Here is a 55,349-nt window from a genome sequence, read left to right as displayed (position 1 = left end):
ACGCTGTCCAAGGACGGCCTCCATGCCACCTTCATCGGTAATTCGGCGAAACATCCGCCGGAGGTCTTCACCATGAAACATGGCGAGGAGTCACCGCACCGCCTGACCGACAGCAATCCCTGGCTGGCGGGTTACCGACTCGCGCCGCAGGAGATTGTGAAATATTCGTCGCGCGATGGCCTGGAGATTCAGGGCGTGCTGGTTCGCCCGCTCGATGAAAAAGCGGGGCAGCGATACCCCTTAATCCTGTACGTCCACGGCGGCCCGGAGGCCCATGAGCGGAACGGCTGGATGACGAATTATTCTCGTCCCGGACAGGTCGCCGCCGCGCGAGGCTTTGCGGTGTTTTACCCCAATTATCGCGGAAGCACCGGCATGGGAACGGGTTTTGCCAAACTCGGCCAGGCGGACGAGGCGGGCGGGGAGTTCAACGACCTCCTCGATGGCGTGGACCACTTAACGAACCTTGGGCTGGTCGACGAGAAGCGCGTGGGGGTCACGGGCGGGTCCTACGGCGGGTATGCGGCAGCTTGGTGCGCGACGGCGCACTCCGAGCGCTTCGCGGCGAGCGTCATGTTCGTCGGGATCAGTGACAGCATTTCCAAGAAGGGAACGACGGATATTCCCAACGAGGATTTCATGGTCCACGTCCGCCAGCGCCCCTGGGACGACTTGTGGCACTACTTTCTCGAGCGCAGCCCCGTTTATTACGTCCAGAAGGCCCGAACGCCGATCCTCATCCTGCACGGCAAGAACGACACCCGCGTACACCCCAGTCAATCGCTGCTGCTTTATCGTTACCTCAAGGCCGTGGGGCAAACCCCGGTGCGATTAGTGTGGTATCCCGGCGAGGGACACGGGAATCGCAAGTACGGCGCGCGGCTGGATTATCATCTGCGCATGATGCAGTGGATGGAACATTATCTGAAAGGCCCCGGCGGCGCGCCTCCCGCCTACGAAATGGACTACGACCCGCCGGGTTGGATGAAGCCCGCCGCCACAACGCTGCCGGCGAAGGATTGAAGTAGCAGGCCATGAATATCTTGCGGACACAAACGTCGACGCTGATTTCCTTTTGTGCCCTGGTCTGGTCGCTGGCCTCGGGCTGCACGCCCGTCACGACCGAGCTGCACGATGTCGTCGACCCCGATTTCCGGGACAAGACCTTTGACCGTATTCTCATCAGCGCGCTGGACTCCGATCTCGCCCAGCGAACCGCAACCGAGACGATCTTTCGAGAGAAGTTCGCCGACCTGCAGACCGTCGTGGTCGGGTCACTGGACATCCTGCTCCCGACTCGCGAATGGAAAGAGGACGAGATTTTCGCGCTCATGAAGGAGCACGGCATCGACGCCGTCCTCATGATCGAGGAGACCCAGTTCTCGCAAGAGCGGCAATACGTCCCTCGGGAGACGGTCATCGACACCCACGACTATCTCTCGGGGCGATCATTCCGCTATCACCCACGCTTGGGCTACGGACGTTCGCAAACGCGTACGACCGTACGCAGCTACGGCGGATATTACGTCGATCTCCCGCGCATCCGGCACGAATTGCGGCTCTACGACGTGGCCACCAGGCGAATGGCGTACTACGCCACGAGTCTGACGGCGGGTGATTCCGACGTTTCCTTCGAGAAACTCATCGATTCCCTGGCCCGTGAGACCGTCGCCCGCCTCCTGGCGCATGGATTGATCCGGCCGTCCTCCGAATCGGCAGAGGACGGGGAAGCGTCGCAAGCCGAAAAGACGCCGACGACTTCGCAACCGTAGTCGACCGGCGTCACGAAGGGTCACCTACGGTGTCGTCGCGTACGATGACCCACTCGCCGCCGATCCGCCGCATTTGCAGGGTGAACCGCCCGGTCAGTACATCGTTCTTTCGGTCAAGGCGGTATCGGCCTGAGACCTCTGCGGCGTCCGGGGCCGTCTGTTTGACGCACAACCGTTCGAAGTTGAGCGTCCCCATCGCCTCCCGCGTGGGGTATTTTGCACGATAGCGCTCCAACGTCGCCCGCCAGCCGCGTGTCGTCCCATCGGGCGTCGCGAACTCCAGCTCGTCGGACTTCCAATAACCCTGCATGAAGCCTTCCACATCTCCGCGATTCCATGCCTCGACCTGGCGATCGAGAACGGCACAGATCGGGCCGGGCTCGCCCGAACGTGCGCAGCCCCCACCCATCCCGAAGACGACTCCGAGTACAAGTATTCTCTTGTCAATGTGCATCTTTTTTTTCCCAGGCTGTGCCCGACGGCGGCCGGACGACCCTGTCGCGCGAGGGTGATCGATGCAGGCGCATCATCAGCAGCATCGGCCAATTCAGATACTTCGCCGCGCGGGCCGATCGCGCCGCGAACGCCTCGTCCACGGCGTGCTCGCTCATGTGCTCGATCGTCAAGCCCGCTCGGACGGCGCCCGTGACGTAATCCGAGATCGAATTCGCAAAGCTCGCGGGCCGCGTATCGCGCCCGGTCGTGGGATCAACGAAACGCGCCTGCACGCCGCGAAGCATCATCGCCGGGTGAAAACTTGATATGACAACGACACCTTCCGGCCGGCAGATCCGGATCAGCTCACGGAAGAACGCCTCAAGGTCCTGAACATGATCCAACACCAAAGCACACAGGACGCGGTCAAACTCTCCGTCGCCTAGCGGCAGTGGTTGACCGATATCGTGGTGCAGCCATCGGATTCTGTCCGCCCCCGGCTTGGCCCGGGCCTTCTCCATCATCCCTTCCGAGAAATCCACTGCCGTAACGACCGCGCCCTCCGCCGCGAGCCGCAGGGCATGGCGTCCCGTCCCGCAGCCGATGTCCGCAACGCGAAGCCCCCGCACATCCCCGAGCAATTCCCTGACCCGCGGTTCCTCCAACACGATGAGTGGGTTGTCCTCGGTGTCATAAATCTCCGCCCACCGGTTATACCCTTCGCGCGTGGGTAACTGGTCAAACGGGCCTGCCGCAGTTGATGTCTTCGGGTCATTCACCTTGTTGATTCTCCGAGATCGCCGGGAAATTCACAGGGCTCACGCCGTCGATAAACGTCCTACCCACCATGACTTTGTCCAGGTAGCTTCCCTGCGTGAAGTGTGTGTGTAAAAACAAAAAACGCATTCCAAGCTCAAAAAGCTTGTGTATTGATGCACAACAGGGTAGGATACCCGCGGTTTGGGCAGTTTCACTTTTCCGCGGGTCCTGTCGATTTTTGAATCCGACACGTTCCAAGGACGAAAGTAGCGGCAAAACCATGAAATGGTCCCGGTGTGCAGGGGGTTGTATTCGCCTTCGCCATGCACTGGCCGCTGCGGCAATCGTCGGGGCCGCTTCGGCTTTTTCCCCGCCGAATTTCCTGGACGATCCCACCCCGGCCGAACTTACCGGCGGTGATTCCTTGTGCAATACCGATTCGCGTTCCAATTCCAGAGGCACGATGCCTCCAAACATACTCTTTTTCATCATAGACGACCTCAACGATTCCGTGGGCTACCTGGGCACACGGCCCGGCATTCAGACGCCCAACATGGACGCGCTCGCGGCACGCGGCGTTCGGTTTATGAACGCCCATGTCAACGCGCCACTCTGCAACGCCTCGCGTGCCAGCTTTTTGACGGGACTCCGCCCGTCGACGACGGGAGTTTATTCCAACGCCGACCCGTGGCGGTACACGTTGCGCGACCGGAAGACGATGCCGGAGTACTTCAGCGCCCACGGTTACCGTTCCCTTGGGATGGGTGGCAAGCTCTTCCATTACGCCGATGCCGCATCCTGGAACGAGGCCTTCGAATGTGACATAGGCCCCCAGCCGGCGACGCTACCCGCCCATGGGATCGCGGGCCTTGGCTATATCGACTGGTCGCCGTTGAATATCGGTGACAGCCAGATGGGCAATGCCGTGGCGGCGGCACATGCGGCGCAGTACGTAAGCGAATCCCATTCACAGCCCTTCTTTCTCGCGGTTGGTTTCGGTAAGCCACACTACCCCTCGTATCTGCCCCAAAGCTACTTCGATCAATACCCTTCGGAAGATATTGTCCTTCCGACCATCAACGAACAAGACCTCGACGATGTGCCGCCCACTCCCGGCCTTAACGGCCAACGCGGCATCTTCAACACGCTTCGCACAAACAACGCGTGGGATGACGCGGTTCGAGCCTATTATGCGGGTGTTTCCTTCACCGATACGCAAATCGGCGTCATACTTGACGCGTTGGATAACGGCCCCCATGCCGCCAACACCATCGTCGTCTTGGTGTCCGACAACGGCTACCACCTCGGTGAAAAGCTGCTCTGGGGAAAGTACACCCTCTGGGAGGAGTCCTGCCGTGTCCCGTTGATTATTGCCGGGCCAGGCGTCAGCGCAGTCAACCAGCCCTGCAACCGCGCAGTCAGCCTGCTCGACCTCTATCCTACGCTTCTCGAACTGACCGGATTGCCACCTTATGCCGGGCTGGAGGGAGCGAGCCTCGTTCCCTTGCTTGCCGATCCTGAGGCCGCCTTCGATCATCCCGCCATCACCACCCTGGGCACAACGGGACAGACGGTCAGGACTGATCGCTGGCGGCTCATTCGTTACGCCAACGGGGGCACTGAACTCTACGACCATGACGTCGATCCGCACGAATGGACGAATCTCGCGGAGGACCCGGGCCATGCGCAAATCAGGGCCGAACTGCTCGCGCTTCTCCCTGAAGTTGCCCCGACGACCAAAGCACCGCCTCGTACTTTGCTTGTCAAGGCGGATGCGACGGGCAACGGCGATGGAACGAGTTGGGGCGACGCCATGACCGATGTACGTATGGCGCTGGATATTGCCAATGCGTCCACATGGTATCCCCCGCAACCGGTCGTCAAGGAAATCTGGGTCGCGGAAGGGACGTACACGCCTGATATCGCCGGCGGTGACCGCGAAAAGACGTTCAGAATTTTCCGGGGCGCTTCCCTTTATGGCGGATTCGGCGGATGGGAAACCTCCCGTGACCAGCGACAACCAATGGTTCACCGGACAATTCTCAGCGGCGATCTGAACGGAGACGACGGGCCCGGCCAGACCAATCGCTCCGACAACAGTTACCACATCATCAGCGCCGTCAATGCGGTGAGAGATTCCGTCATCGACGGCTTCCATATTTCCGGCGGCAACGCCGATACCCCCCCCTATCACGCCCGGGGGGGCGGCGCCGTCATGGATCACGCCTCGCCGATATTTCTCAACTGCACGTTTGCGGACAATCATGCGGAATACGGGGGAGCCTTCTTCAACAACGGCGGCAATAATTCCGTCACCATTCCCCTCGTTATCAACTGCGTCTTTGCCGGCAATACCGCCGACATCAAGGGCGGCGCGATCTACAGCCAATCCGATTACCTCAATCCCATCAACTGCTATTTCGGAACCTTTGGATTTACCAATCCCAATCTGTTCAACTGCACCATTGTCGGGAATTCCGCGCCGGTTGGTGGCGGCCTCAGCGCGGACCCCTTCTGCAACTCGTTTCTCTACAATTGCATCCTTTGGGGCAACACCGACGCGAACGGTAACAGCCATTTCGCGCAGCTCGTCGGCGGTTACATGTACACCCGGTACACCTGCATACAGAATTACGTCACAACTCCCTACACCGGCCCCAACAACATCGCCGGAAACCCGCACTTCGTGGACGAACTTGGTCCCGACGGCCTGGCGTTCAACGGCGACGAAGACCTTCGCTTGCAGTCCGGCTCGGCCTGCATCGATGCCGGAAACAACGCCGACGTGCCTGCGGACACGATGGACTGCGATCAAGACCTCAATACGTCGGAACCGATCGCGATCGATGGCCACGGCGCCAACCGCTTTGAAGACGACCCGCTCACGCTCAACGTCAACAACGCTCCGCCACCGGTCGTCGACATGGGCGCCTTTGAATACTTCAATCCTCAAGCTTGTCCCCTTTCGGGCGACGCCAATCGGGACGGCGCCGTGGACGGCCTCGACATCCAAGTGCTCGTCGATTGCACCCTCAACGGCTTTTCACCATTGGCCGACTGCACTTGTGCGGACATCAACCAAGATCAAATCACGAGCTTGGTGGACATCGATATCTACATCGAGATGATCTTGCCCGATCCTTCCGATCCATAATAACTACGACGGTTAAACTTGAGCCCTTCGTTTTCGGGAATCCGTGACCACCGCGTCTTATCCCGCTTTCACTCGATTCGGCGGTAGGCGGGGCCTTCATTAGGGCTCAGATTCGCGCACCTACAAACAAAGGTGCCTTGTAAATGCTGCCGCGCGCAGGAGACGAACTGCGGAAAAATCCGCATTTACTGCGGATTTTTTCGCAATCCACGGCCGACTGTCCGGTGAAGCTGCAAGTCGGATTTCATAAATCCCCAATGCGGCGATTGCCATCGCAGGCTTGGGCCTGTTCATCGACTCTACCGCCGTATTAATGAGGAATTGCGGCCCGTACCAAGGTTGGCAACCCGGGCGGTGCCCTCCTTTGCCCCGAGACGTGCCACGGGAGACCTTGCCCCTGGCATAGCATTTGCTTAATGGCTGACGCGTTCGGGTTTCAGCCGGTTCAACGTTGTGATTTGTGGTCGCCCGAAACGCCGAAATCGCGGCGGAATTAGATTGAGCTGACGGCCCTCCCGTGGCATAGTTGGTGTGCATAACGGATGGAGCGAGATTCGCTACAACTCGAACTTGACCGGCTCAAGCAGCAGGTCGCGGCCATTGAAGGTCAATTGGCGACGGTAGGTCCACGCGAGGAGTGGCCCCCGCGCGGTTACTACACGACGTACCACGTCCTGGCGGGTATGGTGCTGGGCCTGTTTGCCGCGTCCGCCAGCCTGCTGTTTAACATCGTTGGCGCGGCGATGGTCGGCCGGCATCCCCTTGAACTGATCCGGGTGTACCTCACTTTTCCGCTGGGCGAGAAAGCCCTGGAGATCCAGAGCGGGTTTGTGCTGGCCGCGGGATGCTGCCTGTACCTGGGAACCGGCATGATCGGCGGGATTCCCTTTCACCTGATCCTCTCGCGGTACTACGGAACAGACTCCGGCACCCGGCGATTCATTGTTGCCACGATCCTGGGGATCGGCGTCTGGCTCTTCAATTTTTACGGCGTTCTCTCGTGGCTGCAACCGCTGCTGATCGGCGGCTCGTGGATCGTCGATCAAATTCCCGTTTATGTCGCCGCCGCCACCCATGTCGTTTTTGGGTGGACGATGCTCCTGGTGGATCAGTGGGGCCGCTTCGTCCCGCCCCCGACCTCCGCAGCGAGGGCGACATGACCATCCCTGCGAAACTTATCTTGCCGCTCTTGTTGCTGCTCGGATTCGTCTCCGCTTGCGACTCGCGCACGGACGTCGATACGGCCCGTCCTGCCAAGTTCGGCTTCCAGACGAGTATTCCGAAATCGTTGATGGAAGAAGGCCACCTCGCCTACCAACGCTATTGCACCGGCTGTCACGGCGAAGCGGGCGACGGCCTTGGCGAGGCCGCCGCGTTCCTGAGCCCGCGGCCACGCAACTTCGTCAACGCCGCATTCAAATTCAGCTCGACCCGCTCGGGTCAACTCCCGACCGATGAAGATTTGAAGCGGACGATCCGCACCGGTCTCCGCGGAAGTGCGATGCCTTCATTTCCCCTCCTGCCCGAGCGGACCGTCGATGCGCTCGTGGCCTATGTCAAGACGCTTTCGCCCAAATGGCAGGAGCGCGAACCGGCGGCGCAGATTCCATTTGTTGCAGATCCCTTCAAGAGTGTGGACGACCGGGCGACGTCGATTGCCCGCGGCGAGGCGGTCTATCACGGCTATTCGATCTGCTGGTCCTGCCATCCCTCTTACGTCCCGGAAGCCAAGATCAACGAATACGTCCAGTCGTTTGGCGGCGCGCCGCGGACCGAGTTTCGAGGCGATCTTCACATTGCAGAGGGGAAGCCGAACGATGAAGGCGAACTGATCTATCCACCCGATTTCCGCCGGGATTTTGTCCGCGCGGGGACGAGCGCAGAGGACCTTTACCGCAGTATCGCCAGCGGCATCACCGGCACGGCCATGCCCACCTGGGTCGATTCCATCGACATCCCCGGCAAGAAGCCCGGCGATCCGCCGCTCGTCTCGCAACAGGATCTCTGGGCCATGGCGTACTACGTGAAGAGTTTGATTGAACAGCGACCGGCGCTCTTAAAGCCCGGCGAATTTGCGGTCCGGCCACGGCCCCGCCCGATTTACTTGCACGGCGCGCCGCCGCCCGTCGCCGAGCCGGCGACGTCACAACCGGCGGACCTCGAAATGGACTTTTGACGAAACGAGATTGAGATTCAACGAATGACATCCATAAGCGTAGCGGCCCCGCCCACCACTCTTGAACGAACGACCGCGGTCGAACTCGTGGACCGCCCCCTGGTCCTTTGGCACCTGCTCATGTCGCTCGTCTTCCTGGCCGTTTCCATCCTGGCCGGGTTTCTATTCTCCCTTCAGTTTCTCCGTTGGTATCCGTTGGAGGGCATCGAGATATTCTCGCCGGGCCGATGGCGAATGATCCATACCAACGGCGTGGCCTATGGCTTTCTGGCCAACGCCTTTCTCGGCGGGCTCTATTGGGCGGTTCCGCGGCTCACGCTCCAGCCTGTGCTGAACAAAAAACTGTCCTGGTTCATCTTTTTCACGTGGCAAACCATCGTCCTTGTGACCGCACTGGGCCTGTCCATCGGACATGCCCAGGCGCTTGAATGGGGAGAGACGCCGACTTATGTCGACCCGATCGCGCTCGTCGGTCTTATTCTTGTCGCCATCAATTTCTTGACGCCGATCGCCAGGGCCGAAGGTCCCCTCTACGTCACGCTGTGGTATTTCATCGCGGCGTTCATCTGGACGGTGCTTGTCTACGCGATGGGTAACTTCCTCCCGCAGTATTTCGTCAGCGGCGCGGCGGCCGGGGCCATTGGTGGACTCTTCATCCACGACCTCGTCGGCTTGTTCGTCACACCGCTGGGCTGGGGCCTCATCTATTACCTCGTCCCCATCATTCTCAAGAAGCCCATCTGGAGCCACGGCTTGTCCCTCGTCGGCTTCTGGGGACTGGCGTTCTTCTATCCTCTCACAGGTATCCATCACTTTCTTTACAGCCCGATCCCGATGTTCCTGCAACATGGCGCGGTCATCACGACCATTGCCATTGAGTTGGTCGTTACAACCGTGATCATCAATTTTTTCTTCACATTAGCCGGTCGCGGCGACATGCTTCGCACCAACCTGCCGATCCGCTGGTTCTACACCGGTATGGTTTTCTACTTCACCACCTGCCTCCAGTGCGCGTTTCAGACGACGCTCACGTTCCAGAAGATCATCCACTTTTCCGATTGGGTGGTCGGCCACGCCCACCTGGTCATGTTCGGCGTCTTCGGCTTCTGGTTACTGGGCATGATGGTCTATCTCATACCACGCGTCAGCGGCCGCGCCTGGTACAGTAACGCGATCAACAGTTGGCATTACTGGCTTACGATGTTCGGCACGTTGATCATGTTCCTCGATCTCTTGGTCGCCGGCCTGGTGCAGGGTTTTATGTGGCGTGACCTCGCTCCGTGGGAAGACACCCTCGTGGCCTCAATGCCGTTCTGGCTGGTGCGCACGATCAGTGGAACGATGATCCTCATCGGCCAGTTCATGTTCTTCTATAACGTCTGGATGACCCTGCGGCGGCCCGCGCCGTCGCACGCACCTGAACAGCCGCACATAGAGCTCGCAATCAGTTAAAGGAAGTACGCCGACATGTTTGAATCAAAAGCCGGAGTCTTCTTCATCGCGGGCGTGGGCTTTTTCGCCTTGTCGTTTCTCGTCATGGCGGTGTTGCCCTGGACGATCTACGCCGGAGAGGCTGAGCAGACCCTCGAACAGATGGCCGAGCGCGGGATTGTTCCCGAGTTCGTGGACCTCGCGGAGCGCTACCCGGAAAAGTTCAAGCAGTACTTCGGCGAGGTCAGTTACGCGAGCTTTGTTGAGGCCCTCAAGCTCGGCCATGCTACGTATGTCGCCGAGGCCTGCTGGCACTGCCATTCGCAGTTCGTTCGCCCCGTCTCCAATGAGGATCTTCGTTGGGGGCCGGTCTCTCACGCCCTCGAATACCAAAACGAAATGCAGCGACCGGTCCTCTTCGGGACGCGCCGCGTCGGTCCCGACCTGTCGCGCGAGGCCGGTGTGCGCACGAATGACTGGCACGTCGCGCATTTCTGGAAACCCACGGCCGTGGTGCCCACGTCCGTCATGCCGTCGTATCGCTGGTTCTTCGACGCTGAGGGGTATCCCAACAAGCGCGGAATGGCCATTATCACTTACGTACAGTGGCTCGGGAGCTGGATTGAAGAATACCCCTATTTCCACGGCGAGGGACCGACCGGTCCGGTGGAACATGAGGGCGCCCATCCGCAGGGGGTGAAACCATGATCCGGCCCAGAGAATCTCGTGCGAAGCGCATCGTGCTTTGGACGATTGCCATTTTGATCCTGCTGCCCGCGGGCTACGGCTTCGCCGAGAAGCTGATGCTCTTCATCCTCGCGGTGCGCCGCGATCTGATCGGCGGGTTCACCATCGTCCCCGTCGTGAACTATCTGATCGTCACGGCCGGCATGGTCTGTCTGCTGCTTTGGGGAATCGCGCACGGCATGTTCCGCGACGTCGAACGGGCGAAGTACGACATGCTGGAGCGCGAGGAGCAACTGGAGGCGGATGAGCGCGACTCGGGGAGGACGACGCCATGAACGAACCGATTGAAACCTCCGCCCAGGAAGACAAGCAGTTCCATACCTACGTTACGCACCGCATCCCCTGGTACGTCCGCGCGATGTGGATCGGCTTCTGGATCGGCGCCATCTGGTACGTCGTCAAGTTCGCGATCCCAATGGCGAAAAACTACTTCTGATCCCCAGCCACAGGCTCACGGCTAAAGGCTAACGGCTCGTCATGACCTGCGACTTCTGCCATCTTCCAATTCCCGCGTGGGCCGGCCAGACGCCGACGTCGGAACCGGGCTATTGCTGCTACGGCTGCCGCCTCGCCGCGGATATCACCCGTTCGCGTGGCGAGCCCGGCCGCGTCAACTGGATGCTCACGCGCCTGGGACTGGCCGTTTTTCTTTCCATGTCCGTGATGATGTTCAGCATGTACCTCTACCGCCAGCACGGCTTGCCCGACGATCCTGCATCCGCCGCGCTTTCCGATTCTCTCGGACAGGTCATGCGCTATCTATGCCTGCTCTTCGCCACCCCGGTTTTTCTCCTGCTCGCACCGCCGATTTTTTCAAACGCCCTTGACCAGGCTCGCGCCCGCATTCTCTCCACCGATGCCCTCGTCGTGCTCGGCGTCGGGGCCGCGTTTGCGTATTCGTACGTTGGGACGCTCTCCGGCACCGGCCAGACCTATTACGAAACCGGCTGTGCCATCCTGGTCTTCATGACACTGGGCCGATGGCTCGAGGCCAGTGGCCGCTTGCGGGCCTCGGATGCCGTTCGCGCGCTCGAAGCGCTCCTTCCCGATACCGTCGCCGTTGACCGCGAGGGCCGGCGCCTCGAGGTGAAGCCCGACGCGATTCAGCCTGGCGATCTTCTTAGCGTTACGGCGGGCCAGCGAATTGCCGCCGACTGCGTCATCGAGAAGGGCTGTGCCGGCATCGACGAACAGCTTATCACCGGCGAAAGCACTCCCATTGCGAAGTCGCCCGGAGACCTCGTCCGCGCCGGTTCGCTCAACCTCGATGGCGCGCTGGCACTTCGCGCCGTCGCCACCGGCGCGGGAAGTACCCTCGGCCGTCTGATCGAGCTGCTCGAAAACACTTTGCGCTCGCGTACCCGGCTGCAACGCCTGACCGACCGCATTGCGACGATGTTTGTTCCGGTGACTGTCATCCTCGCCTTGATCGCCGCCGCTCGCGCGTGGCCGCGCGGCTTCGATGACGCCGTCATGAATGCGATGGCGGTCTTACTCATTGCCTGCCCGTGTGCCCTGGGCATCGCCACGCCGATGGCCATATGGGTCGCCGTGGGCACCGCAGCCAAGCGCCATATCCTGATCCGAGACAGCCAGGCGCTTGAAGATCTGGCCGGTATAAAGGCAGTCTGTTTCGACAAGACCGGCACGCTCACGCTGGGCCAGCCCGTCGTAGCCTCATGCGCGATCGACTCCCGCGATCCCGCTGAGCGCGAACGCATTCTCGCTCAATCCGCCGGTATTGCCGCGGGGTCGGCGCACATCCTCGCCCAGGCAATTACGCGCTACGCGAAAGTTCAGCGCATCATCCCGACGGCCGTCGTCGAGTCTCGCACCATTCCCGGCCGCGGTTTGATTGCTCGCACCAACGGCACGACATTGGCGCTCGGCAGTCCGGAACTCATGATCGAGAATCGGCTCCATGCTCCGGAGACGCTTCAACGCTCACTCGAAGGTATTCATCGCTCCGCGCAGTCCGTTGCTTGTATCGGTTGGGGCGGCGTGGTGCGAGGGGTCTTTGCGTTCGACGAGACGGTTCGCCCGGAGGCCGGCGGCGTACTCGCCTCCCTTCAGCGATCCGGTCTCGCCGTTAGTGTCCTCACCGGCGATCACGCCGCCCGCGGGAAGCGCCTTTCCGAGTCGCTCAACGTACCAGTGCTTGCCGAACAACTTCCCGCCGACAAGGTCCACCACCTCGAACAGGCCCGTCGAACGACCGGGCCCGTTGCCATGATCGGCGACGGCCTCAACGACGCACCCGCCCTCGCCGCTGCCGACGTCGGCATCGCCCTGGGCTGTGGGGCCGACCTCACCCGTGAATCCGCGGCGATTTGCCTTCTTGGCAACGACCTCAAATCCGTTCCATGGCTTTTCGATCTCAGTCGCCGCACCGTCAGGACGATCAAATCCAATCTCTTCTGGGCGTTCGCGTACAATCTCGTTGGAATCGCGCTCGCCATGACCGGCCGCCTCAACCCGGTCTTTGCCGCCGCCGCGATGGTCGCCAGCAGCCTGCTCGTCACGGCCAATTCGCTGCGCCTGCGAAACGTCCCGGAGACCGCCCGATGATCGCTGAATCCCTCGCCATTACCGCCGGCGGTTTTCTTGGCTCGGCGCACTGCATCGGGATGTGCGGCGGATTCGCCTGTGCCGTCGGGGCGGGCCGCGCCAACTTCTGGCCGCTGTTTGCCCGTCAATTCGTCTATAACGTCGGCCGCGTCTTTACGTACGCGTTCCTTGGCGCTCTCGCCGGTGCGTCGGGACTCTATCTCTCGCGCTTTACGCTCGGCCCCGTCAACCCGCAACAGGCATTCTCGCTTGTCGCCGGCGCGATCATGATCGCTCTCGGTCTGGCCACACTCCGTCTCATACGCCTGCCGCACCGCTGGACCGCCGCCACCAGCCAACTCTTCGCCCCCCTTTTCGCGTATTTTCTCAACGCTCGAGGCTGGTTCGGCTATTTCCTCGCCGGCCTGGCCAACGGCTTCCTCCCCTGCGGCCTCGTCTATGCGTTTCTGGCTCTCGCCGCTGCCGCGCAGGACGGCCCGCGCGGCGCGGTCATCATGACGCTTTTTGGGCTTGGAACGATGCCCGCGATGCTCGCCATCGGCTGCGGGACGCGTCTGCTGACGCAGAGTGTGCGCCTGCGGATCTATCGCGTCGCGGCGGTCTTTGTCGTAGCCTTGGGCTCGGTGACGCTCTATCGCGGCTGGCCCAGCGCGGACGCGGCGTGCTGTCATGCCCCTGGATCAGCGAATGTCGCGGCAGACGATCAACTTCCTCCTTGATGGCACCCTTCTCGTCGCCTTCCTGTCATTGCTGTGGATCTCCGTACTACTTCGGGCCATATTTCCCGAAGGCACGCTCGCCGCGGGTTGGTCGCTCTGGGGTCTCGGTTACGATGCGTGGTGTAAGATTCAGTTCGCGGCCCTTTTAGCCTTCGCCCTTTGCGTGCTCTTGCATCTCATCCTGCACTGGTCCTGGGTCTGCGGTTTCATTACCGGCCGCCTCACGAGAATCCTCGGTCGCCGCATCTCCACCAACGAAAGCACCCGCACGGCCTATGGCGTGACCACCCTCATCGCCATCCTCAGCATTCTTGGCACCCTGCTTTTCTTCGCGCAGCTCGGAACGCGAGGGCCTGCCGGTACGCTGCATCCCTGAGTCCCTTGTGGCCCTTCCCTTTAACCATTGAAATCTCTGCGTCTCTTGGAGGATGGCGACATGAGCACCGTTCTTAATAACCCGACCCCCGGTGATTCACCGGGGGCTAAAGTCGCAGCATCGGCCCTCGCCAAGCCCGTCGATCCGTGTCGCGCCCTGCAAGGCTTTCTCTTTCTTGACCTCACCGCACGGCTCTTGATATGGACCACCTCGTTCGTCGTCACCAGCATTGTTTTCGCCTCGCGGGACTGGTGGCCGCGCTCCTCGCTCCTTACCGCCGACCTCACCACCGCCCTCGCCTGGGGCGGCTGCGTCGTTATTTGGCTTGTCCTCTTTAACTTTGCCTACGTCGCCCTGCTTGTCGTTCTCCGTCTGCCCATCCCCACGCCCCAGCCTGGTCTCTACCCCACGCTCAAGACGCCGAACTTCCTCCAATCCAAGGACCGGCAAATCCTCTATTCGTGCCTCATCGCCCTGCTCACCAAGGCTCGGTACGAAGCCCCCTTCCCCGCGTTCCTCATCTTTCACATCTCCAACCTGCCGCCGATGCGCTGGCTCATGGGCCGCTACTTCGGACCGCGCTCGCGCTCGTGCTACGTGACCGACCCCGTCATCCTCGACCCGTCTTACGTCGAGATCGGCCGCAACGTCGTCATCGGCTCCGGCGCCAATATCGCCGGTCATTGCCAACTGCCGGACATGATCCTGCTTCGCAAGACGGTTATTGAAGATGATGTGACGATCGGCGCGAATTCAACGATTTTCGGCGGCGTAACGATTCGCCGGGGCGCGATGCTCGGCGCCGGCAGCGTCGTATCGCCCTACACGACGATCGGCCCTGGCGAATACTGGTCGGGCGTTCCGGCGGTGAAAATCCGGGATCTCCCCCCGCCGCAGTATCTGGCCGCGGAAATCGCTGTGTAGAAGCAAGGAATGTCACAGGGGATCAAAGGGCACCAAATGCTCCGCCCTTGACCGCACCCGATTGGATCTCCACTTCGAATTCGACCCAATCATCATCGGCGTCAATATCCACCACGGGAGAATAAGCCAAACCAGTGATCGCTTGGTGGTCGGCCTTCACCTTAAGTTCTACTAAGCCATCAACGGAAATCTCTGGCGTCTTCCACCGCCTCCCCTCCGGACCGATGGCTTCCAAGTCGACAGGCGTGGCAAGAATTAGAAGTTCTCCAACCCGTACGGCATACACATACCAAGCTTCGAGGTAATCGACCGCTTTCCGATCATTGGGATCGACCACATATCCCTGCCCGCCCGAAATCACAATCACACGCCGCCCATCGGGATGCGCCTCGGCGGTTCGGAATGACGTGAGCCCGGGCTGAAAGTTCCCTACCCACGGATCGCCCTCGATGGGGAAAAAACGCACCACGAAGCCCTCGCACTGCGTCCCCTGACCACTTGCGCTGAACGGCTGCGCCAGCGGACCGTAAGGCGGCAATCCTGGCAGCACCTCGAATTGCGGCACCCCGGAGATCATTTTTGTTCATTATGCTCATCGCGCGTGGAAATCGGTAGGTTTTTCTGAAACCTCAATCTGCCCGTCGCCACGGAGCTTGCGGTCCTGTCCTGATGATTATCGCAGGCCGGAGTCGCTAAACGTTGAACCGAAAGTTAATGATGTCGCCGTCCTGGACGATGTAGTGCTTGGGCTCCAGGCGGACTTTGTTGGCGGCCTTGGCGCCGCGCATATCCTTGTTCGCCTTCAAATCGGCAAAGGAAACCGTCTCGGCGCGGATGAAGCCGCGCTGGATGTCGCTGTGGATCTTACCGGCCGCCTCCACAGCGGGTGTATCTTTGAGGATCGTCCACGCGCGAACTTCGTCCTCGCCGCAGGTGAGCATGGAGACCAGACCGACGGCATCGTAGCAGGTGCGGATCAGCCGGAGGCGGGCGGGCTCGGCGAGTCCCAGATCGGCGAGGAACGCGGTTTTGTCGGCGTCGTCGAGTTGGGAGATCTCCGCCTCAATCTCGGCGGCGAGGGCGATCGTCGCCTTGGCGTGCTCTGCGGAGAACGGAGGCGCGTCCTTGACCTTGGACTCGTCGACGTTGACGACGACGATGACCGGCTTGAGCGTCAGGAATCCAAAGCTTCCCGCGAGGGTGCGTTCTTCCTCATTGTGGATGGCGGAGGAGACTGGCGCCTCCGACTCGAGGGCCTTCTGGACATGGCGAAACATGGTGAGCTCACGCAGCTCCGCGTCGCGGGTCTTGGTGGGCTTTAGCGTGGACTTCTCCAGCTTCTCGATGCGGTTCGTCACCTGCTCCAAATCGGCAAAGATCAATTCGGTGTGCAGCTCGGCGAGATCGGCCTTGGGGTCGATTCGCCCGCGATACGTCGCGACGGAGGCGCTTTCAAAGGCCCGTACGACCATGAGGATCCCGTCGCAGCGGCGGACGGTGTTCATCGATTTGCGAAATTCGGTCGGGCCGTTGGGCTCAGCGAGGCTGACGCCGGGGATGTCGACGAATTCCAGATGGGCCGGTGTGTATTTCTTAGGTTTGTACAACTCCGCAAGATAATCCAGCCGCGCATCGGGCACACTGACGCTGGCGAGCTGCTCCGCCGGCGCGTGACCGGGATCTGCCTTGTGCCCGGTGATGGCGGCGAAGAGGGTTGATTTCCCCGATTGGGGCGGACCAATGATGGCAAAGCGCATGGTGAGAGCGACCTCCGTGAAGGGATTGTAACACCGCAAGTAGAGCGTGCGCGGGGGAGAGGGATCATCGTCCGCCACAGAGGGCGGACGCTACAGGTTGAAGAGGTTGAGAATGATGGTATTGAACGCGTTGATGAGCGTCACGTTGATCAGCGATTGCAGCTCGAAGTTCAGCGCCCCAATGGGATCGGGGAAACAGCCGGTCGCCTGACAGACCGGAAGCACGGCGACGGCCAGGGCGACCGCACGGCCCTTTCGCCGGAGCCGACAGAACGTAAGCATCCATTTTGCTGAGGTCGATCGTGGCATGGGCGGACGGTCTCCTAGATTAATCCGATTTCCGGAAAGAGCCCAAATATGGTATTGAAAATAAGCGCTGTCGTGGATTGGACGATGATGCCGAAGGTCAGGACGATATTCTCTGCCACGACCTGCTGAAAGGCCTGGTCCGGCAGGCAGCCGAGCTGCTGAAAAAGATAGCAACCGGTTAAAACCTGCCCCACTCGCTTTGAGTACTTCCAGAGCTTTCGCTTGCCCATCAGTCGTAACCCTCAAAAAGAACGACGATCGTCCTACTCTATATCGGAGGACGATCGTCGCGGAATGTACCGGATGGGCGGCGGTTCGGCTAGGCGAACCAGCTAACCACTTCCTGGGCGGCCTGCACGACCGGCTGGGTGGTCGTGGAGGATCCGACGTCGGCCAAGGACTGGAAGAAGGCACCGATGACGGTCGTGACCAACCCGGTCAGGGAGGTAGCAACCCCGGTCAATAATTGCTCTTGGACTTCCTGATCGCAGCCTCCCAGACCGAATTGGAGGGCCATGCCTCCGGCAAGGACCGGGACCAGAACCTTGGATTGAGCGAGGCGAACGATTAGTGAACGCTTCATCGTTTTTTTCTCCTCAGGCGGGGGTCGAAAATGACCCGACAACGCGTCATACACATCGGCGGAGAAGATAGTTGCGGTTTAGCTAGGAATAGAAAAATGCGGACGACAAGGCTAGGAAGCGGCTTTTGCGACCCGGTCTATCCGTTGGCCGAGGAGGCAGGTCACTTCATAGGGAATGGTCCCCAATCGCCGGGCGATCGCGGCGACAGAATTGGGACGGGCGGGATCGTCCGAAATCAACGTGATCGCGGTCCCGGGAACAACCGGCGGCAAATCGGTCAGGTCGACGGCGAGTTGGTCCATGCTGATGCGGCCGACGATGGGCGCGTCGCCGTGATCGGTCGAGACGATAGCGGCGTTGGACAGCGCGCGAAGAAAGCCATCGAAGTAGCCGATCGGGGCGATTCCCAGGCGCGTGGGTCGGCGCGTGGTAAAGGTCTGGCCATAGCCGACGCAATGACCGGAAGGCAGCTCCTTGACGGCCGTGAGATGTGTCTCGAGTCGCAGGATAGGCCGAAGCGCGATGCGTTCGGCCATGTGCTCGGCGGGGAGGTAGCCGTAGAGGGCCAGACCGGGGCGGACCATGTCGAAATGGGCCTCGGGCATGGAGATCGTGGCGGCGCTGTTGGCGAGGTGGCGCGTCACGCCACGCGGGAGAAAGTCGCTCAATGCGGTCAGCGTTCGGCGAAAGGTCGCGAGTTGGTGGCCGGCGAGATCGAGTTCGTGCAAGTCGGCGGTGGCAAAATGCGAATAGATTCCCGTCAATCGTAGGGCTTTCACGCTACGGATTGCCTGGATCAATTCGAGAGCACGTTCCGGTGCGACGCCCATACGGCCCATGCCAGTATCGATCTTGAGGTGTACGTCGATCGGCGCAGTCGGCTCCGCCGCCAGGAGGAGCCCGACCGTCGTTTCGTCCGTAATGGTGAGCGTGAGTCGCTGGCGGATCACGGCGGCGAGGCGCTCGCGACGTTCCGATTCGTCGGCGACGGAGAGGATATTACCGAGGACGAGAATGGGGCGGTCCCATCCGAGGCGGCGAAGTTCCAGGGCCTCGACGATCGTGGCCACGGCGGCTTCGTCGGCGCCGGCGTCGTAGAGGGCCGGCGCGACAAGGTCGATGCCATGTCCGTAGGCGTTGGCTTTGAGTGGCGCACAGAGCTTTACACCGGCTGTAGAACATGCCTTGAGAGCGCGGAAGTTCTGCACAAGGCGCTGTGTATCGATGATGGCGAGTAGGTCGGAGCGCATCCGTGCTTCCCTGCGTATAGTACCATCGGCGGGCTCCCATCATCGCGGAATTGGGAATGCGGTTTGCGGAATTGCGGAGCAACGCCAATAAGTACTATAAGGCTAGAATTGACAAGGAGTAACGTGCGGCGCCCGCAACTCCTTCACATCGCCAGTGGCTTGGCCTTGCCACCATTGGGGCGCTCGGCTACCATGCGTGGCTCGTTTTCCGGCAACTCGGTGTGAGTATTTTCCACTGACCGTTGCCCGTGCTCGACCACGAGCCGCTGAATCGTGGCAGACCTTTGTGTCGTTACTGAGGGTTATTCATGGCCAAAGAAGAAGTCCCTGCCGTCGGCGAGACCGCCGAAGCGGGTAGTCCGCCGCCCAAGGCGGAGGCGCCCAAGTCAGAAAAGCCCAAGAAGCCCAAGGCCTCCAAAACGGGGGATGAGGGCAGCGAAGGCAAGCGCAAGGTGCGCGGGCGGCCGATGCGCGGCCTGAGCAAGCGCCACAACGCCAATCTCAAGAAGATCGAGCGCGACAAGCGTTACCCGATCGAGACGGCGGTGAAGCTGCTGAAGGACGTAACGCGCGGCACGAAATTCGACCAGACGGTCAACCTCGTCATGCACCTGGGCATCGATCCGAAGAACGCGGATCAGATGATTCGCGGTGCGGTGTCGCTTCCCAAGGGGATCGGCAAGACCAAGAAGGTGATCGCGTTCTGCGACGGCGACGACGCGGACAAGGCCAAGGCGGCCGGTGCGATCGAAGTCGGCGTGGACGATTTGGTTAAGAAAATCAGCGACGGCTGGACGGATTTCGACGTCGCCATCGCACATCCGAGGGCGATGGGCAAAGTCGGCAAGCTCGGCCGCGTCCTGGGGCCCCAGGGAAAGATGCCGACGCCGAAAAACGGCACCGTGACGCCGGACATCGCTCAGGCAGTCAAAGAGTTCGCCGCCGGCAAGATCGAATTTCGCAACGACGCGGGCGGGAATATCCACGCCATCGTCGGGAAGGCCAGCTTCGCGGAGAACGATCTGATGGAGAACATCAACTCCTTCGTGGGTCATATCCGGCGAATGAAGCCACCCAGCAGCAAGGGAACGTACCTGAAAAAGGTCTGCATCAGCGGGACGATGTCGCCGTCGATCGAATTGGAAGTCGCGCAAGCGTAGAGGAATTTGCCATGAGCCGCGCCGTCAAAGAACTGGTCGCCAAAGATTTCGAGAAAAAATACAAGGACGTGGACAGCCTCATGGTCGTCAGCGTCCACGGGCTCAAGGGGACCGAGGTCAATACCCTGCGCGGCGAGCTGCGCAAGAAGCAGATCGAGGTCCACGTCATCGGCAATCGGACCGCCAAGCGCGTCCTCGCGGACACCATCCTCGCGCCGATCTCGTCGGTCCTGACCGGCCCCTGCGCGTTTGTGACCGGCGGTGCGAGTCCGGTCGATGCGGCCAAGGAACTCATCCGGCTGGCCAAGGAATATCCGACGCTGGAGTTGAAGAAAGGGCTCGTCGAGGGCGAGACCGATCTGATGACGATTGAGGATATCTCCAAGCGCCGCAGCAAGGCGGAGCTTCAGGGCGATATCGTCATGCTGGCGATCTCACCGGGACGACGCATCGCGGGCTGCCTGAACACCGGCGGTCGCGTGGCCGGTTGCATCAAGGCGATTATCGACAAGCTAGAAAAGGGAGAGACGATCGCGAAGGTCGCCTGAGGCGACTCATCAAAGAAATAACCACTCTCAACTGCCCCGATTGGCAGATGGCCTTGCGGCGGTCCGGGTTAAATGGGATCAATGGGATTCCGGCTATTGAGAGGGGCAACCGAGGTCGGTCGGCATGAAAAGCCGCGACCGACCGTGAGCAAAGGACAACGAATATGGCGGAAGCACCAGCAAAGGAATTCAGTTCGGCGGTCAAAGAGATCGGCGACAAGATCGTCGGCTTGACGGTCAAGGACGCCCAGAATCTGGCGGACTATCTCAAAGACGTTTACGGCATCGAGCCGGCGGGCGGCGGCGCGGTCATGATGGCCGGACCGGCCGGCGGCGGCGCGGCGGCGGAGGCCGAGGAAGCCCCGACGCTCTTCGACGTCATCCTCAAGGACGGCGGCGCGACCAAGATCAACGTCATCAAGGCGGTCCGGGCGGCGACGCAACTGGGCCTCAAGGAGGCCAAGGACATGGTCGACGGCGCTCCGAAGACGGTGAAAGAAGGCGTGTCGAAAGAGGACGCGGAGAAGCTCAAGAAGGAACTGGAAGACGCGGGGGCGAAGGTGGAACTCAAGGGCAAGGCGTAATTCGCAGCCTTTGAAGCAATCGCAAGGTAGGTCTATGCAGGCCGGAACGATGAGATTCGTTCCGGCCTGATTTTTTTTGACGACCGGCGGTTATTCCTTCATGCCGGCGTGGGGATCTCCGCCTGGGCGTTGATCGTGCCAGCGATCTGGGTCAGTTTCTCGTCGGCGGCCTTTTCCTCCTTGAGCGTCTCGAACAGGGGCCCGGCGATTTGCTGAAGGCCCAGGTTTTTGGCCCAGGTCACGACGGTGCCATACGTTGCAATCTCATAGTGCTCGGCTTTCTGGGCGGCCTCGATCAGCATCGCGTCGCGAAGCGCCCCCGCGTCGTATTCCTTGATGAGTTCGCCACCCTCCTCGACGATTCCCTTCATCCCGTCGCAGGCCTTGGCGCGGACCGATTCGCCCAGGGATTCCAGGGCGCGTTCCAACCGCTCCACGTGGGTCTGCGTCTCTTCGAGATGTGACTCAAACGCTGAGGCGAGCTCCTCGCTTTCCGCCGCCTTGGCCAGCCTGGGCAAGGCCTTGGTCAACTGCTTTTCGGCATGAAGCAAATCCCGCAGTTCCTCCACCAGCGCATCCTGTAGTGATTCAGCGGCCATGGGTCAGTCCTTTCTTCTTTTTTGGTGTCAGCAAAACCGTGAGCGAAGAATGGTAGCCGGCCGCCTTTTACGTCGAAGTGAATTCTGTCTTACAGCGCCTTCACTGTGCGAATTCTGCCTTGGCGCTTTTACGATTTTGTGAGTCGCTGTAGGGCGAATCAAACCGGAGCGATGGAAACGTCGGGCCCAAACAGTTCCTGTTCCATCAGATCGAGGAATCGTTCCACGTTGGGTGTATCAAAGTAGTCTTCAAAGTACGTGACGGACAGGTTCATCCGATCGCCAAACGTGGTGCGACCGAACATCCAGCCGGGGTGGCAATTCATCGGCCCGGCCCCGGACAAATTAACGATGCGGGCCGAGCCGAGGTGCGTTACTGACTGGTCGAATTGGTAGCCGGTGAAACCGGCGGCGGCACGCGGCAGGCGGTGCGTCGTCAGCCAACGGGTCACACCGAAGGGCCAACGCGCGGCGGCGCGGTACATATACCACATGGCCTGATCGCGGCGCTTTTCAAAAAAATCACGGAATTGGCGGCCGGCGACGGCATCCGCCTTCGCGCGATCCTCCAAATCGCTCGCGGCAAAGACGATCCAGGGAATGGAGACGTGGTTGCCACAAACGCCGGGCCGAGGGCCCTTACGCGCCAGCGGCAGAGATTGGGGGAATAGGTAATGCGAGCGCGGGCGACCCTGGTTGGTGGCCATTTGGTGATACGCTCGTGCGAGCGCGACCAGGATCGCGCGAGAGTAGCGGAGTGGACCGGGCGCGGTCCGTTCCTTCGCCAGAGCCTCGAATCGGGCGCGCTGTTCTCCGACATACGCCCTCAGGGCGACGCGACAGTGCTGCGGCGCGGCTTCGGGCCGCTGAACGATCCGCGGCTGGCGGAGGCGATCGTAGCTGGCATAAAGAAATCGCCCCTGCCACGCACGAAGCTGGGCGGCGGGAAAACCTGCCGCGAATGGTTCGGGGAAGGCCGCTGCCGGGTCAGGATTCAGCGACGGCTCACGGCCGCAAAGAATATCGTGGAGCGCTCCGAGAAGGGCGTGACCGCCTTCGATGTCCATGAGCGGGTGCGCCCAGCGCAGGGCGAGGCGATGACGCTCGCCCGGCATCTCGATGTGGACCAGGCGGAGTTGCCGCCCCTCGTGGACGTTGACGGGATCGTCGATGACGCGATTCAGAGGGGCGAGGATGTCATCGCGCTCGGGATCGAGTTGATGGTGCTCATATTCGACGGCCTCTTCGAGCGGTTCCCGCCCTACCAAATGCCAGGAGGGCCGATGGAGGATGGATGAATACCTGATGTGTGCCGAAAGGGCGGGATAACACGTGCCCAGCCGGTGCAGGGCGCGTTGCAATTCGGCCTGCGGCAGCGGCCCTTCCAGATCTACGATGAGCATGACGCTCAACCCGCAATAGCCCCTGTGCCGAAGCGACTCGTGCGTGACCAGCAGCACGTGGTCGACGGGATTGAGCGGATAATCCATCACACCGGCCGGGCCAACCTTGCGAAAATCGGGGTCTTTTTTTAACATCTGGGTTCGGAGCCCTTTGGGGATGGCGTGGTCGATGGGTTCGATCGCGGGCGCGGGCAACATGATGCAAAATCGCCAAGAGTATGCAACGCTTGCCAGACCTTAACAAGGAGCCGTGGTGCCGCGAAGCCGGATAAGCCCTTCTCATTGCGTGGAGCACCTCTCGATCCTCGGCGCGGACGGCGCGGTCGATCGGGACCTCGATCCGGGACTACCCTCCGAGCAACTGCGGCGTTACTACCGTGCGTTGGTTCTGGCGCGGCGCTGGGATGAGCGGATGATCAACCTCTCGCGGCAGGGGCGGATCGGAACTTATCCCCCAACTCGCGGTCAGGAGGCGGCGTCGCTGGGCCCGGCGTTCGTCATGGAAAAGGCCGATTGGCTGGTCCCCTCGTTCCGCGAAATGCCGGCGATGCTGTATCTGGGTTGGCCGATGGAGCGGCTGATTCTCGGCTGGTGGGGAGGATACGAACATGGGGCGCAGCCGCCGGAGGGCCTGAATGTCCTCCCCTTGTGCGGACCGGTCGCGACGCAGTGCCAATACGCGGCGGGCATCGCCATGGGCAACAAGTTCAAGGGCGATTCCGGCGTCGTGGTCACTTTCCTGGGCGACGGCGCGACGAGCGAGGGCGATTTCCACGAGGCCATGAACGTCGCCGGGGCGTTTCAACTGCCGCTGGTCATGATCGTGCAGAACAACCAGTGGGCCATCTCGATGCCGCGCAGCGCGCAGACGGCATCGCAAACGCTTGCCCAGAAGGCCCTCGGTTACGGCTTCGGCGGGATGCAGGTGGATGGGAACGACCTGCTCGCCATGATCGTTGCCTCACGCGAAGCGCTCGATCGGGCCCGGTCGGGAGGAGGACCCACGCTGATTGAGGCGATCACCTACCGGCTGGGGCAACATTCCACCTCGGACGATTCGGGGAAGTACCGCACGGCGGACGAGGTGAAAGGCTGGGAGACCCGCGATCCGCTGACGCGCTTCACGATCTATCTCGAACAGCGCGGGATCGTGAATGACAAGGTTCGCGGTCTGGTGGAGGAGGACGTCAAGCAGGAAATCTCCGCGGCGATCCAGCGGGCGGAAGCCTACGTGCCCGATCCGATGGAACCCTTCGATCATTGTTTCGCCACGCGCCCCCCCCACCTCGTCGCGCAGCTTGGCGAGTTTCAGGCCTATTGGCGCGCCCGGGAAGGCGCGGCCAGACCGGAGCCAAAGTGCGGACCCATCCAGAAAACGCCCGCGGTTCTGGCCAAGGCGTCCCGGTCCCTACCGGCGCCCGCGCCATCGGCGGGGCTGCCCAATTAGTCGATTAGCGTGCCCAGAACCGTTCGCAGGAAATTCTCGTACGGCATCGAGATGATCCCGGTCACCGGGGCGAAGAGAAAGTCATAAATGCCGGTGAAGATTCCAAAGGCCAAATCGATGAGGGTGGTAATCAGATCGGTTTCCATAAGAAGAATCGCTCCTTAAGTAGTCATCGGGTTATTCACAGCCGCGCCAATCCAAGCGGTAATTAGGATACCACAAGGGGGCTGCCCGTGGCCAGAGCCAGGACCGGCGCCGTAACATTCACGGCTGCCGCGAGTTATCACTTAAACGCCACTGGTGGATTTAGAATCTACTCGACGAGGAACGTGTCGGTCCCGAAAGCCGGGTTTCGACCGTCGTAGTGAATCTGGATGAGACCGTCGCCGGAGATTTCCAGCGTCCGGGCGATCAACTGATTCCCGAAGCCGTCCCCTGTGCCGCTGAGATTGAGGTGGTTGCACGGAAAATACAGCGAGCCGACCATGTTAAGATCGCTGGTGCCGATGATCGTAGCCACATTGCAATTCCCGGGCGATTGAAAGATGGTGAGGCCCTCGTACGGTGACAAGGCCGCCACGGGCTCTGGGTAGTCATAGTCCGTGGCATCGCAGTCGGGACAAGGCGTTGGGGGCGTTTCTGAATCATCCAGGTCAATCGGACTAAGTGTTATACATCCATTGCCATTGATGTTTAATTCGCCGGTCGGCCCGTTGATAAAGAGCATCACACCCTCCCCGCAGACCACCGCACCGCCGCCAATGTCGAAGCCGGTAGGCCGAGGCGGGGGACCCGTATTCGGCGCGCCTCCGAGGACATAGACCCCTGGCTTCATCGTTAGCGTCCCCCCCGTCATGCGAATCCCACGGGAGTAGTATCCCGGGTCGATCACCTGTTCGTCTCCGGCATTCATGACAATCCCGCCCAAATCGGTCAGACCGACGATGCTCGGCACCGGGACGGCCCTTAACGGGTCGCAGATAACGTGATTCGTTTCACATTGGAAGATACTCCCCTCACCGCACGGTTCGGGCTGAGGCCCCTCCTCACAGGGGTTGTCGATATTAACGCTGTTGCCGGTCTGATCGTACCCGCCATAGATTTCGACGTTGGGGGTAATAACCGTGGCATTGCCCTGGGCACAGAATGCGTCGGGGTTGGGAGAATTCACGGAGACCCCGGCACCTTCTTGGTCGCAATTCAACGGCGGAGCGGGCAGGACGCTGACCGTCAGGTTGCCATGGATGTACAGGGAGCAATCGCAAGCCTCCGGCGGGCAGTTGGCACAATCGGAACGCTGGGCACACGGCAGGGCGCTGCAAAGGGCAATGAGGCCTGAGCCGGTTCCGCCGGCGAGCATGGCGATGGCGTCGCGTTCGACAAAGGTGGAGTTTCTTCCGAAGGCGCGGCCGAAGACGAGGGGGAGTTCGCCGGCCCCCTCCCCGCTCTTGCGCCGGGCGACCACCTTAACGGCATTCGGCGTGGTGTTGTCGGGGATGAACTCAAACGTTGTGCGATTGAATCGGCCCATGACTATATCGCCATCGGCGGCGTTGGGTATGTTGGGATCGAGATGAACGGTGCTGTTGCCGGCCCGGTTGAGCAACGCGAGGTCCACGGCGGCGGCCCGGGCGGCGGGAATATCGGTTTTGACGAACTGGGCGGCGGCGAGCGCGGAGGCATCGGCCGCGCCCTGCAATTCCTCAGCGGTGAAGACGACCAGACCGGTGTCGAGGGACAGGCCGACGAACCCGATGAAGAGGATGGCCGTCAGGGAGACCCAGAGGAGGGCGATCGCCTTGCGTTTCACAGACCGTGGTTTCTTGAGGTTGGCGCTCATGATTCACCGTCGATTGATTTTACTGATAACCCTCTTTTTCAGCCGCCGCCTCCCGCTGGCTACTCTTTCATCATGTGGAATTCGCTGTTCAACGTCGTCGGCATGGGGAACGGGAGCAAAGGCGTACTGCTTAACGCGACTAACTGAATATTGGAGTAATTCACTTCGACACGAGCACTGATCGTCGAACCTCTGGAGACGCCCATGATGCTCGATGGAGTGGTGCTTAACGAATAAGTGCCGATGTTCGCATTGCTCATAATAGCGGAAACCGCGGCGCTAACCTGGGCGTCCGTGGCGCTGGCGCGCGCCCCAATGCGGGCGGCTTCTCTTGCGGCGCTGTTGATTTGTTGAATCTTGATGACCGCCCAGCCGTATTCGAGGAGTGCCAGTGTCAACAACAAGAGGAGCGGCATGACCAGGGCCACTTCCACGACAACGGCAGCCCGCCGCCTCGTAGTTCGTTTTGGCTGTGCCATGCTAAAGTCCTCAAACCACTGGACCGCCGGGAAATCGACCGGCGTTCAAAGTCCGCTATTCTTTCATAATACGGTATTCGCTACCCAGGGTCGTTGGCAATGGAATCAAGGGAACGTTGACTAACGTTACGTTGTCATAATTCACTTCGACCCGAACCCGGATCGTCTCTCCCCTGTCGGCGCCGGCAACGTTGGCCGGAACGGTGGTCACCGAATAGCTGCTGCCACCCATGCTTGACCGCGTCATGACGGAATCAACAGCCGCGCTGATCTGCGCATTCGTCCCGTTGGATCGCGCCCCGGCACGAGCCCCCTCCCGGGCGGCGCTGTTTAGTTGCTGAATCTTGATGAACACCCAGCCGTATTCGAGCAACACGAGCGTCAAAGACATCAGAAGCGGAAGGAGCAGGGCTGTTTCCACAAGCGCGAGACCTCGCCGCCGGGTAGCTCCTCTTAGCCATGCCATAAGGAAAGTCCTCCGACCGCCGCACACACGCCGACAAAGATGGCCACACCGTAGGGCATGGGGGCGCTGGGTTTGCGATCGCCGGTGATTGTAGCGCCGATCAACTGCGGCTTGCCCATCGCCACTGCGGGGGCCGCCTGCTGAGCGATATCGGCCACATGCCGCATGGTGGTTTGAAATTGGCCTCGCGTCAGGGCGACGACGATCCCCATGGCAACGCCGGCGAGGGCGACCATAAACAGCACGACGAGTCCCGGAACCACACCGGTCCAGGCCCCGACCGCGGCCATCAGTTTGACGTCGCCTCCACCGCCCCGTGCGTATACGAACAGGAAGAGATAGGGCAGGGCGAGGATGAGGGCGGCAGCGATGGAATCCAGAAGACCCCAGGGACCGCGGTGCATGGTGGAGTACGCCACGCCGGTCGCGAGCAAGGGAATCGTCAGCCAGTTGGGAATTCGGCGCGATGCGATATCGGTGGCGGCGGCGACCATGCAGGCCCCGCATAGGACGCCGATTTGCAACGGCGCGAACTCGCTCACTGTGAGTCCAAGAAAGCTCACCGCGGGCTCCCCACGTGCCGGCCGTCGTCGTGCAACTCATGGACGCGGTCCTGACCGCACGCGGTCAAGAGCACCAACATCCGTACCATCGCGACGACGATCAGCCCGGTAAGAATCGCAAAGCTAACGGCTTCCATTTTCGATTCGGCCTCCTCTTTCGATTGGTCCTCCTGCAAGTTAAGGGCGAAACGAAAGAGGGCGTCCGGGGGGCGGACCCCCCGGACGCCAAAGCGTAATCTCACCTTTTCAAGGGCTTACGGGAGGGCGCCATCCAACGTGGTGAACTGGGTGTTGACCCAGGTACCGATGTTGGTGATGGCCGTGATCGTGGCGACCACGATCAGGCCGGTGATAATGGCGTACTCGACCGTTTCGAGGCCCTTCTCGTCGGCAAACAATTTCTTCAGCATCGCTTTCATAACACTATCTCCCTCTAAAAAACTCTGCTCTCGTCTCCGCTCCATACACAGGTTAGCGGGGTGCCAAGAGCACTCACTCTCGTTTGTAAACGCGGCGCGGATGAATCTCGCACCGAGAATTTCGAATTCAGCAAAGCATCTGCTTCCCAGAGACGATCGGCCCGCCCGACATGTGCCCCCCCTACTAAGCCTGCTACCCCAATGGAAACCAAACCGGGCCGCCAATGTGCCTTTTGCTTGGAAGCTATCGAGAACCCTCCGCGGAGTCGCGTGCGAGGCGCTCGACGTCGATTAAAACTAGTAACCCAAACTTACTCTCCCTCCTCTTATACCCGACGCGGGGGGAGCGGTCAAGAGGATTCACAGGGATAAACTTTAGATCATTTCGACGGGCCGTCCTCGAATAATAGCCGACCAAATCACTCGTAAAGTGCGGCGCATAATAATGACCCCGGCGTCTGGAATAAAACGATTCTATGCGCCGAGTAGGTACTTCCCCCAGTACCAACTCCGCGGCCAAAAAACTTCTCCCTGGGCACCGATCCCACGCCTGAGGTGATAGATTCTCGGACTTTTACGTCGGAAGGACTGCTCACGATCGCGCCTCCTTTCCAGACTGCAACGTCGCATGAATTCCATCTCGGGCCAAGGCGAGAAAAGCCTATGGTTGAGTCGGCTTCCGTGATCCGAACCGGCCACCACGATAAACATCATCACCGACAGTAGCGGGCGAGCGGACACAAGCCGTAGAAGTTCTGCTTTGATGCGAAGGAACGAACCGCAACGACGAGAGTAATCGCGCGGCGACGTCAATCGTTCTGGTGCGCAGCCGGATGCCCTCCGCTTGCTGTTCAGCGTGCGTGTTCTTGAACCGGTTCGCGGCGAGGATGCGTTTTGAAGGCTTGACGTGCGCTGGTCAGGGTTTGGCGGAAAGGAACTGAAACACAAACCGCAGCATTAAGTAGAAACCCTATGAACCCTTGGCGGCTGATGCCAGGAGATCTTGATTCCTGAGCAGGCCGCCGTTACGATTGCAGGCTATTCGCGTCTTGATCCCGGAGCGTCGAGACCGGGATCCTCAGGGTCGTTTTGTCGAGAACGGGCAAATTCCAGTCAGCTCGACTGCGTGGCCGGAGACCAACAGATTCAATGCGGAGTTCCCGCATTTCCGGCGAGCCTTGGAAAAAGTCATAACGGGTATCGCGGCGAACACCGCGAATTGGCCTATTGGTGATGCTGGGGCCTTCGGTCGTAGTCCATGAAAACGAACCGACGGAGGTGGTACTTGGGGGTGAAAACGGGCCGTGAAGTCGGCTCACGGCTTGAGAAAAAGGAGATTGGGCGATGAAGAGCAGAATTACTTTGGGCAAGGGATGTGCATGCTTCCTGGCGGGCTTGTGTTTGGCCGCAACCCTGGGCGGCGTTCGAGGGACCTATGACGTCATCGTCGCCACGCCCGTGGGAGCGGACGTCGACGTCCAGCCCTCCGGTGGGGAACTCCCGGTGCCGCCTCCCCCCGCGGTGACAACGAGCCAATTCGATTATGCACCGGGTACGAATGTGGAAATTGCGGGCAGCGCGTTCGCGGCGGGCGGGAACGTGACGCTGTCGGTCTCCCACCTTTCTCGAACCTGCACCTGTGGTGCGGAGGCGCATCGGTCCTGGACGGTGGTCGCGGATGCCAGCGGCAGCTTCGTATCGAACTGGGCGCTGAGCCCCACCGCGACCGGTCCCGACGTCCTCGCGCTGGTCGCCATCAGCCCTGACGGCACACGGGCGGAGACACTCTTCACCTCCAACTTGACCGGCGCGATCTGGACGACCGATCAGTGCGGGGCAACGGTGAACCACAATGTGTACGGATCGTGCGAGCCGCCGAACCCGCTGGTTTGCGATCCGAAGAGCCCGTTCCTGAATGGCGGGCCGCAGAATCACAACTGCGGCTTTGCGGGCGGGCTGCCGGACGGGGATTTCTACTTCCAGGTGACCGACCCGTCGGGCATGGTGCTGTTGTCCAACGACGGGATCGAGCATCGGCAGGTGCATGTGGAGTGCGGGGTGATTACGGAATACGCGAACCTGCCCGACAGCGTGGCGTCACATGTGGTGGGGACGGGGTTCTGCCCGGCGCACGACGCCTGCGCCGCGTCGATCAGCGTGGCGTTGTGGCCCTTCGATCCGACGCCAAACCCAGGTGGGGAGTACAAATGCTGGATCACGCGGGTGAGCGATTACGATGAGAGCGACCCGCAGGCGAATTTTGGGTTCCGGGAGAGTGAGAGTAAGACGGATAATTACAAGTGCGCGCGGCAGCCCGGGACGGGGGCGTGCTGTCTGGCGTGTGCGGGGCATCCGGATACGTATTTGGATGAGTGCCGGAGCGACGTGACGGAGGCAGATTGCCAGGCGATGGGCGGAGCGTATCACGCCGACGAGACGTGCCCTGGCGATACTTGCGGTGAATGCCCGCAATGTACAATCACTATTCGGAAATACTACGATGCGAACGCAAATGGTGAGAACGATGCTGAGATACCATTAGACGGTGTCCAAGTTGAGGTTTGCTTTACGCCGATGGGAGGATTGGAGACATGCGTGACGCTGACGTCCGGGACCGACGGACCCGGCCAAGCCTCCGTCGTAATTCCAAGTGGATCATCCATAACGGTGTGCGAACTACTTCCAACGACAGGGGTATCCAATTGCAATTGGATTCAAACCGAACCCAAAGTTTCGAGCCCTAACTCGATGACAATTGGCGACAAGATATGCTATTCCATGACCCTGCCTGATACGGTTGGATGTACTCAGACCCTTCCATTCGGCAACGTCTGTATATGTGCCCCTTCGACGGGTCGTACATTGGGCTTCTGGTCGAACAAGAACGGAAAAAATATCTTGTCGAGCAAGGACTCAGCGTGGCGCGACCTGCTCAATGCATTGTGTCTGCGGAACGCGAGCGGTGCGGATTACGATGTGCCAGGCGGGATGTTCGCGGATGCCTACACGAACTTCCGAACATGGCTCTTGGACGCCAATGCCGTGAACATGGCCTGCATGCTCTCGGCACAGCTTACGGCGACTAAGCTGGACATCGCGTATATGGGAATGAATGCGGGGGATAACGTGCTTCTGCCAGACGACTTGGCCGACTGCTACGGCGCGCCGATGGCCAACATTGGGGCAGTGGTAGCGGCGGCCGATGCTGCACTTTGCGCCGATGGTCTGACACCGTCGGGTGACGAGCCAAGCCGATCGACGCAAGAATGTCTCAAGGACATCCTCGACGGCGTGAACAACAACGGACTACCGGTCATTTCCGGCGAGCCCTGCGACGTGGTGTATCCATAGTGTGCTGCATCTAGGGATTTCTATTGACATGCGGCGACGTCGCCACCCTTTCTTGAGTGGGCGACGAACCGGTTATCTGTAGACCGTCACGATTGCGGATGTGCCGACGTTTCCAACGGCATCATACCCCCTGGTTTGGAGTGAATGTGCGCCGCTCGCGGCCCTGCGGGGGTTCCAGCTGGTCGTGAACGGGGCCGATGTCGACGTCGACTTGATTGCGCCATCCACATAAAGTTCAACCCGGGTTACGCCGACGTTGTCGGAGACGTTGACCGTGACATTGACAACCCTGTTGCCGACGCTGGCCCCGTTCAACGGGGACGTAATGGCAATCGTCGGCGGGGTCGCGTCATTAACGTTGTTGACGTTGACAAGAATGACAGTGGTGGCAATGTTTCCCGCGGCATCCGCCGCGCGGGCCTCCAACGTGTGCGAGCCGTTGGAGGTGTTTATCGTATTCCAGGCGAAGCCGTACGGCACGGTGGTGTCGGTGGCAAGCAACCCGCCATCGACGTAGAGGCGGACCGAAGCGACTCCCACGTTGTCGGTAGCGATGGCCAGTACATTCGTCGTGCCGCTGACACTGGCGCCAGCGCTCGGAGCGCTAAAGCTGCACGTCGGCGGAGTGTTGTCGGGAATGGGCCCGCCAGCGTCAATTGCCATCGCTACGGCCCGTCCGACATTCAATCGGCCCCAACCAAAGGTCGGATCCCACCCGGCGGGCCCAAGATCGTCTGCCGACTGCACAAGGATTCCCTGAATCTGTTGACAGGTAAGCGCGGAATTCGCGGACATTGTTAAGGCCACAGCTCCCGCAACATACGGAGCCGAAATGGACGTACCGGAGACGTCGTAGTAACCCCCGCCAAGTATGGTAGACGTGGCGACGCCCGGCGCAGCGAGATCGATGTTATTCCCGATGTTTGAGTAGGAAGCAATCGTGTCATTGTAGGTGGTTGCGCTTACATTGAGCACCGAGGGATCGTCTGGAGTGCTCAGAACCGCGATTTCATTACCGGCCGACGTAACGACTACTCCCCCCCGCGATTGAAAATACTGCGCGGCGCTCGTTACTGCTGAACTATTTACGAGAAATGAGAGATTGGCAACTTTCGCGCCATGATCGGCGGCCCATATGAGTCCTGAGGACATGTCCCAATAACTCGCGCAGCCACTGTTTTCGGATACGCGTACTGGCATGATAGGACAACCCCAAGCAACCGATGCAACGCCAATCGTATTGTTGGATGCTGCGCCGGCAACGCCGGCGACGGCCGTTCCATGACCCGTCACGTCTGTCGTGTCGGAGTTATTGTTGTATATATTCCATCCAGCAACGAGCTTTGGCGCGAGATCGCTGTGAGTTGAGTCGACGCCGCTATCCAATATGGCGATGACTACTTGATCGCTGCCTATTGTGGCGTCCCATGCAGTTGGACATTCAACTTTTCGTAATCCCCATTGCCAATTTGCATACCAAAGGTCATTCGGCACCATCGCCGGGGGAACGATGCGATCCAGCTCCGCGAACTCCACTTCCGACTGTTGACCGAACGCCCGGAGTTGGGCCGCCTCGCTCGCGTTGGGGGGCAGTTCGATGATCTTGACGCCGATCTGAGGAATCTCTTTCGCCACGCGCGCGCCGGCGGCGCGGCTCAGGACGCGATGCTGATCCTCGGCGGAAGCCCCGGGTTTGAATTTGACCAGCAGTCGACCGGGCACGAACGTGCCGGCGGCCGGTTCGTCGTCGCTGGACGCCGCGTTGACGATGTCGGATGCCGGTGTCCCGCCATTGATCCCCGCGCTGGGCCGATCGGCGCTAACGCCTCGCGACAACGCTGGGTCCAGACCGCTGCCGGTCCCCTCATCACAGCCCATCCCCGACAAGAGGCATACCAGCGAAACGGAAAAAACGAACAACGTGCCGATCGTCTTCCGGCAAGTGTGCTCCCGACCGGTCCATCGCTTCGGGATGCGCTCGGAGAGGAAAGTAACCACTGCACGACGGCGAAACGGCCCTGGGCCGTCTGTGACGAACACCGACATGGAAAAACCCCCAAGGGATGCGCAAGGTCGGTGAAGAATGGAATCCTCCGCCGATCTGGCCGTGGTAACGCGTTCTACCTGTCAGGAAAGCGCTGAGTGGGGCGACTTCATGACTTAGCCGCCCGGCTGGTTCACCTAAACTACTACAAAACCCCGGACATCCACGCAAGTCGCTGCGGTGCGTATGGGACGCACTTTGAGCACGCTCGTTGCGAGCGGCTTCACCAAGTAACTCCCGTAGAGTAGGTGTCCCCCATGTGTCCCGTCCGGTAATTCCGACGAGAGGGATAATCGGCTCGTCGAGCCCAATTCTTGGACAGCGCCTTCCTGTTTCGAAGTTAAAGGATTGTACCTACTGGCTTTGCATTTACTTCGGCAGAGACCATTGGTCCTATAACAACGGCACCTATTGATCGGCCGAAATCGCGCGTCCTGTAACTGTCAGGGAGCCGCTGCCGAAGAATCTTTTAGATGACACGGGGCGGACTTTTGTTACCATGAATCCGCCTTTCGGCAGCGGCCCCATGGGGGCGGCGTCCTGTCACGGGCAAAGCGTTTACGTTCGTAGAAGGAGCGAGAATTATGCGCTGGGCCATCATTTTATTGATCCTGCTAGGTGTCCTCGCCGCAACGTCCGCGGCGTTGCTGGTAGCCTCCTACGGCGGAAGTCAGCGGCGCGAGTCTCCCAACATTGAGATTCTCGTAGCCACGAAGGCGCTGCCTGCACAAACCAAGATTGACGGCAGCATGGTGGCGCTCAAGTCCGTCACGCGGAAGGAGGCCCCGGCCAAACACTTCACCAATGCCGTTCAGGTCGTCGGCAAGATGCTGATCGTTCCAATCGCCGAGGGCCAGGTGGTAACGCCTGAGGTCTTCGGCGATCGCGAGAACGCTGCAAAATTCGCGGCGGCGATCGCCGACGGCATGGTCGCGGTACCCACCACGCCAAAGGACTTCGCCAGCCTGGAGGGTTTGCTTTATCCGGGTTGTTTGGTCGACGTGATCTTCACCCAGCGGCCGGGCACGGGTCAGGATCCGGTTTCGGTCACGCTGCTCCAAAGCGTCAGCGTGCTGGCCATAGGCGAGTACTCCGTCGTTTCGACCAAACTCGAGGCGGAAAGTCTGGAGGGGCAATCGACCGAGTCCAAGAAAGTAACGCTTCAACTGACGCCTCGGCAGGCCAAGGCACTCCAACTCGCCCAGGAAAACGGTACCATTTCGCTGGTGCTGCGGAACCCTTTGAACCCCGCCGCGGCGGACAGCGGTGCCATTTCGCTGGACGATCTGATCAAGAAAAAGTCCCCTGTCGCCGCGTTTGTCTCGCCGCCGACCACCAGCAATGTGGAGCCGGTCAGTGATGAACTCCCGCCCGGGTGGGATGTCATCAGAATCCAAGGTGGAAAAAAGGACACGCTCACCGTCCCGATGCCGGAACCAAAATAATTCGGAAGAAAGTCGTTGCATTTCAGCAACGCGGGTATTATGCAGTTCGGTCAATCATCGAAAGTCCTATTTCAAATGGGTTTCCATGTGAACCAAATCCAAACGCGACGTCATTCCAATCGCACGTTTTTTCTCGCATTTGTTCTGAGCTGCACGGGATCGTCGATCGGCATTTGGTCGCACGCCCGTGCAGACGATCCCGATCCGAACGCGGAGCCCCGGGTGATCCTCCTTCGTCTGGGTCAATCGGAGCCCGTCAAGGCGCCGTGGCCGGTCAAGCGCGTGAACGTGACCGACCCCAAGGTTGCGGAGGCCGAGCCTCTTACGGCGGATCAGTTTCTAATTCAGGCCAAGGGGATCGGCTCGACGGACCTGCTTTTCTGGAGCGCGCAGGAAGACGTCTGGCGGGCCCGCGTGGACGTGGAGATGGACTTACGCCGTCTCAAGGAACAGCTGATCAGCCTCTTCCCAGGTTGCACGCTCGATCTGTTTCAAAATCAGGGAGTGGTCGTCGTTCGCGGGACCCTGCGCCGCGCCGAGGATTCCATCGCCCTTCGTCAATTTCTGGACGCGCTCAAGACTTCTTTAGGAAAAGACAGCAAGTTCGAATATGTTGATGCGACGAGGATATCAGGCGTTCAACAAGTCCTTCTTCAAGTTCGGGTCGCCGAGGCCAACCGCGCCGTGCTGCGTTCACTGGGTATTAACGTTTTCAACTACGGCAAACAAGACAACGTCTTCTTCGGCGCGTCAACGGTCGGACCCGCAACCGGCGGAAACATCAACAACGTCCAGATGGGACCGGCCTCCAGTGCCCTGGTCGGCGATGAGGCGGTTCCCGTCCCTTTTCTGACCAACGAGAACGTCAGCATCAGCAATTTCGTTACGATGAACCTGGGGTTCCCGCGAGCTGAATTGCAATTCTTGATCCAGGCCCTTGCGGAGAATCAATATGTCCGCCTTCTGGCCGAACCCAACCTCGTCGCCCAAAGCGGAGAAGAGGCGACGTTCCTGGCGGGGGGCGAGTTTCCCATCCCCGTGGTGCAGGGAACGACGACCGGCGGTGGGACGTCCATCACCATCGAATATAAGGAATTCGGAATTCAGTTGAAGTTCCGACCGGTCGTCCTCGGCGACAGCTTGATCCGGCTGAAGGTCGAGCCGGAGGTCAGCGAACTGACCGAAGTCGGAGCCGTGGAGATCCAGGGCTTTCGCGTTCCGGCGTTGACAACCCGCCGGGCGTCCACCACGTTGGAGATGCACAGCGGCCAGACATTCAGCATGGCCGGCCTGATCAGCAAGAGCACCAATGCCACGGCGTCGCGGGTCCCCGGCATTGGCGATATGCCGGTCCTCGGCGCGCTGTTCCGTTCCGTCCGTTATCGCGAAGGAGAGACCGAACTCGTCGTCCTGTGCACGGTTTCACTTGTGGAGCCCATGTCGCTGGCATCGCTTCCGCCGTTGCCGGGCGCCACGCACAGCCGCCCGAACGACTGGGAATTGTATCTCGGCGGCAAGATCGAGGGCTCAGAACCGCCGTGCCTGTCTGAGCAGGACACGGAATGGCTCAAGAGGCTGGGCTTCGAGGATCTCCAGGGACCGGGGGCCTGGAGCGAGTACGGCGAAAGGCCGCCGGAGAACACCACGACTTTGAGGCCGCAGACCCGCGCGCCGACCACCGAAGTTGTCCTGCGCCCCGACGGGACCGCCCCCTAGACGGCACCCCCGATGTCAGGTCCCGCGACGTAAGGCAGCCTATGAATTCCGGACGGCGAGTCATTTTAATGACCAGCGATCCTGCTACCGAAACCTCGGTAACAGGCGTGCTCAAATCGGCCCCGGGTTCCGCAGCGGTCGAAACCTGTAACAGTCTAGCCAATCTTGTATCTCTCCTAGAGAAGACGGTGCCACCTGTCGCGCTGGTCGATCTCGATCCGACGCCGAAACGCATGCTGGCCGATCTGGATCCGATTATCACGCGCTTCGGCCAGACGCGCTTTGTTGCGCTTTCCACCGACGTGACCAGCGACCTGTTATTGGACGCCATGCAGATCGGCGCCCGCCACCTCTTAGGTAAGCGATCAATTGAATCGGAATTAGCGGGTGTGGTGAGCCGGTTCATCGCTGGCGATGCGGCCGGACAGAGGCGCCAGGGCTTGGTAGTGACGGTCCTTTCTGCGGGCGGGGGCAGCGGGGCGACGACGCTGGCGCTCAATATCGCACACGAAATCCAGTTGGAAACGTCTCGGCAGGTCCTTCTGGCTGACCTGGATGACCGGTATGGAGCGGTGGCGGCGTTTCTTGATCGCGAGGGCGAGTACGGAATCGCCGACGTATTAGCTCGCAAACAAATCGACGAAGAATTAATCCGCACGACCGCGTTGGCTTTTTCCGATCGACTACACGTGCTCTTGAGCCCGGCCAGCGCCCGCTCGTCCCGCTATCTGCCGATCGATTATGCCGGAATCAATGAATTCCTGACGGTCTGTCGTCGAATGTACGCTTGCACCATGTTGGATGCGCCGCGCGTAGCGCCCGACGTCGCCGCGCGGCTCGCCGCGGCCAGCAACATGACTTATTTGATGCTACAACTTAGCGTGAAGGATATTCGGACGGCCCGGACGCTGCTAAAGACGCTGGGCGAGTTGGGGGTTTTGCCGGAAAACATTACACTGGTGATCTCGAGGTATCATCGACGGTCCGTCATCTCGCTCGCCCAGGCCCGTGAGGCTCTGGGGCGGGATACGCTGGTAGTGGTCGGAAGCGATTTTCGCCATGCGTTGGAATCAATGACTTACGGTCAACCGCTGGCCGAAGTGGCGCCGCGGTCCCCCTTGCGCAAGGAACTTCGGGACCTGGCACTGGGACTGCTGGCGACCTTCGCAGCCGCGGAGTGAAGTTCAAATTGCAGGAGGCACTTTGATGGCGAACGACAACAAACCGACCGTCGCGAGTGGGGATGTCTCCGACCCGCAAGCCCTGCATAAGGTCAAGGCTAATGTCCATCGACGGCTTCTCGAAATCCTGGACCTGGTGGAAGCGAATCGGATGTCGGTTGAGGAGCTGCGTACCGAGTGTTCGCGGCGGGTCGACCAGCTTCTGAATGAGCAGCGCTGTCCCCTTTCGGCGCCGGAGAAACGGCGGCTGGTTCAGGACGTCATCGACGATATCTTCGGGCTGGGCCCCCTTGAGGACTTGCTGCGCGATCCGGCGATCAGCGATATCCTTGTTAACGGTCCCCAGAAAGTGTACGTCGAGCGCGAAGGCCGGCTGCAGCGAACCGACCTGTCGTTTCGCGACGACGCGCACGTGATGCTGGTGATCCAGCGCATCGCCATCAAGGTCGGACGCCGAATCGACGAGAGTTCGCCGATGCTGGATGCCCGCCTCCTGGACGGTTCGCGCGTCAACGCCATTATTCCCCCGCTGTCGCTGTCCGGACCGTGCCTGAGCATCCGCCGATTCGGAACGATTCCGATCGACACGAATGAACTGCTGCGCTACGAATCGGTGACTGAAGAAATGCTGATGTTTCTGCAGGCCTGCGTGCAGTGCAAGGTGAACATCCTGATCTCCGGAGGAACCGGCGCCGGAAAGACCACGATGCTCAATGTCCTGGCCAAGGCGATTCCCGCGAGCGAGCGAATCATTACGATCGAAGATGCCGCGGAGCTGCGCCTTCCCCACGAGCATGTCATTACGCTGGAGGCCCGGCCGCCGAACATCGAAGGTCGTGGGGAGGTGACGCCCCGGGATCTGCTGCGAAACTGCCTGCGCATGCGTCCGGACCGAATCGTTATCGGCGAGGTCCGCGGAGCGGAGGCCCTGGACATGCTTCAAGCGATGAACACGGGCCACGAGGGGTCGATGACCACGGTCCACGCCAACAATCCCCGCGACGCGCTACGCCGCATTGAGAACATGGTGAGCATGGCCGGGCTGAATTATCCGGTGGATGTCATCCGCCATCAGATCGCCTCGGCGCTGCACGTTCTCCTGCACGTCGCCCGCCTCACGGGCGGACGGAGAAAAATCGTCAGTCTCGCCGAGATCACCGGCATCGAGAGCGGCACGATCCTGCTGCACGATCTGTTTACGTTTACCCAGCGCGGCGTCGATGCGCAGGGCCACGCCAAGGGCGAGTTCGAGCGGCGCGGCGTCCGACCACAACTGTTGGAACGACTGGAAGCCGCGGGGGTGACGCTGCCGCCGGAAATATTCATGCGCGATATGAAGGCAATGCGTCGCTGACAGGGTCTGGATGTCATGACCTTTGATATCAACAACATCATCCATCTGACGGTTATCGCCGCGACGTTCGCGCTGGTGTTGTCGCTGTGGCTCGGTGTCGTCCTGCTGTGGTCCATAAAGCGCAATGCCCGCGAGAAGGCGGTCCGCAAGCGCGTCATCATCGAGGAAGCCGAGACGGCATCCACTCGCCCGCTCAAGCTCTGGCACCAGGGCCGTGAGGCCGTGGTTCATCGGCCGGCATTCCGCCGGATGGGCCTTGCACCCCGGATCAAGTTGAAGTTTCAGGAGGCGGGCTGGGAAGTCGACCTGCGATCCCTCACCGTCGGTTCGATCGGGCTGGTACTGCTGTCGTTCTTCTTTTCCTACGCCACGACCAAGAGCCTTATGCCCGGTCTGGGCGCCGTCATTCTGGCCGCCTTCGTGTTATGGTTTCTGCTCCAGCGTCGAATCCTGAAGCGCACCGCGCTTTTTGAGAGCCAGTTTGTGGATGCGCTGGACATCGCGGCCCGATCGTTGCGCGCGGGCCACCCTCTGGTCGGCGCCTTTCAACTGATCGCCACGGAAGTACCGCCGCCCGTGGGAGCACTCTTTGCGGAAATCTGCCAGGCGCAGGAAATGGGCTTGAGCATTGAGCGGGCCATCCAGGAGGTCGGAAAGGTCTTCAGCAACCCGGATGTGAGGATCTTTGGAACGTCGGTCGCCATTCAGATCAAGAGCGGCGGAAACCTGGCAGACATGATGGACCGATTGGCGTACGTGATCCGCGATCGCATGCGGCTCAGTCGCCGCGTGCGCGTTCTCACGGCGCAGACTCAGTTCAGCAAGCGGATTTTGGCCGTCCTGCCGGTGATCATATTCGTCGTCTTGAGTTCGGTGAATCCCAAGTACATGTCGACGATGTACTCCACCGACGCCGGGAGGTTTTTGTTGAGCATCGCGGCGGTCGGGGTGATCCTGGGGATTTGGATCATGAATCGGCTCAGCGTGATACGGTATTAGGTGCTCATCGCGATGATCCCGGCACAGTTTTTTATTCCGATCCTCGTGTTCGTGGCGGTCATGGCCATCGGCGCGGGAATTTTACTGGCCCGGTCCATCCGGCTGGAATCGTTGCGCACGCGTCTTGGCACCGCCACACCGGACGAAGAAGCCGAGCCAGCAGAAAAGGGCCCGTTGCTTCTGCGCATCACGGGACGATTGGGCGGGTTAATGGGGGTCCACGGAACCTCCCAAAACCTCCGGAAACTCCTGGCGCGCGCGGGATATCATGGGGACACCCCGGTCGTCGTTTTCCTGGGCAGCAAGGTCCTGCTCCTCCTTGCGGCCCTGGGGGTCGGCGCGGCGTTGACCTATTCGGCGAAATGGACCACCGCAACGAAATCCCTGGTGGTGTTAGGGGGAGCGACATTCTTCTTCTTTCTTCCGAATATGCTCGTCCGCCTCAAGGGAAGTCGACGGACCTCCGAAATACGCGTATGCTTGCCCGACGCGGTCGATCTCCTCGAAATCTGTGTCTCCAGCGGCATGGGTCTGGACCAGGCTTGGAACGTGGTGACCGAGAAAATCTCGAGCGTCAGCATGTTGCTTGGCGATGAGATGGCGTTTACGAACCTGGAAATCCACATGGGCGCCCCCCGCAGCCTGGCGATGCGGCACCTGGGGGAGCGAACGGGCTGCCAGGAGGCCTCGTCCCTGGCGGCCGCCTTGACGCAATCCGAGCAATTCGGTACGAGTATCGCCGAGACACTGAAGACGTTTGCCAGCTCGATGCGGGAGACCCGCAGCATGATGGCCCAGGAATTTGCGGAGAAATTGGCCGTCAAACTCCTTTTTCCGCTGGTGTTTCTGATCTTCCCGGCCATCATCATCGTCGTGTGTGGTCCGGCGGGCATCGAATGGGCCAAAGTCCTGAGCGGCGCTGCCGGGAGATAAGGACACGAAGAAACTCAAATGGGAGAATTACGACTCATGAAATGTACAACATTTATCGGATATGCCGGACTGGCCCTTGCGGCCCTGGCGTGCAATTCGCCGTCGCCCTCATCGCCCTCCACGTCGTCGGCACCGCCCGAGCGCGACATCAATATGGCGGAGTCGAAATACTTCAATGATACGGCGATCCAGAACGCGATCATTGCGCAGCACACGCTCTACCCCTATCACTTTGTCACCCACAGCGCCTGCCTGAACGAACTCGGCGAGCATGATTTCAACGTCCTGGTCGATCACTACAAGACGCATCCGGGACCCTTGAACCTCCGCCGCGGAGACGCGGCGCCCGAGCTTCACGAGGCACGGCTGCAATTCATCTCTGACCGGCTCGCCAAGGCCGGGATTAACATCGGCCCCATCGAGGATGGGCACCCCGGCGGCGAAGGAATGCTTTCGGAATTCGTCCTCATGGTCATCCAGAAGAGCTACGGAGGTGGCGATGACCAGGGCGGCGGCGACATGAACGGAACCGGCGGCGGCGCGGTGGCGAATCGTGGGGGAAGCGTCAAATGACACCCATCCGGCTCCAGGGAACAGCGCTTCTTTTTTCCCTGGCTACCTGCTGTGCCGCGGCGTGCTTCGTATTTCAGACCGGCTGTGCACAGGATAAATCGGTCGCCAGCGGGAAAGATCCGAACCCGCCACATCCGGAAGATGAGCAATTCGCGGAAGGGGCTGGTCGGCCGGCCAGCGCGAAAACGCAATACGCTTATGCCCGAATTCTGTCCGCCCGGCGGCAGGATGCGGCGTGCGACGTGTTGTTGAGCAGATTAATCGCCGAGAATCCTCAATTCATGCCCGCGTACCTGTTGCAGGCCGAGGTCCGCATGCGGATGCGCCGCGTCGACGCCGCCATTGCCGCGTTGCGATCGGCACTGGTGATTGCCCCTCGTGACGACATTCTCCTGAATAATCTCGGAGTTTGCTATTTAACGAAGCCTGACTGCGCGAGCGCGTTTCAGTGCTTCATGGGGGCGGCGGCGCTGCAGCCTTCCAACTCCCGCTACCGGGCCAACATGGCACTGGCGCTGGGCCTGATGGGCCGCGAGGATGAATCGGCGTCGCTCTACAAATTGGTCGTATCCGTGGACGACGCCGAATACAATCTCGCCCTGCTCAACTCCGCGCGGGGGGGCTATTTCGGATTCGCCGAGCCGCCGCGACGGTCCCCTTCCACAACCAGCCGGCCCGCGGTCGAGGTCGACAAGCCCAGCTAAGGGCGTTCAAACGCCGCCTAATTCGATGGTGGAGCCAGACCCTGTCGCTTGAGCGTTGTCGCAAGATCCTCCGGCCAAGGGGAGGTGACCGTCATTCGCTTGCCCGTCACGGGGTGGATGAACGACAGGCTCGCCGCATGGAGACACAGCCGGGGCGCTTTCGGCAAGACGAATTTTCCCGCATACGTGTCCTCGCCCAGGACGGGGAATCCCAGCGATGCCAGGTGTACGCGAATCTGATGCAGGCGACCGGTCTTGGGCCGGGCCTCTACGAGCGAGACGGCGCCGGCGGTTTGGAGGACGCGATAGGCCGTGATAGCCGGTTTTCCGTCGCGAGCCAGCACGGCTTTTTTCCGAGCCCCCACCACTTCGGCGATGGGCTTCTGAATGACGCCCTGGGCCGGTAAGGGCATGCCGGCGACGAGCGCCCAATAGATTTTCTGGACGAGGCGGCGCTTGAACTGATCGAGCAGATGATCGAACGCACTCTTGCGGAGGGCGATGAGGACGAGACCAGAGGTATCGCGGTCCAGGCGATGCAAGAGTCCCCAGTCGCGGGCCTCGCCGAGGTTCTGCAGGGCCGGACCGAACTCCGCGAACAGGCCGTTGAGCAGGCTGTCGTGCTCGTGCTTCTTGCCCGGCTGCGTGACGACGCCGGTGGGCTTGTCGACGACGATGAGCGCGTCGTCGCGAAAGCGGATTTCGTAGGGCACGGACGGGTTGGGTCTGACGGAAAGGTGCGGCACATCGCGCTCGCTAGGGTCGAATCCTCGGCCAGGCCGGCTCCCGCATCATAGCACGGTGACGCTGGAATCATTGTCCAGAACGAGATCGACGATTTCCCCGTCGGATCGCCGGAGGCGGAGGCGTTGAAGCCATAACCGATCATTCTTTCCGTGCGCGTACCAGCTTCCGGTGGGCTGCGGGGCGCAGGAGACGACCGTTCCCTCCACCTCCGTATCCCAGGGACCGCCGGAGGAGCGGATGCGCTGGCGGACTCGAACGCGCTGAGCAGGCTTGAAGTTCATTGTTTTGTACGACATCAAACAGCCGAGGGAGGCTGTTCTCCATCGCCGGTTATTGCTTCGTAAACGTCGCATTACCCAGATCGGTGATGATGACATCATCGGTGAAAAAGACGGTGAACTCGCTTTGGAGGTGGCCGTTGATGACGTTGCGGGCGTCGTTCAAGTTCCCCTCAAAGATCAAGTCTCCCTGAGTGACGATTCGCACGAAGGTGCCGTTGACGATGGTTTCGCGATGGGGATTGCGATCGATAAACGTCTGGTTGCCCGAGGTCTCGCGAATCTCGATCAACGTGCCGTTGCCGTCGAAGACGAAGAGCTTGCCATCGTGGTCAGAGGATTCCGGGGCGGAGAGGAGCCAGGCCCCCTGCAGGACGGCCCCGGGCGGCGGGCCCTCGGTGCCGCAACCGGCGGGCAGCAGGGCCGCGCAGAGAACCACACTGAGAACCATCCCTGACTTTCGCATCGTGAACATCGCCTGACCTACCTTCCTTTGTGAGCCCGGCTTTTATCCCCCGCGAGGCGGTCGCTCAGGCGACCGAATTAAACCGGGAGCATGGTACCGGCGGACTGGTCGGCGTGGCAAGGGTCGAGGGAAGCGGCAGCGAAGTCAATTTGGAGATGTCGAAGAATCTGATAAACATAATCTGACACTGAGGGACTGAGGACTTGGGCTTTTCCACCGCGACGGGCGGCAGGCCAATCGCACAGCTCCTGCCCTATTCCATCGCCCCACGGCCTCCGACCTCTGATCGTTGTGGCCAGGGACTTGACCCATTCCGCCCCCCGAACGTTGAGACGGAGCCATTAATGCCCCAGTGCGGCATAACCGCCGATCGCGGCGGCGATCCAAGCCAGGCCTTTCGCGAAGAAAAAGGCGAATGCCGCCATCCCAAGGCGCTTGGAAGAGTGTTTTGTCCATTGATTCGTTTGAATCGCTTTCATTTCGTCCACCTCAAGAAGCTGCCGGCGATATCGAAGCGTTCGGGGATGGCGACCTGCGCTTTGGAATCGGGACCAGGCCTCGAACTTCACGCTTATAGGCAAGATATTGCTCGCCGTGCTCGGCGATGAGATCGCGCTCCTCGATCCACGTTCCGAACAGGACGTAGCCCGTCACCAAGGCGGCAAAGTAAAGGTGCCCGAGGGTCATCGTCGGCGTGGCCCAGAAGGCGATCAAAAAGCCCGTCATCAGCGGGTGCCGCACGACGCGATACAGTCCCGCCAATCGAAATCCGACCGGCGCGTAGGCGCGATTGCGGAACCTCAGCCATGCCTGACGCACGCCGAACAGATCCAGGTGGCTGATGGTGAAGGACGCCGCGACGGCGATCAGCCAACCGGCCAACGAGATCGCGGATAGCGCGATGGCAGCGGGCCCGTGCACGCTCCACACTACCTGGGGCATCGGCCGCCACTGCCAGAAAAGAAGCCCCAGCAACGCGCTCGCCGCCAGAACAAACGTGCTGCGCTCGACCGGCTTCGGTACGATCCGCGTCCACCAGTGTTTGAATGCCGGTCGGGCCATGATCGTGTGCTGCACGACGAAGACGCCTAGCAGCGCAGCGTTGATCAGCAGCGCCGAGCCGACCGGTCCGGCTACGCCACTATCGATCGACTTCGGGACAACCCAGTTGCCGACAAATCCGATGGCGTAAAGGATCGTCGCGGGGAAAGTAAGGTAGGAAAACAGCCCATACGTGAGGGTCAAGATACCGCCGAGCCGTCCGGGTTGTCGCTCGGCAAGATTCGCGTGTTCGAACGATATCGCATGTGCGCTCATGAAAACTTCTCCGTGTCAATATTGGAAACCGAAATCGAGTCTTTGTGCGGCCGTTACACGCACGGAGTTTAGATGCCGGGCACCGTCTGCGAAAAGTTGACTCGTGGTGCACCAGGGGGTGTCGTTGTGGTAAACTCGCATGCCGTACTGTTCGCTTCCGGAGGACCCCATGGCCACGCCGCGCACGACACGAGATCGGCTCATTGAGACTGCCGGGGATCTGTTCTACACGACCGGTTTCCAGGCGGTGGGGCTGGACCGGATACTCAGCGCCGTCGGCATCACCAAGACCGCGTTCTACAAGCATTTCGAAAGCAAGGACGACCTTATCCTGGCGGTGTTGGATCGGCGCGACCGTGCCGACATCGCCGAGGCGATCGCGCATATGCGCCGCCACGGCGGCAGCGACCCGCGCGCACAAATACTGGCCTTCTTCGATTTGCTGGCGGACTGGTTCGCGCGGCCCGATTTCCGCGGGTGCTTTTTCATGAATGCCGCGACGGAATTTCCGTCCGCCCACGACCCGATCCATCTCGCCGCAGCGGCACACGGCCAACATATCGCCGGCGAGTTGCTGCTTCGCGTTCAGGCCGCCGGAATGCCGGACCCTGAAGGCGTGACCAAGCAGTTGATGCTGTTGTTCAGCGGCGCGATTGCCGCCCGTCACGCAGGCGGCGTTTTCGATGCGGCGGTCACGGCACGCTTAACAGCGCAGGCGTTGCTGTCCGCTCAGCGCAGTGCACCCATTCATGAAGCGCGAGCCGCTCGTTTGCCTCTCACGCCGACCGGCGCCAAGACGCGCCGGCGGATGGGTTTGCGCCGGGCGCGCGCTCAACGCCGCTGACGCCACCTGGAGCGTTTGGATTAGGGTTGCATCTGCCGCCAACCGGCGAAGAGGAGGCGCACCCCGCAGTAGAGGAGGAGCATTACGAAGGCGAGGCGGATGAGGCCGACGGGCCAGCGGTGGACGCGGGGGGCAGTATACCAGGCGCCGAGGATGGCCGTGGGGGCGAGGCAGACGGCCAGGAGCGCGGACTCGCCGAGCGTGAAGCCGTGGCGGGTGAGGGCGGCGTTTTTGGCTATCGCGCCGACGACGCTGGACCAGAGGATGGTGCTGGCGGAATTGGCGATGGCGTTGGTCAGGGGGATGCGGAGGAAGAGCTGCTGCGTGGGGACGGCGATGAGACCGCCGCCGACGCCGAGCAAGCCGCCGAAGAGGCCGGCGGGCAGGCCGACGAGGGCGAGAATCTTCGCGGGCGAGAGACGGGCGGCATCGGACTCGTCCATTTTGGGCAGGCGCTTGCCGGAGCGGATTCGCGCGAGGTTGTAGATTACGACGTAGAACAGGAACGCGGCGAAACCGATTTGCAGGTAGCCCTGACCGGGGCCGTGGAAGAGGGCGCGCTCGCTGAGCCAGACGCCGGCGAGGGCGCCGACGATGGCGCCGGGGATGGTCCAACGGGTGACGTGGCGGAAGGTCGCGCCGGCGTTTTGGTGTTGCAGGACTGACGGCGCGACGACGAAGAAGTTTACGATCATGGCGGAGGCTTGATACAGGTGTTGTTGCTCAGCGCCGAAGAGGAGGACCATGCCGGGGATCATCACGGTGGAGCCGCCGATGCCGAGGAGACCCCCGCTGGCGCCGGCGGCGAGGCCGAGGAGAATGAGGGCGAGGAGGTCGGTCAGAGGGGGAAGGTTCATGGGCTCGTGACTGAGTGTCGCGTTTTCATGATGTATGGTCAAAGCCGGCGGGGGACTTACTTTTGAGAGTCGCCCTCCATGCAATGAAACGCACAACAACCACCCGACGCACACGGCCTCGCTGCTGCGAGACCGTGCCACCCCACCGCGGTTGTCCCCATTCGACAGCCATGCGCGGGGTTCGTAAGATCGTGTTCACTTGTGGGCGTTATCCTGGACAATCTCACGCGACTCATTGCGATCGTGCTGCTCATGGCGGCCAGCGGGATGATCTCGGCGGGCGAGACGGCGCTATTTGCCCTGAGCCGGCAGCAGCTCGCCAGGCTCAAGCAATCGGGGCATCTTTCGGCGCAGATCATTCTCCGGCTGCGCAAGGATCCGCAGGGGCTCCTGTCCACGATCCTGCTTTCCAATATCACGATCAACGTGCTGCTCTATTCGCTGATGACGGTGACGGCGAAGCGGCTGTCGGGCGGCTCTCCGCTGGTCGCGACGCTATTGGGCACCGGGAGCTTTCTGTTCATGCTCCTGGGCATCGAGATCTTCCCGAAGCTCATCGCGTATTCGATCAGCGATCGGCTGGCGCCGATTGTGGCGGGGCCGATCCAGATTCTGTCGACGGTGACTTATCCGGTCCGGCGGCTGCTGGAGGCGGGGATCGTCGGGCCGCTGACGCGGATCCTGGGCGGGACCATGCACCAGGATGCTTCCATCAAGGCGGAGGAGTTGCAACAACTTGTGAATGTCTGTCGGAGCGAGGGGCTCATCGGTCAGGGCGAGAATACGCTGCTGCACCAGGTCATGGAACTGTCGCAGACGCGGGTGCGAGCGCTGATGGTTCCTCGCGTGGACGTTGTCGCGTTCAATCTGAATGATAATCCGGCGCGGCTGGTCGAACTGATCAAGCGTCATCGACTGCTGCGGATTCCGGTGTACGAAGACAACATCGACGATGTCAAGGGAATTGTTCTGTCCAAGGAATTCCTTCTCGATCCGCAGAAATCTCCGAAGTCGCTCGTCAAGCCAATCGCGTTCGTACCGGAGCAAGCGAGCGTGGAGGCGCTGCTTCGGCATTTTCGTAAGACGGGGACCCAGCTCGCGCTCGTCGTCGATGAATACGGCGGTCTCGCGGGGATCGTCGCCTTGGAAGATGTTGTGGAGGCGATCGTCGGGGAGATGCACGCCCCCGGCGAAGTGGTTGCGGTGAAGACACTGGAGCGCATCGATGCAACGACGTTTATAGTGGATGCCGGGCTGGACCTTGACGATTTTCGGCGCGCCTTTCAATTGCCCATCGAAGAGTCGCGCGTACAGACGGTCGGCGGGCTCGTGTGGGCGATTCTGGAGCGCATCCCAACGGAGGGCGACGAGGTCCGGATCGACCCGGCGACCCTCGTGGTCGTGTCCATGCGCCGGCGGCGAATCATGACCGTGAAGTTGATCCTGGAGCGGCCGCCGAAGGAGAATCCTGACCTCGCCCGATTGACCGGTGAAGGGTTGCCGGTTCGACCGAAGGCGTCGAGCTCGCGCGGTAAGGGGGGGGCGTAATGGGAGAGTTTTCGCACATCGTCGTGGTGGCGGGCGCCGTCTGGTGCGCGGTCTTCGTGGGGCTTTCGGGGCTGTACAGCGGCGCGGAGACGGGACTGTATTGCCTGAATCGACTGCGGCTGCGGGTGGCGGCGCACGGGGGCGATCGGCGGGCAAAACTGCTGCAACGATTGCTGAGCGACCAGCCGGGACAGCTCTTTACCATGTTGATCGGGACGAACGTCACGGATTATCTGGCGTCCGCCTGCCTGACGCTGCTGTTGTTGAAGTGGCTCACGATTCGGCATGGTATTCAGGTGGCGGAGGGGCAGGCGGAACTGTATACGACGCTCATCCTGACGCCGGCGGTATTCATCTTCGGCGAGATCGTACCCAAGAATTTGTTTCAGCGATATTCGGACCGGCTGATGCTCGTCGTCGCGCGGCCCCTGGCTCTGTCGTACTGGGTAACAAAATGGACGGGGCTGCTGCGGGCGCAGCGGTGGATCTCCGACATCGTGTTGCGCAAAGTCGCCAAGCGGGCCGCGACGGATTATGCGCTGCACCCGCGCGTGGATATGTATCACATGCTTCGCGAGGGCGCGGCCGGTGGTGCGCTGACCGCGACGCAGGCGGTCATCCTGGAGCGGATCGCGGCGTTGCAGGGGATGCAGGTGGGCGCGGTGATGGTGCCGATCTCCGCGGTCGTGACGCTGCGCGCGGACTTGACGTTGAGCGAGGCGCGCAGGATCGTGACGACGACGACTCATTCGTGGATGCCGGTGTATCGTGGCGATCGGCAACACCTGATCGGCGTCGTGCATTTCCTGGATACGCTGACGGGGATGCCGGAATTGATCGTGGAGGATTACCTCTGGCCGGCGATCGAAGTGAACTATCAGACCTCGGTCACGGAGACGTTGTCCCTGTTGCAACGGACGCGGCGGCGGATGGCGTTTGTGGTCGATGCGAATGGGCGGTGCCTGGGGATTGCGACGGTCAAGGATTTGGTGGAGGAGATTGTCGGAGAATTGGCGGCGTGGTGAGGCCAACGTCGGATCGTTAAGACGACGATTCGATCACGGGGCATGTCGTTGCGCGGCGGCGGCGGTGTTGGCGAGCAGCATGGCGACGGTGACGGGGCCGACGCCGCCGGGGACGGGGGTGATGGCGCCGGCGATGGGTGCTACTTCATCGAAGCGGACGTCGCCTACTAAGCGGGGAGTTTTTTTCCCGTTCGCGTACGTAGTTTCAACTTGATGCGTTCCCACATCGATGACGATGGCGCCGGGGGCGACGTATTCCGCGCCGATCAGGCCGGGGACTCCCGCGGCGACGAGGAGCAGCTCCGCGCGGCGGGTGTGCGCGGCGAGGTCGCGCGTGCGAGTGTGGCATTGTGTGACCGTGGCGTGCGCGGCCAGAAGGAGCATGGCCAAGGGCTTACCGACGACAACGCTGCGACCGATGACGACGGCCTCTTTTCCCGCCAAATCGGGCACCGCCGAGGTCAGACAGGCCATCGCGGCGGCGGCCGTGCAGGGGACGAGGGCCTCACGGCCCATGACGAGCAGGCCGAGATTGGCGGCGCCAACGCCTTCGACGTCCTTAGTCGGCGCCATCCGCTGCTGGAGGGCAAAGGCGTCGAGGGGCCTGGGGACCGGCAGGTGGAGCATGATCCCGCTCACGGCGGGGTCGAGATTGAGGCGCTCCACGGCGGCGAAGGCGCCTTCCTGCGGAATTGTCGCGGGCAACTGCACCAGTCGATGTTCGATCCCGACGGACTGGGCCTGTTTGGCCTGTGAACGCGCGTAGGCGAGGGCCGAGGCGTCGTCGCCGATGAGGATCGCAGCCAGCGTTGCGGGGCGACCTTGCTTTGATAGCTCTCCGACGCGCCGGGCCGTTTGCTCGCGGATTTGCGAGGCGATTGCTTTGCCGTCGATCAGAGTCGCCGCCATCACGGGCCATCCTATCGCGCGGCGCGGGCGGCGGCGATAGTCTTTCGACTGCGCTCGACGAAGCTCGCATCGACGGATCCGAAAGTTTTTTCAAAGTGGGAAATCTCGCGTTCCCTGGGGAGGGCTGGCGTCGTGAGGTAGGTGGCGAACTCCCGGGGTAATTCCGACGAGACATAAAAGACGATGGCCCAGGCGGCGGCGTAGGCCTCGGTTGAGGTTTGTGCGCCGGGGGCCAGGGGCCGGGGGTCGGCGATGACGGATCGACAAAGGGCGACAGTCTTATCGGGATCAATGGCGAGGAAGTCGGCCGCCCGGTACGAATTTACCGGTTCGGCGGCTTCAAACTGCATGGCCAGGCCTTCCTGAAGCCAACGGCGGTCGCGCATCGCGGCGGTCTGCACACCGATGTTGTAGAGGACGAGGTGGGCAAGTTCGTGGCGGATGACGGTGTCGTTGATGAGCCGCTCGTGGTCGGTCACGCGGCGCTGGGCGTCGTCGAGGTGTGCGCGCGATGTCGACGACGGGGACTCGCGACCGGATTCGGTGAGTTCGCGGCGCTTGTCGCGGATGAGGGGGCCACCGGCGGCGTTGAACATGACGCAGCGGTTGGCGAACTGGTCGAAGAAGCCGGGGACGTTGGGGCTGATGACGAAGCCGTCGGGACGGAGGAAACGCTCGTAGTCCTCCCAGGCATCGAAGAAGATGACGAGGAGCTTTTTGGCCGGCGGATGCGTGGCGAGGCCGAGCCGCATGGCGAAAGTATTGACGCGCAACCACGTCTGTTCGGCGAGATCGCCCAGGGGTTCGGTTCGGGCGGCGTCGGCGTCCGAGAGCAAAGTGAAGTGCGGCGTATAACGGGCACCAAAGCGAGGGCCGAGTTGGGCGAGCGTCGCGCGAGCGGCGGATGTGTCGGGCGGGAGATCGTCTTCCGGCGAATATGCCGACGCACGAGGCAGCAAGACAATCAGTAAGAAGACGGCAACGCTACCGCTTTGGCGTGCGCTCGCGACAAAGCAGAGCTTTGTCGTCCCCTTAGCTCGCGACGTGTTCATATCCCTGTCGCGGGGCGTATTTGTCGCCCTTGTAGGCCGTCAGCGGGACGGGCTTTTCGTCGAGGAGCGGCTTCAGGAACTTGGCGGCGGCGGGCAGGGCCTTGTCGGCGTCGGCCAGCGAGGTCGTCCAGAGCTTGGGCCAATCGAAGACCAGATAACCTCGATAACCGATGCCCTTGAGGAGTTGCACGAGGCGCGGCAGCTCGACGGTCCCCTGACCGGGCAGGGCGTAGCCTTCGAAGACGCCGGCGTCGTCGAACTTTCCGTCGGTCACATGGACAAGGCCAATCTGCGAACCAAGGCGGGGGATTGAGGTGGTCGGACGTTCACGGCGGGCGCGGGCGGCGAAGGGGTTCCAGCAACACTTGACGGCCGGGCTGTCGGCGGCATCGACGAGGTACCACAGGGCGGCGCTGTCGACGAAGTCGCCGCTGTTTTCTATGAGGATCGTCACGCGGCGATCCGCAGCGTAGCCGGCCAATCCGCGAAGGGCCGTCGCAATGCGGCCCAGGACGGTCTCGCGCTTTTCGTAGCCGATGAAGGCCTTGGGGATCTCCGCGCCGAAGACGCGGACGAAGGGGCACTCCAGCTTGCTGGCGAGGTCGATGTACTCGCGGGCCTGGGCCTGGTTCTCGGCGACCTGCTTGGGATCGCGCATGTGGAAGGCCGCGGACGAAGCGAGACAAACCAGCTCGACGCCGGTGTCGCGCATGAGCTTGGCGATCTTGGCGGGGTTGGCGGCAAGCTGCGGGGCGAGCGGCAGGTGCATCTGGCCTTCGAGACCGCGCAGCTCGATGCCCTGATAGCCGTACTCCCTGGCCTTTTCGACCATGGTGGCGAGGTTCCAACCGGGACAAGCGACGCTGCTGAAGGCGAGTTTCATTCAGTAAACTCCGAGGGTTCTGGCAGGCGAGCCCACTTTGGGGCCGCTTTTCGTCGGTACGATAGCGCATCGGTGACGAGCCGTCAAAAGGAAGAACAGAATGATTCACCACAGAGGCACAGAGGACACAGAGCGCGTTTTTGTTTGGTGGAACAAGGAGGAACGGCTCCCGAAGGCATCCGCCCCGGCGAGTAAACTGCGGCACTGAGATACCGACAGATGTTCGAGCTGTTCAAGCATCGAGAGGCGTTCGACGTCTATGTGTGCATGCGCTGCGGCCGGGTGGAATTCTTCCTGGATGGGGTGGGGGAGAATCTGCGAGGAGCGTCTCAATAAAATTTAATGTCCCCCGTATCTCCCCTCGGCTCTATGGGCAGGAACCTCCGGGGGTTGGAACCGGTTTGGTCAGCGGATAGAATAACAGTATGAGCACTAAGGAACTTATTTCGATTTGCGAACAGCTTCCCGAGGAGCAGCGTGGGGAGGTGGCGGATTTTGCGCGGTTCCTTCTGGCCAAGAAAGAAGACGAGGCGTGGGAGCGGACCATCGCAGATCCTCGCCCGCGACCGAAGCTCGATGAGTTTGTTCGCGGGGCATTGGCCGAGGGGAGCGAACCCCTGGATATGGATAAGCTGTGATCTCGCGCGTGACGCCGAGCTCTTGAGAACACCATCCAGGAAAAAGGTGGTTGTCCAACTTGGCCGTCGCTTAGAGCCTGCGTTCAAGTTCTACACGTAGGCTGCGCATTATTTTCCTAACATCCGATACTGTGAATGCTGCAGGGCGTCCCCATTCAGTATGAGGCATCTTATCGATGACACGATCAGCTAACTGAGTTATTTTCTTGTCGCCGATGAACGTCGACTTGACCTTGAAGGTCCACCGCCTCGCTTCATCGGCCATTATTCCGGGAAAGCCCGTAGCGTCGGTGCCTTCTATCTTGAGTGCTTGTGCAACAAGCTCCTTAATCGCCACTTTGTCGGAGTGGCCAAAATCACTGGCGTCTATGCGACGGCCAGCATCGCCACCGCGAATCTCAATGTTTCCACCGGGATCATGTAGTCCTCCGTCGCCCGCTCGAATTGTAGCGGCAACGATATTGACATCACCGCCCTTTTCTTGAATTTCGGTTTCGGTTGGTGCCGGTGGTGGTAGCGGCGGTGGCGTTTCACGTACGAAACCTTGTTTTCGATAATGGAGTTCAAGGGCAGCCCAAAGACAGCCAACTGCGACGGTTGCGATAAGAAACCGAAGCGTTTCGTGGGCATCTAGCATTACGTCCAGCTTTTCAATCCACGTGGCCCATGTTCTACAGCCGTCTGGAATGCCAGCAAGTCCGAACACGCCAAGAAGTGGGCCCAAGATCCTAGCGGCAAATAACCACGGCTTTCGCATCCCGCCATCATACCACGACCCCTTGCCACAAGTGCCTAATCTCGAGTATTCGCATGGACGCGGGTGACCCGGCGGGTGCTTACTTTATGGCGTGTTGGCTCATCCCTGTCGTGCGCTTTGAGGCGGGGCGGGTTTTGGGTGAGAATCCCCGGGCTGGCGGAGCGATTTGCTGCAAGGCTATCCCGCCCGACTCTAGTCGAATGAGTACGCGAAGATTTCGCGAATCGTAGCCCTACGGCGAACCAAGAGGACATCGGTTATTTGTCAGATTGGGCGTGAACATGAACTTTGACAAGGTGATAGTCGCCGACGAATTGTCTCAGAGTTTGTGCAGTATCGCGCATCAAGAGGGGATGCTGTTTACTCGCGAAGGTGAGTACACGATGTATCCCCCCAATTCCGACCGACGTCAGACGGTCCTGAGTTTGTTGGTCTTGTTTGATAATCTGATTGTACACAATTCCCATCCGAACGAGTACCGCATTCCCGATCTTGAGCACGACGGCATACTCCAAGTGGTCAATGTTCCTGAGCCCATAACTAAACCTGCACCTCTCAAATCCAAGTGGTTGCCGAGCAGGTTTGATCCTAGGCCAAGAGCACCAACCAGAGTGTTGCGAACGCTTGCGCAGATGCAATCCTACCGCCCCCTAATCGTGGACCGCTTGGTGACGTATCGTCCAAGGAAAGGGGAAATGTTCGAATTCGAATCGTTCATGGCGAAAACGCTTCGTATCTCTAGACGAAGATATTTTAGTGAATTCCTCGACTTAGCGATCAACTATGTTCTCGGAAATAAAGAAGCTATAGCAGAGAATGTCATTGAAAGAGCACTGCCAAAACGTCTGCTAAACCCGATTAAGCGTGAGCTCTTCGATTTTAGCCGACGGGGGAAACTCTTTGGCCCGACAAATGCGACTCTTATAGCTGCAATAATCTTCGCTCAAGAATTAGGCGCCATTCAAGAGCTCTCGTCAAAACATGGCGTCGGAGTCGCGACTCATTATTACCGCCGAGCTCGCCGCGATCCGAGTCGGGGAATGGAGCCATTTGGCAATGAACCCTCGCAAGTGCCCAGGTCGTTCAGGTTGATTCGGAGCATCTTGCATGAAGAGGGCCACTTTTTTCCGCGGATTGAAAGCATTTCCCACGCATTGAAATTAAGAGTCCCTAAAAGTACCCATTCTTTAATCGTCGCCAACAGATCAAGGCGCAGCCCAGTGTGAGAAATGCCGTATGGATGTCAGCGCGACGATCAT

60 protein-coding genes (1 of these 60 running past the window's edge) are annotated in these 55,349 nt (G+C 60.8%); 31 read left to right on the top strand and 29 right to left on the bottom strand.

Annotated features, from left to right (window positions below):
• Positions 1–1,023, top strand: the final stretch of a protein-coding gene (locus tag VJZ71_18035) for a S9 family peptidase (protein HKQ49980.1). 1,107 nt of this gene lie to the left of the window's left edge; the window shows 1,023 of its 2,130 coding nt (coding positions 1,108–2,130); the start codon falls outside the window, past its left edge; it ends in the stop codon at positions 1,021–1,023.
• Positions 1,024–1,034: 11 nt separating this feature from the next.
• Entirely contained in the window at positions 1,035–1,772 is a 738-nt protein-coding gene (locus tag VJZ71_18030; GenBank protein HKQ49979.1) for a hypothetical protein, read from the top strand.
• 10 nt (positions 1,773–1,782) lie between these two features.
• Here VJZ71_18030 and VJZ71_18025 read toward each other — a convergent pair whose 3' ends face one another.
• From VJZ71_18025 to VJZ71_18015, 3 genes are read right to left on the bottom strand one after another with little or no spacing between them, the layout of a single operon-like run.
• Positions 1,783–2,226, bottom strand: coding sequence for a nuclear transport factor 2 family protein (locus VJZ71_18025; protein HKQ49978.1), 444 nt, complete (start codon positions 2,224–2,226; stop codon positions 1,783–1,785).
• The gene (locus tag VJZ71_18020) at positions 2,216–2,986 is read right to left on the bottom strand and encodes a class I SAM-dependent methyltransferase (protein ID HKQ49977.1); all 771 of its coding nucleotides are present in this window, start codon (positions 2,984–2,986) and stop codon (positions 2,216–2,218) included. Before VJZ71_18020 ends, VJZ71_18025 begins: the two co-directional genes overlap by 11 nt.
• Positions 2,979–3,458, bottom strand: coding sequence for a hypothetical protein (locus VJZ71_18015; GenBank protein HKQ49976.1), 480 nt, complete (start codon positions 3,456–3,458; stop codon positions 2,979–2,981). Before VJZ71_18015 ends, VJZ71_18020 begins: the two co-directional genes overlap by 8 nt.
• On the opposite strand from VJZ71_18015, the gene VJZ71_18010 reads away from it, so the two are divergent.
• The 11 genes from VJZ71_18010 to VJZ71_17960 all read left to right on the top strand — a co-directional run bounded on the left by VJZ71_18010 (position 3,430) and on the right by VJZ71_17960 (position 15,061).
• Positions 3,430–6,120, top strand: a complete 2,691-nt coding sequence (locus VJZ71_18010) for a sulfatase (GenBank protein HKQ49975.1) — start codon at positions 3,430–3,432, stop codon at positions 6,118–6,120. The two genes, VJZ71_18015 and VJZ71_18010, sit on opposite strands and share 29 nt — an antisense overlap.
• Before the next feature lie 542 nt (positions 6,121–6,662).
• The gene (locus VJZ71_18005) at positions 6,663–7,280 is read left to right on the top strand and encodes a hypothetical protein (GenBank protein ID HKQ49974.1); all 618 of its coding nucleotides are present in this window, start codon (positions 6,663–6,665) and stop codon (positions 7,278–7,280) included.
• Positions 7,277–8,296 (top strand): cytochrome c, encoded by a 1,020-nt coding sequence (locus VJZ71_18000; protein ID HKQ49973.1) that lies wholly within the window; start codon positions 7,277–7,279, stop codon positions 8,294–8,296. Before VJZ71_18005 ends, VJZ71_18000 begins: the two co-directional genes overlap by 4 nt.
• 24 nt (positions 8,297–8,320) lie before the next feature.
• Positions 8,321–9,748 carry a cbb3-type cytochrome c oxidase subunit I gene (locus VJZ71_17995; GenBank protein HKQ49972.1) on the top strand — a complete coding sequence of 476 codons (1,428 nt, stop codon included), beginning with the start codon at positions 8,321–8,323 and terminating at the stop codon, positions 9,746–9,748.
• A gap of 15 nt (positions 9,749–9,763) precedes the next feature.
• Positions 9,764–10,435: a cbb3-type cytochrome c oxidase subunit II gene (locus VJZ71_17990; protein HKQ49971.1), complete on the top strand. Its 672-nt coding sequence runs from the start codon at positions 9,764–9,766 to the stop codon at positions 10,433–10,435.
• Positions 10,432–10,749, top strand: a complete 318-nt coding sequence (locus VJZ71_17985) for a hypothetical protein (protein HKQ49970.1) — start codon at positions 10,432–10,434, stop codon at positions 10,747–10,749. Before VJZ71_17990 ends, VJZ71_17985 begins: the two co-directional genes overlap by 4 nt.
• A complete protein-coding gene (locus tag VJZ71_17980; protein HKQ49969.1) occupies positions 10,746–10,910 on the top strand; it encodes a hypothetical protein in 165 nt (54 codons plus the stop codon). The genes VJZ71_17985 and VJZ71_17980 overlap by 4 nt, the downstream gene beginning before the upstream one ends.
• A gap of 41 nt (positions 10,911–10,951) precedes the next feature.
• Complete coding sequence (locus VJZ71_17975) at positions 10,952–13,042, top strand: cation-translocating P-type ATPase (protein ID HKQ49968.1); 2,091 nt, start codon at positions 10,952–10,954, stop codon at positions 13,040–13,042.
• Entirely contained in the window at positions 13,039–13,761 is a 723-nt protein-coding gene (locus tag VJZ71_17970) for a sulfite exporter TauE/SafE family protein (GenBank protein ID HKQ49967.1), read from the top strand. The genes VJZ71_17975 and VJZ71_17970 overlap by 4 nt, the downstream gene beginning before the upstream one ends.
• Complete coding sequence (locus tag VJZ71_17965) at positions 13,730–14,137, top strand: DUF4405 domain-containing protein (GenBank protein HKQ49966.1); 408 nt, start codon at positions 13,730–13,732, stop codon at positions 14,135–14,137. Before VJZ71_17970 ends, VJZ71_17965 begins: the two co-directional genes overlap by 32 nt.
• A gap of 60 nt (positions 14,138–14,197) precedes the next feature.
• Positions 14,198–15,061 carry a DapH/DapD/GlmU-related protein gene (locus VJZ71_17960; GenBank protein ID HKQ49965.1) on the top strand — a complete coding sequence of 288 codons (864 nt, stop codon included), beginning with the start codon at positions 14,198–14,200 and terminating at the stop codon, positions 15,059–15,061.
• A 22-nt stretch (positions 15,062–15,083) separates the two neighbouring features.
• Here VJZ71_17960 and VJZ71_17955 read toward each other — a convergent pair whose 3' ends face one another.
• The 6 genes from VJZ71_17955 to alr form a co-directional block, all read right to left on the bottom strand.
• Entirely contained in the window at positions 15,084–15,638 is a 555-nt protein-coding gene (locus VJZ71_17955) for a hypothetical protein (protein ID HKQ49964.1), read from the bottom strand.
• Between the two features lie 115 nt (positions 15,639–15,753).
• Positions 15,754–16,818, bottom strand: coding sequence for a DUF933 domain-containing protein (locus VJZ71_17950; protein ID HKQ49963.1), 1,065 nt, complete (start codon positions 16,816–16,818; stop codon positions 15,754–15,756).
• 90 nt (positions 16,819–16,908) lie between these two features.
• Positions 16,909–17,127, bottom strand: a complete 219-nt coding sequence (locus VJZ71_17945; GenBank protein ID HKQ49962.1) for a hypothetical protein — start codon at positions 17,125–17,127, stop codon at positions 16,909–16,911.
• Between the two features lie 14 nt (positions 17,128–17,141).
• A complete protein-coding gene (locus VJZ71_17940; GenBank protein HKQ49961.1) occupies positions 17,142–17,357 on the bottom strand; it encodes a hypothetical protein in 216 nt (71 codons plus the stop codon).
• Positions 17,358–17,446: 89 nt separating this feature from the next.
• On the bottom strand, positions 17,447–17,710 hold the full coding sequence (locus VJZ71_17935; GenBank protein ID HKQ49960.1) for a hypothetical protein: 264 nt from the start codon (positions 17,708–17,710) through the stop codon (positions 17,447–17,449).
• A gap of 111 nt (positions 17,711–17,821) precedes the next feature.
• On the bottom strand, positions 17,822–18,961 hold the full coding sequence (gene alr / locus VJZ71_17930; GenBank protein ID HKQ49959.1) for an alanine racemase: 1,140 nt from the start codon (positions 18,959–18,961) through the stop codon (positions 17,822–17,824).
• A 467-nt stretch (positions 18,962–19,428) separates the two neighbouring features.
• On the opposite strand from alr, the gene rplA reads away from it, so the two are divergent.
• The 3 genes from rplA to rplL all read left to right on the top strand — a co-directional run bounded on the left by rplA (position 19,429) and on the right by rplL (position 21,253).
• Positions 19,429–20,121 (top strand): 50S ribosomal protein L1, encoded by a 693-nt coding sequence (gene rplA, locus VJZ71_17925; protein HKQ49958.1) that lies wholly within the window; start codon positions 19,429–19,431, stop codon positions 20,119–20,121.
• Between the two features lie 11 nt (positions 20,122–20,132).
• A complete protein-coding gene (gene rplJ, locus VJZ71_17920) occupies positions 20,133–20,669 on the top strand; it encodes a 50S ribosomal protein L10 (protein HKQ49957.1) in 537 nt (178 codons plus the stop codon).
• Between the two features lie 164 nt (positions 20,670–20,833).
• On the top strand, positions 20,834–21,253 hold the full coding sequence (rplL, locus tag VJZ71_17915) for a 50S ribosomal protein L7/L12 (protein ID HKQ49956.1): 420 nt from the start codon (positions 20,834–20,836) through the stop codon (positions 21,251–21,253).
• 98 nt (positions 21,254–21,351) lie between these two features.
• On the opposite strand, the gene VJZ71_17910 is transcribed toward rplL, so the two are convergent.
• Together VJZ71_17910 and VJZ71_17905 are read right to left on the bottom strand one after the other, a co-directional pair.
• Entirely contained in the window at positions 21,352–21,852 is a 501-nt protein-coding gene (locus tag VJZ71_17910; GenBank protein ID HKQ49955.1) for a ferritin-like domain-containing protein, read from the bottom strand.
• Between the two features lie 158 nt (positions 21,853–22,010).
• Positions 22,011–23,453: a hypothetical protein gene (locus tag VJZ71_17905; GenBank protein ID HKQ49954.1), complete on the bottom strand. Its 1,443-nt coding sequence runs from the start codon at positions 23,451–23,453 to the stop codon at positions 22,011–22,013.
• A 55-nt stretch (positions 23,454–23,508) separates the two neighbouring features.
• Between VJZ71_17905 and pdhA the strand changes: the two genes are divergently transcribed.
• Positions 23,509–24,702, top strand: a complete 1,194-nt coding sequence (gene pdhA, locus VJZ71_17900) for a pyruvate dehydrogenase (acetyl-transferring) E1 component subunit alpha (GenBank protein HKQ49953.1) — start codon at positions 23,509–23,511, stop codon at positions 24,700–24,702.
• Here pdhA and VJZ71_17895 read toward each other — a convergent pair.
• The 7 genes from VJZ71_17895 to VJZ71_17865 all read right to left on the bottom strand — a co-directional run bounded on the left by VJZ71_17895 (position 24,699) and on the right by VJZ71_17865 (position 28,469).
• Positions 24,699–24,848 carry a hypothetical protein gene (locus VJZ71_17895; GenBank protein HKQ49952.1) on the bottom strand — a complete coding sequence of 50 codons (150 nt, stop codon included), beginning with the start codon at positions 24,846–24,848 and terminating at the stop codon, positions 24,699–24,701. The genes pdhA and VJZ71_17895 overlap by 4 nt on opposite strands.
• A gap of 167 nt (positions 24,849–25,015) precedes the next feature.
• Entirely contained in the window at positions 25,016–26,512 is a 1,497-nt protein-coding gene (locus tag VJZ71_17890) for a pilus assembly protein TadG-related protein (GenBank protein HKQ49951.1), read from the bottom strand.
• A gap of 89 nt (positions 26,513–26,601) precedes the next feature.
• On the bottom strand, positions 26,602–27,021 hold the full coding sequence (locus VJZ71_17885; GenBank protein ID HKQ49950.1) for a TadE/TadG family type IV pilus assembly protein: 420 nt from the start codon (positions 27,019–27,021) through the stop codon (positions 26,602–26,604).
• 55 nt (positions 27,022–27,076) lie between these two features.
• On the bottom strand, positions 27,077–27,442 hold the full coding sequence (locus tag VJZ71_17880; GenBank protein HKQ49949.1) for a TadE/TadG family type IV pilus assembly protein: 366 nt from the start codon (positions 27,440–27,442) through the stop codon (positions 27,077–27,079).
• A 32-nt stretch (positions 27,443–27,474) separates the two neighbouring features.
• Complete coding sequence (locus tag VJZ71_17875; GenBank protein ID HKQ49948.1) at positions 27,475–28,050, bottom strand: A24 family peptidase; 576 nt, start codon at positions 28,048–28,050, stop codon at positions 27,475–27,477.
• Positions 28,047–28,187: a hypothetical protein gene (locus VJZ71_17870; protein HKQ49947.1), complete on the bottom strand. Its 141-nt coding sequence runs from the start codon at positions 28,185–28,187 to the stop codon at positions 28,047–28,049. The genes VJZ71_17875 and VJZ71_17870 overlap by 4 nt, the downstream gene beginning before the upstream one ends.
• Positions 28,188–28,304: 117 nt before the next feature.
• Positions 28,305–28,469, bottom strand: coding sequence for a Flp family type IVb pilin (locus VJZ71_17865; protein HKQ49946.1), 165 nt, complete (start codon positions 28,467–28,469; stop codon positions 28,305–28,307).
• Positions 28,470–29,813: 1,344 nt separating this feature from the next.
• On the opposite strand from VJZ71_17865, the gene VJZ71_17860 reads away from it, so the two are divergent.
• Positions 29,814–31,820 carry a hypothetical protein gene (locus VJZ71_17860; protein ID HKQ49945.1) on the top strand — a complete coding sequence of 669 codons (2,007 nt, stop codon included), beginning with the start codon at positions 29,814–29,816 and terminating at the stop codon, positions 31,818–31,820.
• 72 nt (positions 31,821–31,892) lie between these two features.
• Here the strand turns inward: VJZ71_17860 and VJZ71_17855 are convergent, their stop codons facing one another.
• Positions 31,893–33,866: a S8 family serine peptidase gene (locus VJZ71_17855; protein ID HKQ49944.1), complete on the bottom strand. Its 1,974-nt coding sequence runs from the start codon at positions 33,864–33,866 to the stop codon at positions 31,893–31,895.
• A gap of 582 nt (positions 33,867–34,448) precedes the next feature.
• Between VJZ71_17855 and cpaB the strand changes: the two genes are divergently transcribed.
• The 8 genes from cpaB (at position 34,449) to VJZ71_17815 (ending at position 42,769) form a co-directional block, all read left to right on the top strand.
• Positions 34,449–35,309 (top strand): Flp pilus assembly protein CpaB, encoded by an 861-nt coding sequence (cpaB, locus tag VJZ71_17850; protein HKQ49943.1) that lies wholly within the window; start codon positions 34,449–34,451, stop codon positions 35,307–35,309.
• A gap of 222 nt (positions 35,310–35,531) precedes the next feature.
• On the top strand, positions 35,532–37,025 hold the full coding sequence (locus tag VJZ71_17845) for a pilus assembly protein N-terminal domain-containing protein (protein ID HKQ49942.1): 1,494 nt from the start codon (positions 35,532–35,534) through the stop codon (positions 37,023–37,025).
• A gap of 188 nt (positions 37,026–37,213) precedes the next feature.
• Positions 37,214–38,206: a hypothetical protein gene (locus VJZ71_17840; GenBank protein HKQ49941.1), complete on the top strand. Its 993-nt coding sequence runs from the start codon at positions 37,214–37,216 to the stop codon at positions 38,204–38,206.
• Positions 38,207–38,231: 25 nt separating this feature from the next.
• Positions 38,232–39,560 carry a CpaF family protein gene (locus VJZ71_17835; GenBank protein ID HKQ49940.1) on the top strand — a complete coding sequence of 443 codons (1,329 nt, stop codon included), beginning with the start codon at positions 38,232–38,234 and terminating at the stop codon, positions 39,558–39,560.
• 15 nt (positions 39,561–39,575) lie between these two features.
• Positions 39,576–40,559, top strand: coding sequence for a type II secretion system F family protein (locus VJZ71_17830; protein ID HKQ49939.1), 984 nt, complete (start codon positions 39,576–39,578; stop codon positions 40,557–40,559).
• Positions 40,560–40,571: 12 nt separating this feature from the next.
• A complete protein-coding gene (locus tag VJZ71_17825) occupies positions 40,572–41,492 on the top strand; it encodes a type II secretion system F family protein (GenBank protein ID HKQ49938.1) in 921 nt (306 codons plus the stop codon).
• 36 nt (positions 41,493–41,528) lie between these two features.
• Positions 41,529–42,065, top strand: a complete 537-nt coding sequence (locus VJZ71_17820) for a hypothetical protein (GenBank protein HKQ49937.1) — start codon at positions 41,529–41,531, stop codon at positions 42,063–42,065.
• The gene (locus tag VJZ71_17815; protein ID HKQ49936.1) at positions 42,062–42,769 is read left to right on the top strand and encodes a tetratricopeptide repeat protein; all 708 of its coding nucleotides are present in this window, start codon (positions 42,062–42,064) and stop codon (positions 42,767–42,769) included. Before VJZ71_17820 ends, VJZ71_17815 begins: the two co-directional genes overlap by 4 nt.
• A gap of 17 nt (positions 42,770–42,786) precedes the next feature.
• Here the strand turns inward: VJZ71_17815 and VJZ71_17810 are convergent, their stop codons facing one another.
• The 5 genes from VJZ71_17810 to VJZ71_17790 form a co-directional block, all read right to left on the bottom strand.
• Complete coding sequence (locus VJZ71_17810) at positions 42,787–43,515, bottom strand: RluA family pseudouridine synthase (protein HKQ49935.1); 729 nt, start codon at positions 43,513–43,515, stop codon at positions 42,787–42,789.
• Positions 43,516–43,560: 45 nt separating this feature from the next.
• Positions 43,561–43,812, bottom strand: a complete 252-nt coding sequence (locus tag VJZ71_17805) for a hypothetical protein (GenBank protein ID HKQ49934.1) — start codon at positions 43,810–43,812, stop codon at positions 43,561–43,563.
• Between the two features lie 34 nt (positions 43,813–43,846).
• A complete protein-coding gene (locus VJZ71_17800; protein ID HKQ49933.1) occupies positions 43,847–44,260 on the bottom strand; it encodes a hypothetical protein in 414 nt (137 codons plus the stop codon).
• Between the two features lie 341 nt (positions 44,261–44,601).
• Positions 44,602–44,739: a hypothetical protein gene (locus VJZ71_17795; GenBank protein ID HKQ49932.1), complete on the bottom strand. Its 138-nt coding sequence runs from the start codon at positions 44,737–44,739 to the stop codon at positions 44,602–44,604.
• A gap of 10 nt (positions 44,740–44,749) precedes the next feature.
• Positions 44,750–45,577, bottom strand: a complete 828-nt coding sequence (locus tag VJZ71_17790) for an isoprenylcysteine carboxylmethyltransferase family protein (protein ID HKQ49931.1) — start codon at positions 45,575–45,577, stop codon at positions 44,750–44,752.
• Between the two features lie 169 nt (positions 45,578–45,746).
• On the opposite strand from VJZ71_17790, the gene VJZ71_17785 reads away from it, so the two are divergent.
• On the top strand, positions 45,747–46,421 hold the full coding sequence (locus VJZ71_17785; protein ID HKQ49930.1) for a TetR/AcrR family transcriptional regulator: 675 nt from the start codon (positions 45,747–45,749) through the stop codon (positions 46,419–46,421).
• Between the two features lie 20 nt (positions 46,422–46,441).
• Here the strand turns inward: VJZ71_17785 and VJZ71_17780 are convergent, their stop codons facing one another.
• Positions 46,442–47,278 carry a sulfite exporter TauE/SafE family protein gene (locus VJZ71_17780; protein ID HKQ49929.1) on the bottom strand — a complete coding sequence of 279 codons (837 nt, stop codon included), beginning with the start codon at positions 47,276–47,278 and terminating at the stop codon, positions 46,442–46,444.
• A gap of 201 nt (positions 47,279–47,479) precedes the next feature.
• On the opposite strand from VJZ71_17780, the gene VJZ71_17775 reads away from it, so the two are divergent.
• On the top strand, positions 47,480–48,826 hold the full coding sequence (locus VJZ71_17775; protein HKQ49928.1) for a hemolysin family protein: 1,347 nt from the start codon (positions 47,480–47,482) through the stop codon (positions 48,824–48,826).
• Positions 48,826–49,851, top strand: a complete 1,026-nt coding sequence (locus VJZ71_17770) for a CNNM domain-containing protein (protein HKQ49927.1) — start codon at positions 48,826–48,828, stop codon at positions 49,849–49,851. The genes VJZ71_17775 and VJZ71_17770 overlap by 1 nt, the downstream gene beginning before the upstream one ends.
• Positions 49,852–49,884: 33 nt before the next feature.
• Here VJZ71_17770 and VJZ71_17765 read toward each other — a convergent pair whose 3' ends face one another.
• The 3 genes from VJZ71_17765 to VJZ71_17755 are packed head-to-tail and all read right to left on the bottom strand — an operon-like array spanning position 49,885 to position 52,695.
• Positions 49,885–50,760: a tetrahydrofolate dehydrogenase/cyclohydrolase catalytic domain-containing protein gene (locus VJZ71_17765; GenBank protein ID HKQ49926.1), complete on the bottom strand. Its 876-nt coding sequence runs from the start codon at positions 50,758–50,760 to the stop codon at positions 49,885–49,887.
• Positions 50,761–50,771: 11 nt separating this feature from the next.
• The gene (locus VJZ71_17760) at positions 50,772–51,812 is read right to left on the bottom strand and encodes a DUF1570 domain-containing protein (GenBank protein ID HKQ49925.1); all 1,041 of its coding nucleotides are present in this window, start codon (positions 51,810–51,812) and stop codon (positions 50,772–50,774) included.
• Positions 51,793–52,695 (bottom strand): sugar phosphate isomerase/epimerase family protein, encoded by a 903-nt coding sequence (locus VJZ71_17755; protein ID HKQ49924.1) that lies wholly within the window; start codon positions 52,693–52,695, stop codon positions 51,793–51,795. Before VJZ71_17755 ends, VJZ71_17760 begins: the two co-directional genes overlap by 20 nt.
• A gap of 425 nt (positions 52,696–53,120) precedes the next feature.
• On the opposite strand from VJZ71_17755, the gene VJZ71_17750 reads away from it, so the two are divergent.
• Complete coding sequence (locus VJZ71_17750; GenBank protein HKQ49923.1) at positions 53,121–53,333, top strand: DUF2281 domain-containing protein; 213 nt, start codon at positions 53,121–53,123, stop codon at positions 53,331–53,333.
• 70 nt (positions 53,334–53,403) lie between these two features.
• On the opposite strand, the gene VJZ71_17745 is transcribed toward VJZ71_17750, so the two are convergent.
• A complete protein-coding gene (locus tag VJZ71_17745; GenBank protein ID HKQ49922.1) occupies positions 53,404–54,090 on the bottom strand; it encodes a hypothetical protein in 687 nt (228 codons plus the stop codon).
• 281 nt (positions 54,091–54,371) lie between these two features.
• Here VJZ71_17745 and VJZ71_17740 point away from each other — a divergent pair, with 281 nt between their 5' ends.
• A complete protein-coding gene (locus tag VJZ71_17740; GenBank protein ID HKQ49921.1) occupies positions 54,372–55,316 on the top strand; it encodes a hypothetical protein in 945 nt (314 codons plus the stop codon).
• Positions 55,317–55,349 lie beyond the last annotated feature (33 nt).

The sequence above is a fragment of the Phycisphaerae bacterium genome, from assembly GCA_035275405.1.
Classification (GTDB): Bacteria; Planctomycetota; Phycisphaerae; order UBA1845; family UTPLA1; genus DATEMU01.
The sequence above is the reverse complement of the archived record's forward strand: the minus strand, read 5'-3'. Positions and strand labels throughout refer to the sequence as shown.

What these genes read in the sequence shown, in the direction of transcription:
- VJZ71_17780 (HKQ49929.1), bottom strand. Translation starts at nt 47,278, where the DNA reads ATGAACCTTCCCCCTCTGACCGACCTCCTCGCCCTCATTCTCCTCGGC.
- VJZ71_17790 (HKQ49931.1), bottom strand. Translation starts at nt 45,577, where the DNA reads ATGAGCGCACATGCGATATCGTTCGAACACGCGAATCTTGCCGAGCGA.
- VJZ71_17950 (HKQ49963.1), bottom strand. Translation starts at nt 16,818, where the DNA reads ATGCGCTTTGCCATCATTGGTCCGCCCCAATCGGGGAAATCAACCCTC.
- VJZ71_17980 (HKQ49969.1), top strand. Translation starts at nt 10,746, where the DNA reads ATGAACGAACCGATTGAAACCTCCGCCCAGGAAGACAAGCAGTTCCAT.
- VJZ71_17825 (HKQ49938.1), top strand. Translation starts at nt 40,572, where the DNA reads ATGATCCCGGCACAGTTTTTTATTCCGATCCTCGTGTTCGTGGCGGTC.
- VJZ71_17965 (HKQ49966.1), top strand. Translation starts at nt 13,730, where the DNA reads ATGTCGCGGCAGACGATCAACTTCCTCCTTGATGGCACCCTTCTCGTC.
- VJZ71_17940 (HKQ49961.1), bottom strand. Translation starts at nt 17,357, where the DNA reads ATGGGCAAGCGAAAGCTCTGGAAGTACTCAAAGCGAGTGGGGCAGGTT.
- VJZ71_17750 (HKQ49923.1), top strand. Translation starts at nt 53,121, where the DNA reads ATGAGCACTAAGGAACTTATTTCGATTTGCGAACAGCTTCCCGAGGAG.
- VJZ71_17885 (HKQ49950.1), bottom strand. Translation starts at nt 27,021, where the DNA reads ATGGCACAGCCAAAACGAACTACGAGGCGGCGGGCTGCCGTTGTCGTG.
- VJZ71_17960 (HKQ49965.1), top strand. Translation starts at nt 14,198, where the DNA reads ATGAGCACCGTTCTTAATAACCCGACCCCCGGTGATTCACCGGGGGCT.
- rplL (HKQ49956.1), top strand. Translation starts at nt 20,834, where the DNA reads ATGGCGGAAGCACCAGCAAAGGAATTCAGTTCGGCGGTCAAAGAGATC.
- VJZ71_18005 (HKQ49974.1), top strand. Translation starts at nt 6,663, where the DNA reads ATGGAGCGAGATTCGCTACAACTCGAACTTGACCGGCTCAAGCAGCAG.
- rplJ (HKQ49957.1), top strand. Translation starts at nt 20,133, where the DNA reads ATGAGCCGCGCCGTCAAAGAACTGGTCGCCAAAGATTTCGAGAAAAAA.
- VJZ71_17815 (HKQ49936.1), top strand. Translation starts at nt 42,062, where the DNA reads ATGACACCCATCCGGCTCCAGGGAACAGCGCTTCTTTTTTCCCTGGCT.
- VJZ71_17860 (HKQ49945.1), top strand. Translation starts at nt 29,814, where the DNA reads ATGAAGAGCAGAATTACTTTGGGCAAGGGATGTGCATGCTTCCTGGCG.
- VJZ71_17800 (HKQ49933.1), bottom strand. Translation starts at nt 44,260, where the DNA reads ATGCGAAAGTCAGGGATGGTTCTCAGTGTGGTTCTCTGCGCGGCCCTG.
- VJZ71_17970 (HKQ49967.1), top strand. Translation starts at nt 13,039, where the DNA reads ATGATCGCTGAATCCCTCGCCATTACCGCCGGCGGTTTTCTTGGCTCG.
- VJZ71_18000 (HKQ49973.1), top strand. Translation starts at nt 7,277, where the DNA reads ATGACCATCCCTGCGAAACTTATCTTGCCGCTCTTGTTGCTGCTCGGA.
- VJZ71_17745 (HKQ49922.1), bottom strand. Translation starts at nt 54,090, where the DNA reads ATGCGAAAGCCGTGGTTATTTGCCGCTAGGATCTTGGGCCCACTTCTT.
- VJZ71_17870 (HKQ49947.1), bottom strand. Translation starts at nt 28,187, where the DNA reads ATGGAAGCCGTTAGCTTTGCGATTCTTACCGGGCTGATCGTCGTCGCG.
- VJZ71_17990 (HKQ49971.1), top strand. Translation starts at nt 9,764, where the DNA reads ATGTTTGAATCAAAAGCCGGAGTCTTCTTCATCGCGGGCGTGGGCTTT.
- VJZ71_17865 (HKQ49946.1), bottom strand. Translation starts at nt 28,469, where the DNA reads ATGAAAGCGATGCTGAAGAAATTGTTTGCCGACGAGAAGGGCCTCGAA.
- rplA (HKQ49958.1), top strand. Translation starts at nt 19,429, where the DNA reads ATGCGCGGCCTGAGCAAGCGCCACAACGCCAATCTCAAGAAGATCGAG.
- VJZ71_17855 (HKQ49944.1), bottom strand. Translation starts at nt 33,866, where the DNA reads ATGTCGGTGTTCGTCACAGACGGCCCAGGGCCGTTTCGCCGTCGTGCA.
- VJZ71_17740 (HKQ49921.1), top strand. Translation starts at nt 54,372, where the DNA reads ATGAACTTTGACAAGGTGATAGTCGCCGACGAATTGTCTCAGAGTTTG.
- alr (HKQ49959.1), bottom strand. Translation starts at nt 18,961, where the DNA reads ATGCGCTCCGACCTACTCGCCATCATCGATACACAGCGCCTTGTGCAG.
- VJZ71_17760 (HKQ49925.1), bottom strand. Translation starts at nt 51,812, where the DNA reads ATGAACACGTCGCGAGCTAAGGGGACGACAAAGCTCTGCTTTGTCGCG.
- VJZ71_17905 (HKQ49954.1), bottom strand. Translation starts at nt 23,453, where the DNA reads ATGTTGCCCGCGCCCGCGATCGAACCCATCGACCACGCCATCCCCAAA.
- VJZ71_17975 (HKQ49968.1), top strand. Translation starts at nt 10,952, where the DNA reads ATGACCTGCGACTTCTGCCATCTTCCAATTCCCGCGTGGGCCGGCCAG.
- VJZ71_17785 (HKQ49930.1), top strand. Translation starts at nt 45,747, where the DNA reads ATGGCCACGCCGCGCACGACACGAGATCGGCTCATTGAGACTGCCGGG.
- VJZ71_17985 (HKQ49970.1), top strand. Translation starts at nt 10,432, where the DNA reads ATGATCCGGCCCAGAGAATCTCGTGCGAAGCGCATCGTGCTTTGGACG.
- VJZ71_17805 (HKQ49934.1), bottom strand. Translation starts at nt 43,812, where the DNA reads ATGTCGTACAAAACAATGAACTTCAAGCCTGCTCAGCGCGTTCGAGTC.
- VJZ71_17995 (HKQ49972.1), top strand. Translation starts at nt 8,321, where the DNA reads ATGACATCCATAAGCGTAGCGGCCCCGCCCACCACTCTTGAACGAACG.
- VJZ71_17765 (HKQ49926.1), bottom strand. Translation starts at nt 50,760, where the DNA reads ATGGCGGCGACTCTGATCGACGGCAAAGCAATCGCCTCGCAAATCCGC.
- VJZ71_17835 (HKQ49940.1), top strand. Translation starts at nt 38,232, where the DNA reads ATGGCGAACGACAACAAACCGACCGTCGCGAGTGGGGATGTCTCCGAC.
- VJZ71_18025 (HKQ49978.1), bottom strand. Translation starts at nt 2,226, where the DNA reads ATGCACATTGACAAGAGAATACTTGTACTCGGAGTCGTCTTCGGGATG.
- VJZ71_17910 (HKQ49955.1), bottom strand. Translation starts at nt 21,852, where the DNA reads ATGGCCGCTGAATCACTACAGGATGCGCTGGTGGAGGAACTGCGGGAT.
- VJZ71_17795 (HKQ49932.1), bottom strand. Translation starts at nt 44,739, where the DNA reads ATGAAAGCGATTCAAACGAATCAATGGACAAAACACTCTTCCAAGCGC.
- VJZ71_17770 (HKQ49927.1), top strand. Translation starts at nt 48,826, where the DNA reads ATGGGAGAGTTTTCGCACATCGTCGTGGTGGCGGGCGCCGTCTGGTGC.
- VJZ71_17945 (HKQ49962.1), bottom strand. Translation starts at nt 17,127, where the DNA reads ATGCCACGATCGACCTCAGCAAAATGGATGCTTACGTTCTGTCGGCTC.
- VJZ71_17830 (HKQ49939.1), top strand. Translation starts at nt 39,576, where the DNA reads ATGACCTTTGATATCAACAACATCATCCATCTGACGGTTATCGCCGCG.
- cpaB (HKQ49943.1), top strand. Translation starts at nt 34,449, where the DNA reads ATGCGCTGGGCCATCATTTTATTGATCCTGCTAGGTGTCCTCGCCGCA.
- VJZ71_17935 (HKQ49960.1), bottom strand. Translation starts at nt 17,710, where the DNA reads ATGAAGCGTTCACTAATCGTTCGCCTCGCTCAATCCAAGGTTCTGGTC.
- VJZ71_17955 (HKQ49964.1), bottom strand. Translation starts at nt 15,638, where the DNA reads ATGATCTCCGGGGTGCCGCAATTCGAGGTGCTGCCAGGATTGCCGCCT.
- VJZ71_17755 (HKQ49924.1), bottom strand. Translation starts at nt 52,695, where the DNA reads ATGAAACTCGCCTTCAGCAGCGTCGCTTGTCCCGGTTGGAACCTCGCC.
- VJZ71_17820 (HKQ49937.1), top strand. Translation starts at nt 41,529, where the DNA reads ATGAAATGTACAACATTTATCGGATATGCCGGACTGGCCCTTGCGGCC.
- VJZ71_18015 (HKQ49976.1), bottom strand. Translation starts at nt 3,458, where the DNA reads ATGATGAAAAAGAGTATGTTTGGAGGCATCGTGCCTCTGGAATTGGAA.
- VJZ71_18030 (HKQ49979.1), top strand. Translation starts at nt 1,035, where the DNA reads ATGAATATCTTGCGGACACAAACGTCGACGCTGATTTCCTTTTGTGCC.
- VJZ71_18010 (HKQ49975.1), top strand. Translation starts at nt 3,430, where the DNA reads ATGCCTCCAAACATACTCTTTTTCATCATAGACGACCTCAACGATTCC.
- VJZ71_17895 (HKQ49952.1), bottom strand. Translation starts at nt 24,848, where the DNA reads ATGGAAACCGATCTGATTACCACCCTCATCGATTTGGCCTTTGGAATC.